Genomic DNA, 56,882 nt, shown 5'->3' with positions numbered 1-56,882 from the left:
CCTGGAAGATGCGCATCTTGTTGTTGCCGGTGAACACCGTCGGCTGGACGTAGTAGCCGCCGGACAGGTCTCCGCCGAGTTCGGCCCGCTCACCACCGGTGATGACCTTGGCGCCTTCGGCCTTGCCGATCTCGATGTACGAGAGGATCTTCTCGAGCTGATCGTTGCTGGCCTGGGCACCGATCATGGTGTCGGTGTCGAGCGGATCCCCTTGGCGCACAGCCTTGGTGCGAATGGCGGCCATCGCGAGGAACTCGTCGAAGATGTCTTCCTGGATCAGCGAACGTGACGGGCAGGTGCAGACCTCGCCCTGGTTGAGGGCGAACATCGTGAAGCCCTCGAGTGCCTTGTCCTGGTAGTCGTCATTGGAGGCCAGGACGTCGGAGAAGAAGATGTTGGGGCTCTTGCCACCTAGTTCGAGGGTCACGGGGATGAGGTTCTGCGACGCGTACTGCATGATCAGGCGACCTGTGGTGGTTTCACCGGTGAACGCGATCTTCTTGATACGCGGGCTCGACGCGAGCGGCTTTCCGGCCTCGACGCCGAAGCCGTTGACGATGTTGAGCACACCGGCAGGCAGCAGGTCACCGATGATGCCGATGAGGTGCAGGATCGAGACGGGTGTCTGCTCGGCAGGCTTGAGCACGATGGCATTGCCGGCAGCAAGGGCGGGTGCGAGCTTCCACACGGCCATGAGGATCGGGAAGTTCCACGGAATGATCTGGCCGACTACGCCGAGCGGCTCGTGGAAGTGGTACGCCACGGTGTCGGAGTTGATCTCCGAAAGCGAACCTTCCTGTGCGCGAATAGCTCCCGCGAAGTAGCGGAAGTGATCGATGGCGAGCGGAATGTCGGCGTTGAGGGTCTCGCGGATCGGCTTGCCGTTGTCCCACGACTCGGCGAGTGCGATGGATTCGAGGTTCTCCTCCATACGATCAGCGATCTTGTTCAAGATGATCGCGCGCTCGGCGACCGAGGTCTTGCCCCAGGCCGGAGCTGCTGCGTGCGCTGCGTCGAGAGCGAGCTCGATGTCTTCTGCGGTGGAACGAGCCACATCACAGAAATTCTGTCCGGTCACCGGTGTCGGGTTCTCGAAGTACTGACCCTTGACCGGAGCAACCCATTCGTTGCCGATCCAGTTGTCGTATCGAGACTGGAAGGACATGATCGCGTCGGCGGTACCTGGGCGGGCGTACACGGTCATTGCAAGCTCCTATGTAAACGTGATCTTCCTGGGCGCACCCACCAAATCGGTGACTGCAATCCCACCCCCCGGTGGGGTGTGATTCACAACACTAGGAGTTGCAACGTTGCAAGTACGTTGCGTGCGAGAAACGCAGATGATTCTCAGATGCCCAATTGGCGGTCGAGGAGATCAATTCTTGCCTGGACCTGCGAATACAGCGGAGATTGAGGATCCAACGTGGACAGGTAGGCCTCCCACACGACGGAGTCTTCGCGCCCGTGTACGGACGTGGTCCACCGGGCCAGAAGGTTGGCGTCACCTCCACGCAGCAGAGCCGCCTGAACCCTGGTGCGTAGTTCTTCCCGCACCTCTTCGATTCCCGGGGAGGCCGAGCCTGCCAGTACCGGGCCCGAATACAGTTTCATCGCCGTCGCCGCGTCTCCGCGATCCAACGCTGCCCGCACGTCGCCGACGTCTGTCGTGAACTCCGTGATGATCCGATAAGGACGCGAAGCGAGCCGGTCGGCGCCGAAAACCTTACGAAGCCGCGACATTTCCGCGCGAATGGTCACTGCGTCGAGCTCCCCCTCGTCGAGCAGGACCGCAAGGTGGTCGGAGCTGAGACCCTCCGGATGTTCGGAGAGCAGAAGGAGAATCTCGGCGTGACGCTGCGAAATCGGGATGCGGTCACCGCCGCGAACCAGCGTCGGCCGGCCGGCACCGAATGTTTCGAGGCGCGGAGCCGTGGCGCTGAGCGGGATAGGCGAGTTCAAGAGGTGGAATCGCAATTCCGATTCGGCGGCCGCAACAGTTGCACGGATCAGCGACAGCACTTCGGGAACCGCGACCCTGGGACCACCGGTGATGTCGATGGCACCAAGGATTTGCCCAGTGGTGGGATCGTGGACGGGTGCGGCCGAACAACTCCAGTCGTGCACGGTTCGGTTGAAATGCTCGGATCCGAAAATCTGTACGGAGTGATCGAGAGCAAGCGCCGTTCCCGGCGCATTGGTGCCGACACGATCTTCGCTCCAGTCGGCGCCTTCGACGAAGTTCATGGACAACGCCTTGTCCTTGGCCGAGTTGTCACCCTCCACCCAGAGCAGTCGACCGTGTGCGTCACTGATCGCGATCAGCAATCCGGTCTCGGCAGCATCTTCCACCAGGAGTTTCCGAATCACCGGACGGATCAATGACATGGGATGCGCGGACCGATATTTTTCGAGTTCCAACCCCTCGAGCATCTCAGGATTGCCGACAACATCGGGATTTACTCCCTTGTTGCGGCTCCGCATCCAGGACTCGAGCACGACCGAACGGACATGGGAGTCGTCGGTCAGCCCTTGGCCGGGCACGCCGCGGGCATCGATGAACGACTGATGGGCAGACGAAAGTCGCCGCGCGAGTAACGCGACGTCATCGCCTGGCCTGACCGCCACCCACGGGTTGCCGGACACAGCCTGTTCACGTGCCATATTTTGCGTTCCTCCGCTCCGTGGACCACTGTAACGCCGATCACAGCCCGTAGGCGAGAACGACCATTCGGTATGACTGTCGACCTAGCCTGCCGCCACTCGCGGTCACTCGTCACCGAGCAGGATGGCGCTTGCTCGTTCCGCGACCATTACCGCGGTCGCGTGTGGGCCGCGGGTCGGGATCGTCGGCAGGATTGACGTGTCAACAATACTGAGTCCTTGCGCGCCGATCACACGGCACCGATCATCGACGACTGCGAACGGGTCCGATTCGGCGCCCATCACGCAGTTACCGGACATGTGCAAGGACGTACCGAGGCGAGATTCGATCCACTCGTCGGTGTACTCCACGACGGGGCGATCGATCAACCCGGTCTCGGCGATCGACTCGAGAAGGTTCTCGGCGATCTGCATTCCTTCCCGAATGGTTGCTCGATCGTGCGTCGACGCGACGTAGTTGTATCGAATACGCGGTGCCCCAGCGGGATCCCCCGATGCCAGTTCGATGCTCCCACGACTGCGCGGCGCCATGAGGACCACCCCGACGCCGTGATCCATGCGAGGCACACCGGGAACCAAGTCTGTGAAAGATGCGGTGTACGGGCGGATTTCAAGCTCGGCGAGATTGAGTGCAGTCTCCAGCACCGGTGTCTGCGAGCGAATCGTACGAGGCGTCGAAAAATGGTACGGCAGCAGCACTTCCGGATGGTCGACGAAGTTCTGGCCGACGCCAGGTCGATCGAGAATGACGGAAACTCCTTGCTCTGCAAGTTGTTCCGCCGGTCCAACACCGGAATTCAAGAGAATGTGCGGCGTCGCCACCGCACCCGAACACACGATCACGTGGTCGGCACGAATGCGTCGGACGTTGCCGTCGTCGAGAACGTCGACGCCGATCGCACGGGTTCCCGAGAATACGATGCGAATGACGTTCACTCCGGATTCCACCCGCAAATTCGGGCGGTGCAACGCCGGCATCAGATACCCGATCGCAGTACTGATCCGACGATGATCCGCCACGTTCAGTGGCACTCGGCCGACGCCGAACGAGTCCGGCGCATTCTTGTCGACGTCGTCGGGAAAGCCTGCTCCGAGCGCTGCCGCATGAAACTCGCCGCTCAGTGGATGCAGTTGGTCCCACGCTCGACGCTCGACCGGGATCGGACCGGCGGTCCCGTGGAACTCGCTCTCGAAATCACGATCCGTCTCAGACTTCTTGAAGTACGGCAAGACGTCGTCGTATCGCCATGAACTCGGCCAGTTCTCGAAATCTGCGCGGGTCGCGCGCGTGAAGTACGCACCGTTGACGGCCCCGGACCCACCGAGTGTCCGCCCGCGCGCAATCGTGGACGCCCGACGCGGTGTCAGTTCGACCGGATACGTCCACGTGTATTCGCTCGCAGGTCCGACCGGCAGTCGGTACGGATCACCCAGGACGTCCGGAAGTTCGAGCGCCGAACGATATCCGCTTCCCGATTCGAGGAGCATCACCGTGGCGGATGGATCTTCACTGAGCCTGGCTGCGACGACGCAGCCACACGTGCCACCACCGACAACCAGGAAGTCTGCGTAGTCGGCTTCTGTCACTTGGTGATTCGAGGTTTCAGCGCCGCCCAGTCGCGAGCGTCGAACGCGCCCCGCCAGAGTCCGGCTCCATACGCGATGTCATCTGCTCGTTTGAAGAAGACGTACCGAACCGGACCCAGCCCGCCTGGCTCACGGTGGCGATACCAGTCCACCAAACCTTCGGTGACTGCCGCAGCGACGGCCAGTCGCCGAATTCGACGGGAAGCGATCACCGCCAGAAGAGTCACCGGCCAGTAGTGACGACACATCGCCGAGGCGAGTTGCCAGAATCCTCCGACAAACCCCTGCGCAGTGAGGATCGCTGCGATCCGGGTGGGCTGACTCAGCCCGTTGAACATCTTTCGCAGGCGATACACCGTGAAGAGCAGAGCGCCCAGCGCACTCGCAAGACCGGAACGGGTCAGTGTTGCGGCGGCGATGCACGCGAAGAGCGTCGAGAACGACATCGCCATCGGCGGAACCGAACCCTCGTGTCTTGCAGCCAACGGCGCCGCGCCCGTGCCGTAGAACGCTCTCCTGGCGAACCACTTGTCGAACTGAACTCGATGATCGTGGGCGACATGCGCAACCGGTTCGTACCTCAGTCGCCAACCCGCAGCCTGCAGTCGCCAGCAGAAATCGACGTCCTCGGCCACTTCGAGACTCTCGTCGAAACCGTTGCATTCGAGTGCCACGTCGCGCCGGACGATCACGGCCGCGCTGGGGACATAGGCGACCGGACTTCCCGACTTCACCGCAGCTTCTTTGCGTCCGAGGTCGAGAGACGATCGCATGTTCTCGTACCGCGCCAGCGCCGTCCCGTACGGATCGAGGGCGACGATGCGGGGCGCAACAAGGGCAACCCCTGGATCGCTGAAGTGGCCCAACATCAACTCGAGCCAACCGGCACGCGGTATGACGTCGGAGTCGAGGAAAGCTACGAAACGTGTTTGGGCCGAACGCAATCCCGAGTTTCTCGCTGCCGAGGGTCCGCGGGCGCTCTCGTGCCGCACCACTGTGATGGTTCCGGTGCCCGGGCAGGCGCGACGGGGCTCCACCGGCACTTCCGAACCGTCGTCGACAACGATGACGGTCAGATCCTTGAGGACGGGCAGTAGGCGTTCGACGCCGGCCTGGTTGTCCTTGACCGGAATCACGACGGTGACATCTGCCGCAGACGGTGTCGACATCGGACGAGGATTCGCGACGCCTGAATCGAGAAGGTGACGAGCAACCGCAGCGCTCTGCTGATCGACCACCTCGAGGAAGCCGTCACCGATCATCGCCGCAGCCGTCGGAGCCAGCTTGAGCATCCGTGTCGGAGAGCCGCCGATGAGCACCCGGCCGCCCGAGTACGTGCGCACCTTGGGGTCCAACCGAATGCCGAAGCCGTCGGGGAGTCTTGCTGGTCGCATCAGATGATCGTAAGGGACGTAGCCCGTCGTGCTGCAACTCGTCGCAGCCTCGAAAGCCGTCGCAGGTGGACCGTCCGCCCCCACTCGGTCGTGGTCGTCACCGAAGCCTCCCATCTGGACCAGGCTCCCACCGGGCCAGTCCATCCGTCACGCGTCCTACCAACTCACCGAAGATGTATGCGCCGTCTTCGGCGGTAGCCCCGACTGGATTGCCGAGAACGCCGTTTTGCGACACAGCGACCATACCGCCCGAACGCATTCCTGGCATCAGGTCCGCGATAGGAGACAAATTTCCTGTCTCAGCAAGGCTCATGTGCACCAAATCGGGCGAAAGGTGCAGCAATAGGCTCGTTTCAGTGTGTCCCGCGTGCGCATCGGCACCCGCAACAGCGCACGGCGCCCAAGCGGCGTCACGTCCCTCGTATCGAAGAAGTGCCACAGCTTTGGCCAGCGCGGGACCGTTTCCGCCGTGGCCGTTGACGAACAGCACCCGCTTCGTCCACCTGAACGCCGACCTTCCGTATTCGACGACGAGGGTCTCCATAGCCTCGGCACCAATCGAAATCGTGCCGGCAAACCCTTCGTGTTCGCCGCTCGCCCCGTATTCGATGGCCGGGGCCACGACAACGTCGGGGAGAGCCTGTGCGACTGCTCTCGCGATCCGGGTGTCGGTATCGAGAGGCAGGTGCGGTCCGTGTTGTTCGAAAGAACCGACCGGGACCACGACGGTGAGCGCAGTGCCTTCGAGCGCAGGACTCGGGATGGCAGCAAGGTCACGCGGAGAACTCATCCCCCGATCGTATTGGTGCCGGCCCCTCCCACCGCAACACAGCATGTGGATACACCGGGGCATGGTTGTGCCCCGGTGTATCAGTTTTCGGTTGTCGCGGTCACGCCGCTGTCGGTGGGCTGTTCCCGCCGATCGGCTGCTGATACGGATCGATCGACATCGGCGGATAGAACACCGACTTCCGATCCGGGCCGATCTCCACCCGCCACTCCGTGTGGTGCATCGTCCGATGATGATGACCACACAACAAGATCAGATTGTCGAGATCCGTTGGGCCGCCATCATTCCAGTGAACAATATGATGAGCATCGCACCACCCCGACGGCGTCCCACACCCGGGAAACGCACACCCACCATCCCGAACCGCCAACGCCCGCCGCTGCGGCACCGTCGCCGTTCTCGCTTCCTTACCGCACTCGAGCGGAACACCATTCTCATCCAACAAAATCCGCGTCACGGTGCAATCGCACGCCAACATCCGGGCAGTGTCGATACTGATCGGGCCCACCCAATCCGTCCACGCGAATCCCAACTCCTCAGTGGACGGCAACAGGTCTTTCAGAACTTTAAGGTCGGTCATGTCTTTCGCGGACGCGGTGACCGTGATGTGCGGTTTCACTCCGCCTTCGATCGGACCCAACCCCGCCCGCTCATACCGGCGCAACAATTCACAAAACCCGTCCGCACGCCGTAATGCCGGAGTACGCGTGTCCTTGACACCGTCCTTCTCCGGCGTCGGCGCCGACAAACTCGACAACAACGTGATCAGACGGGCCCCGTTGACCGCATCCAGATCGCCCTTCACCGTCACTCTGCCGTACAGGCCTTTCGAGGCGTAGAACTCGTTGCGCTCCGAATCCTCGCCGACCGGAACACCGTCCTCACGCGTGCCGTACTGCTTCTCGATCCGCCGAATCGCCGCCCGCACCGCATCACAATCCGCAATGTTCTTCGACGCCAACCCCAACAAGATCCCGCGGGCCTTGTCCACATCCGCCGGCGTCATGTTCTTCGGCGGATGCTGACAAAACGACGCCACCTGCCGCGCCTTCAACGCATCAACATCACCCCGGTGAAACGCATCGCCCACCACAGGTTCGAGCATCAACAACCGCGCCAACCCGACCAGCAGACTGCACTCACCGATCTCCAAATTCGTCGAACCATGCAACCACTGCGCGATCGCCCGAAAACCCTTCCCACCGAGAACCTCACGGGAAAACATCTCCACAATCAACAACACCAACCGCGACTGCAACTCGTGCCGGACACGCACCAGATCCAGAACCTCCCCTTGAGGCCCTCACCATCCAGCTGCCACGCTTCCCGACTGTCCATGCAGAAAGTTTAATCGAACATACTTTCGATAACCAGAGACAAAACGGACGACTTATATCGCCAACGCAGCCCGATGCCCCTCGATAACCGCTGCGTGCGAACGTCTCGGAGACAAGGCGTCACCGATGCGAAATATCTCGAAAGAACTTCCCTGCAAGGAGTTCCACAACTCGTCGACAGGTTCCTGCGGTGTCGCGAAGACCACCCAGTCGACCGCAACTTCCTCGACCACACCCGTCGGAAGGTGAACCACGCTCACGAGCGGCGAGGCTCCAGTGCTCACCGAAGTCACCATCAGATCCGTCCGTTGCACGATCGACTTCTCGAACGCCCGGCGGTTCCACCCCTCGAAATCCAGGGTGACGCTCAGATCTTGGGCAACCACCATGCCGTTGGTCGCGATCGTGACAGCGCAACCTCGATCAGCCAGGAATTCAGCCACCGACGTACCTTGATGGAATCCCAACTCGTCGTATACGAGCACCGTTCCGCTCGGCAGAACCCTGCCGTCGAGAACGTCTCGAACACTTACGACACGCTCTGATCCACCCGCCCACTTTGGGCGCACGGGCCGTGCGCCGGTTGCGATCACGACCACGTCGGGCGCCCGTTCCTCCACAATCGCAAGGTCAGCTCCAACACCCAGCTCGATCGTCACACCGCTTCGGCGACACTCCGATTCGAGATTTCGCACGAGGTCGGCGAGCTCACGGCGAACCGATACCACCGAGGCGGTAAGAATCTGTCCGCCAAGTCTTCGTTCACGCTCGAACAGCGTCACCGCATGACCTCGCTGGGCCGCGGTGGCCGCAGCTTGCAGGCCGGCCGGGCCGCCGCCAACTACCACCACCGTGCGGCCCCGTCGCCGCGGCATCGGCAGTGGGACCGATTCCCGACCGGCGCGCGGATTTTCGGTGCACCCCAACCAACGCCCCAGACCCATCCGCCCGACGCATTCCTGGTTGCAGGACAGGCAGGTTCGCACCTCTGACGATTGACCAGCACGCGCCTTGTTCACAAAATCCGGATCGGCGATCTGCCCGCGAACTACGCCCACCAGATCGCATACACCGTCCTCGAGTGCAGCTTCGGCTTGCTCCGGCGTCTTGAAACGGCCGACTCCGACGACTGGAAGATCGACGACCTCCCTGATCGCAGACGGGACGAAGTTGGCGTAGCCCGTGGGTACAGCCATCGATGCTTCGACCAGATGCAGTGTTTCCGTGGCCATTCCGACGGTGGTGTTGATGTAGTCGACGTGACCGTCAGCGTCGATCAGTTGGGCGGTGGTTACCGCGTCGGACAGTTCGATGCCACCCCGCGTTCCTTCGTATCCACTCAGGCGCACACCGAGCACACGATCCGGGCCGATGGCCTTACGCAGGACCCCGAGCACTTCGAGAAGGAAACGAGCACGATTCGCCACGCCCCCGCCGTAGCGATCGGTGCGCAGGTTGGTCGAGGGTGCCAGAAACGCGCGCACGATGGACGACTGCGACGCCTGCAATTCCACCCCGTCGAAGCCACCGGCAACGCAGTTGCGCGCAACAAGGGCGAACCCTGCGAGAATCTCGGCAATGTCCGCGTCGTCGACAGCTTTGGGCACCTCGCGGAACAACGGATCCGCAACGGCGCTCGGCGCCAACAGCGGCGATCGCGAATAGGTTCCAGCGCCCTGACCCCCATTGTGGTTGATCTGCGCGAGAATCGACGAACCATGCGCATGAACGGCGTCGGTGATCCGCCGGTATCCCTCGATCGCTTCCGGCCGATAGCCCGCAATCATCTTCTCGTACGGTCGATCCGAAGGATGCGTCGAGTGTTCCTCGGTGATGATCAGACCCGCACCGCCCCGTGCCCGCGCCTCGTAGTAGCTCGCGTGCTGCTCCGTCGGCAACCCGTTCTCCGCGTAATTGGTCAGGTGTGCGGAGAACACGACCCGATTGCGGAGTGTCAGGTTGCCCAGGCGCAGTGGCGCGAAGAGGCGCGGGTACGGCGTCATCAGACCTTGGAGTTTCCTTGATCGAGAGCGATATGACTTGCCGTGACGGTGCGTGAACCGTCACCCGCGAGCCACAGAACGGTATCGGCGATCTCGTCGGGTTCGGCGAACGCGATGTCCGAGAGGATCGGAGTGAAGTTGGGAAGGTACTGCGGAAACTTTGCAAACACCTCGAGCGCACCCTGGTCGACCCCCATCGGCGTATTTACTCCGTAAGGGTGGATCGAGTTGACCCTGATCTTGTACTCCCCCAGTTCCTTTGCCGCGGCCTGCGTCAGACCGACGAGACCGAACTTGGCGCTCGCGTAGTGCGCTTGCCCGGGCAGCGCCTTGAGTCCGGCCACCGAACTGACCACGATGATCGATCCACCGCGCCCACCTTCGATGATCGCCGGCACCGATGCCTTGAGGGTTTTCCAGACTCCGGTCAGGTTGATGTCGATCAGGGTTTCCCACTGCTCGTCCGACATTTCCCAGAATCGATTCCAGTTACAGACCCCGGCATTGGCGACCACGATGTCGAGGCGTCCGAACTGCTCGACACCGTCCTTGACCACCGCGGTGAGCGCTGCGCCGTCACGGACATCTACCTCGCGGGCGAGGATCTTGCCACCCTCCGCTTCGACCAGACGTATCGTCTCGGCAAAGTCCTCGGAAGTTGCTGCGTCGTAAGAATTGTCCGACGCCACCGACGCGCACACGTCGACTGCGATGATCGCTGCTCCCTCGCGCGCCATCTTGACCGCGTGCGCACGTCCTTGACCGCGCGCTGCGCCGGTGATGAAAGCAACGCGACCTTCGAGCGAACGAACTGAACCCTGTGTCATGAGATAGCCCTCTCTGCAGAATTGAAACTCGTTCTAGTAGTAAACCCTGCAAAGCGCCCTTCGCGGATGGATTCGAGAACAGTTCTCGGGGCAACCGAGTCACCCACCTGGATGTCGGCCGCTTCCTTCAGCGTTTCGTTCGGCAGACGATGCGAGCAGTCGATCACCACTTCACACTCGAGCTGTGACCGCTCGCCGGTATGAACGTGCTCGACGCAGACGGCCCCTGAGGCGATTTCGATGACACGGGACGCGAGCACCCTGGTGACCCCGGCCTGCTGGATGCGCGTGTTGGCGCCGACCAGATCCCCACTCGCACCGAGCCTCGAACCGACGATGCTGTCCGGGGTCACAATCGAGACGGAGACGCCCTGGACCGCGAGTGCTTCGGCGAGCGCCACCGCGATCGGTCCACCGAGCGGATCGATCAGCGCGACCGGACCCGGCCCCACGGTGGTCAACTTCCCGAAGGCTTCCGACGCATCCAACCACCGAACCGAGTCGTCGACCGGATACGTCGGCGGCCGCGCAGCACTACCGGTGGCAACCACAACCAGCTCACCCCGACTACGTGCGTCACTCAGGTCCTGCGCCTCGACCGCCGCCCCGGTCCGCATCGTCACGCCGCTACGACGGCATTCGTCCTCGAGCCACTGTGCGAGGAGTGTGAACCGGCTGCGGCCGTCACCTCGCGCAAAAGTTCGGATCATGCCGCCGAACTGCGATGAACTCTCGACGAGGGTGACCGAGTGTCCCGCCACCGCCGAGATCCGCGCGGCCTCCATCCCGGCGGGGCCACCCCCCACGACCAGCACGGCTCCCGGTGTCGAAATCTGCTCTCGCTCATCGGGGTCCACCGTCTCGAAACCCGCGCTCGGATTCCCCACGCACGTCACGACCGGGTTGCGAGGATCACGCACGAGGCACGTCTGATTGCAGAGCACACACGGCCGTGGACGATCACCGCGCGCGGCTTTCACGACCAGGTCCGGGTCCGCGATCTGGGCCCTGGTCATCTCGACGAACTCGGCTACTTCCAGCGCTGTGTGAGCGTCGGTGATGTCCACGACGCTCCCCTGCACGACAACCGGAATCGAGACCGCGGCCTTGATCTCACGGCACAGATCGAGGTTGAAGTTCGGCGGGCAGTGAAAGTCGGGTCGGTACCCCTCTGACGAATAGAGTCCGCCACGAACGACGACAAGGAGATCGAGTTGTGGCGACAGATCGCGTGCAAAACCGGCGGCGAGATCGGGTGTCAGTCCCGCCCATGGTGCTTCCTCGTCGCAGGACAACCGCAGGGAGACAACGTGGTCCGACCCGACTTCCTCGCGCACTGCCGAGATGATCTCGCGAACAAGGGCAACGCGATCAGTGCCGTATCGGTCTTGCCGAGTGTTGGTCAGACCCGAAAGGAACTGCCGCAGAATGCTTCGAGGACCGGCATCGAGTTCCACTCCGTCCATTCCCGAAGCGATGGCCATTGCCGACGCTTCACGAAAGCCGGCCATCAACTGGTCGATTTCCGGCTGCCCCATTGCCATCGGCAACTCACGCGTCACCGGGTCGGCCACTCTTGACGGTCCCCACAGCACCGATTGGGAGTATGCGCTCGATCCCTGCATGCCGGTATGACCGAGCCCGGCAAGAACCAGCGTTCCGTACGGAGCACATGCGGCCGCGATCGACTGCCACCCCGGGCCGCACTCCGACGCCAGCGGTGCACGCTCGTACGGCCAGTCGTTCTCCAATACCGAGGCCACTTCGGTGACGACGATTCCGGCTCCACCCTCGGCGCGGCGCTGGTAGTACGCACGGTGCCGATCGGAAAGTGATCTTCCCACAGCAAGATTGGTCTCATGCGGACCGAAAACAACCCTGGACCGGACGAAGCGTCCGGCCAGGGTTGTGTGTTCGTCGAGTGTCAACTCACAGCTCTATCGGAACCGCAATCTCAGCTGGCGCCCAGTGAGCGTGTGAAGCCTTCCGGGATCACCAGGTCTGCCGGGCTCAGTTCGGTGATGGACGAGTGGCCAAGGCCCATCAGCCCCGAGTCGATGCCCATCCGCATCAGGTCGAGCACGTTCTCGACACCGGCCTGGCCGTTTGCCGAGAGACCCCACAGGTAGGCGCGCCCGAGCATGACGGCCTTGGCTCCGAGTGCTAGCGCCTTGACGACGTCGCCGCCGCGTCGAATGCCGCCGTCGAGAACAACTTCCACCTGATCGCCCACGGCCTCGGCAATGCCCGGGAGCACGCGGATCGGCGCCGGGGTGCCGTCGAGGTTGTTACCACCATGGTTGGAGACCGAGATAGCGGAGACACCGGCGTCGACAGCTCGCTTGGCGTCGTCGATGCGCATGATGCCCTTGAGCATGAACGGTCCACCCCACTGCTCACGAAGCCAGGCGATGTCTTCCCAAGTCGGAAGCGGGGTCTGCATCCACTCGCCGTACGCGCCGAAGAACGTCGGTGCCGGCTGGCCGGGAGCCGCGAGGTTGGGTGTTGTCAGGTCGGGGATCTTGCCGGTCTTGGCGAACTCCAGCAACCACTTCGGGCGCATGATGCCCTCGGGAGCGAACTGGAACATCGCCTTGAGGTCCATCTTTTCGGGGATGGACGGGCTGCCCCAGTCGCGACCGTACGAGAAGGACCAGTCGGTGGTGATGATCAGGCCCTTGGCACCGGCAGCGCGAGCGCGCTCCATACGCTGCAGGAGCACGTCGCGGCTGCCGACCCAATACATCTGGAAGAAGACCTGCGGGTTGGCCGCGGCAACTTCTTCGATGGACTTGCTGGCGAAAGAACTCAGTCCGATGGCTGTTCCCCGTGCTGCAGCCGCACGAGCTACCGCTACCTCACCGTCGGGGTGCACTGCCTGCACACCGGTCGGTGAAATCATGACGGGCAACGAAATGTCCTGGCCCATAATGGTGGTGGACATCTCGCGCTTGTCCGACAGTCCCGCAGCGTGAGGAGCGAAACCCAGTTCGCTGAATGCCGCGACGTTGTCGTCGACCGTCAGCCCTTTCTCGGATCCCGCCACCAACGCCGCGTACACGGACTTGGGCAACCTCTTCTTCGCACGGCGCTGTGCTTCTGCCACCGTCTCGAAGAAAGCATTCTTAGCCATTGAACTGACCTCTCTGGGGTGCAGCTTTCGCCGCACTGTCGGTATCGCGCAGTAGTTACTGCATTCCCGCAAGCGGGTTTTCGTCACAAATCTTGGCGGGCGGACGCATCATCAGTGTCAGTGGCACCGATGCACGTGGGGTCTTACGTTGACCGGAACGGGAGTGGTCGACACTGGACTTCGGGACCTCCCCCGCCGACGCCAATGCCATTTCACCGTTACCGATGACGCATTCGGGGTCAGGTCCGTCCATCGGCAGTCCGGTGAAGAACTTGGCTGCCATGCAGCCACCCCGGCAGGAGTCGTAGTGATTGCACTTGCTGCAGGCGCCACCGCTCTGCGGCGAGCGCAGCTCCTCGAACAGGTCCGAATGCTGCCAGACTTCCTGGAATCCACCGTCTTTCACGATGTTTCCGGCGAGGAACTGCTCGTGAATCGCGAACGGGCACGCGTACACGTCACCGACCGGGTCGATCAGACACACGACGCGGCCCGCGCCACAGAGATTGAGACCGGGCAGTGCATCGCCGAACGCGGAGAGGTGGAAGAACGAGTCGCCCGTCAGGACGCCTTCACCATTGGCCACCAACCAGTTGTAGAGCTCACGCTGCTGTTCGGGGCGTGGGTGCAGGTCGTCCCACACGTCGGCGCCGCGGCCCGAAGGGCGCAGTCGAGTGATGCGCAGGGTCGCGTCGTACTTGTCCGCGAGAGCCTTGAACTCGTCGAGCTGACTGACGTTGTGCCGCGTGACGACCACCGAAATCTTGGCGTCCTTGAAGCCGGCTTTCTTCAGGTTCGCGAGAGCCCGCTCGGCCATTGCGAACGAACCAGGCCCGCGCACAGCGTCATTGACCTCAGCGGTGGCACCGTCGATGGAAATCTGCACGTCGACGTAGTCACTGGCCGCAAGCCGTGCCGCGACCTTCTTGTCGATCTTCACGCCGTTGGTGGAGAACTTCACGCCAACCTGGTGGTCCGTTGCGTAATCGACGAGCTCCCAGAAGTCGGAGCGTACCGTCGGCTCGCCGCCACCGATGTTGACGTAGAAGACCTGCATACGTTGCAGCTCGTCGATGATGGACTTGCACTGTTCGGTGCTCAGCTCGTTGGGGTCACGGCGACCCGACGACGAAAGGCAGTGCACGCAGGACAGGTTGCAGGCGTAGGTGAGTTCCCACGTCAGGCAGATGGGGGCGTCGAGTCCGAGTTCGAACTGATCGACGAGGCGACCCACCTTGGCGGGCGGAGAGGGCTGTTCAAGAACTGAGGTCATGGCTGTGTCCTCGCGAAGAAATGAAGCGGGCGAACGTGCAGAAGGGCTGTTCCGCACGTGGGGGCGAGCGTCTGGCTCAGACAGGCACGATCATGTGCGAATCGGCGAGAGTGCTCAGCGCGCGGGCATATTGGGGAGCCGCGTCATCTTCGATGCCTTGCGCACGTAGTGCGGACCTGACATCAGGATGGTCTGGCAACGCCTTGACCACCGCAACGATGGTCGTGTTCTTCAGGAACGACAGCTTGCGCGTTCCGAAGTGGTAGAGCAACGCCCCGAAAGGTTCGGGGCGAAGCGCTACCTGCGGGTGGAGTTTCCACCCCGCATCGAGATCCAAAGCAGACACGGTCAGTACACGCCGCACATGCCGTCGATGGAAACTTCCTCAACGAGGGACTCCTCGACGAGGTCGTTCTCGAGCGCCTTGTTGTCACGATCTGACATGGATTCCTCCTGCGGTCGCACTCCGTCTGGAAGTCTGTAGATCAGACTTCCAACCTGGGAGTTGGTGGTCACTAGTGGGACTTCACTGTGACTCGGTTCACCACTGTAATGGCATCGAGTGCAGAATGACACACATGGAGCGAAAAAAGTATGCGTAGCCGCAAGAAACCGTCCGCTCGGATAGGTCGTCGCCCCTCCACAACGAGGGAGGGAATCAGCACGATCGGCATCGAACTGTTCTCCACCGTCGGCTTCAACGAGGTGAGCGTCGACCAGATAGCCGACGCCGCCGGCATCGCGCGTCGGACTTTCTTTCGCTACTTTCCGTCCAAGAACGCCGTCCCCTGGGGCGACTTCGACGGACATCTCGACGAGATGCGCGAGCACCTGGATTCACTGCCCGCTGACATACCGTTGGTCGACGCACTCGAATCCGCATTGTTGACGTTCAACACCTTCCCGCCGGAAGAGACTGCGGTACATCGCAAACGGATGGAATTGATCCTCGAAGTTCCGACGCTTCAGGCATACTCTGTGGTGATGTACGAAGGTTGGCGGCAGGTGGTCGCCGACTACGTCGCACGCCGAATGAATCTCGAGCCGACCGATCACGGCCCACGCACGGTCGGCTATCTTCTGCTCGGGGTCGCCATGTCGGCGTACGAACAGTGGCTCACCGACGATTCACTCGAGCTACCGGGACTCTTGAAAACAGGTACGCAGTCCTTGCGGACCGGCATCACCACCTGAGAAAGGCGATCATGTCCACCATCACGAACGAACCGGTCCTGGATTCACTGGCACCGTCGACGCCGGGCTTGTGGTCGTTCGGGCATGTCACCGTCGAACGTGTCGATTCCGGTCCGATCTCGCTCGATCGTCGAGGCGGCAGACTCCACGTCAGGCACTCCCTCACTCCCGCCGATCTGAGCGAGCGACTCGTAGCCGGAGTCACCTCGTCGATCCAGGACGCGGAGTTCGGTCAGGACGAATTCGAGTTGACGATGGTCGGACTGGTTCGGTCCACCGTGGACGGCGCTCTCGAATCCTGGACCACCTACTACCGGAACTCCCTTGCCGAACTACTGGACGGCACTGCAGATTTCGCGCCGATTCACGACAAAGCCGAAGAACTGGTTCGCGGTTCCGTACTCGATCTGGGTTCCTGCTTCGGTTTCCTGCCCCTGCGGCTCGCGCGCGCCGGAATGGACGTGACCGCCACGGACATCCTGCCCGGAACGATGATCCTGCTCGACGCGGTAGCCCCCGAACTCGGCATCACGATCGACACGGTGATCTGCGACGCGGGTGAAGTACCGGCACCGGACAACAGCGCCGACACCGTCACCGCAATTCATCTCCTCGAGCACGTCGACGACTCGGTCGGCGAAGCCGTGATCGCGCAGGCACTCCGAATCGCACGTCAACGGGTCGTCATAGCCGTCCCCTTCGAAGACGAAGCCACCGCGTGCCACGGCCACATCCGTACGTTCGATCTCGAGTCACTGCGTGCGGTCGGCCGGCAGACCGGTGTGCCGTTCGAGGTATTCGAGCATCACGGCGGCTGGTTGGTGCTGGACGCATCGGCCGCCTGAAAAGAACTAGCCTTCTTTCAGCGTATGGGCGACAAGTGCATTCGCGTGACCATGCCCCATCCCGTGCTCCGACTTCAACCAATTCACCAATTCCATGTGCTTGGTGAGGTCTGAGCTTCTGATCAGCTCTTGCCACTCACCGATCGGCCGACCGTATTTCTTCTCGATCGACGGAAAATACGACGCCGGGCCTTTCACGGGTTCAGTCATGACCGGAATCTACCTCCACCGCCCGACAATATTCGCGCACCTGCGGTGCCCGCATGTCCGCACCTGCGGAATCGCTGGGTAGATACGCGACCATCGGATTATGGTCGAAGTACACCCACCCCAGAGCACAGGAGTTTCAGAGATGCGACTGTCCACACGAAATCAACTCACCGGCACCATCACCGAGGTCAACCTCGGCACCGTCATGGCAACGGTCAAGGTGAAGTTGGACGGCGGCAACCAGATCGTGACTTCGTCGATCACCCGCGATGCCGCACTGGATCTCGACCTCGAACCAGGCCAAGCTGCAACGGTATTCGTGAAGTCCACCGAGGTGACGATCGGCGTCGAATAACTGGTGATCGCTGCGATCAGGGCCGGGTGAGATGCGTGGTCATCGTGTAGTTCTTGCTCGGCCCCGTCACGGTCCAGACGACCGCCCAAGCCGATCCATCTACTGCAGTGACGTCGATTCGCCCGCGGTAGGTGTCCGCACCGCACAGGTGCTCGACTTCCTCCCCCGGCGCCCAGTCGTGGAACTCTCTGCCGTCTTCGAATGTCACGGCCCATTCGAGGCCGCGCTTTGCAATGAACAGAGTCCGGAACACTGGCAATTCCAGATCGCCGTCACGCAGAGTGCCACTCTCGTACCAGCGCATCCGACCGTCACCGGCGTCGGAGATAGTGGTCTCGCCGAAGACATGCTTGGTGGAACCGGAAAGGCGGTCGACTATGTCGCGCTCGAAGTGCCACGTTCCTGCCAGCGCCCTCGGCTCGATCTTCGCGTCGTCAACCATGTGACGATTCTAGTGACCCTGGACAAGGACTTACGAAGGGGCCGAACGCACTGCGGGGAGTATGTTCCGAGTACATCCGGAACACGCAGGAGATTCACACAGACATGAACGATTCGGCCACCCTTCACCAACGCACAGTGTTCGCAGAAGATCTCGAGATCGGCCAGGTGATCCCATTGGGCTCGTATTCGGTGACCGAAGAGGAGATCGTCGAGTTCGCAACCCAGTGGGATCCCCAGTGGTTTCACATCGACAAGGATGCCGCCGGGTCCGGGGTCTTCGGCGGGTTGATCGCCAGCGGGCTGCACACCCTGTCGATCTGCCAGAAGTTGGTGGTCGCCAGTCTCTACGACCAGTGGAACGTGATCGCCGGAAAGACCATGCGCGACGTGAGCTTCCTACGTCCACTTCGCCCCGGTGACACCCTGAGCGGAAAGGTCACCGTCGACAACGTCGTGTTCGACAATCGCGCGCGGGGATTGGTCACCATCACAGCGAAATTGGTCGATGCACACGGCAATCGCGTTCTCGACGTAGTCACTGACGCCTACCTGCACTGTCGCCCGACTCGCGGACAGTGAATTATCGGTAAATTCCGCACCGCAGTGTCTGAATTGCCGTACTTTCAGTGACGTTGCGACGCAACAGTACCCATCCCCGCAAACAGGAGTTCCTCACACATGAGCAGCCTCGGCGAGATCAATCCTCTCGGCATTCTTCAGATCCTCATCTACATGCTCTTCGGTGGCTCGTCCAGCACTCCCGAATAGACCCTAGCTTGCCATTGCCATAGTCAGCATCTAGGGTGCTGACTATGGCAATTACTAGTCAGGCATCCGCGGAGGCCGTGCAGTCGACCGACGCAGCGCATCATCACACCGAATTCGACTCCAGCTGGCGGAGTTTCGACGGCATTCAGGGCGGACTCGCCGTTGCACGGATGCTGCGAGTGGCCGCCGACGCGTCCGGAGCCGAACCTCTGGCAGTCACGGCGCACCTGGACCGCCCCGTCCCTCCGGGGCCGGCCGAGTTGACTGTCGACGATATGCGGGGCGGGCGGACCGTCAGTTGCCACGTCACGCTGACCGGTTCGGGATCCGCTCTCGTTCGGCTAGCCCGCGACACAGGAGGCACAACGATGTCCGCCCCTGTCGCCGAACCGACTCCGGCCGACCCGTCAACCCTGCCGCCGCTGGAGATCCCGGTGGATTTTGTGCCGTTCTCCCAGCACCTCGACATCCGGCCGATCAATTCCGCGAGGCCGTTCGCCGGTGGCGACTCCCCGGAATTCGACGTCTGGATCCGATTGCTCACAGACCTCGATTTCACGGCCCAAGAGCGCGCCGCGGTCCTTCTCGACGCGCTTCCGCCCGGATTGTTCGCGACACTGACGATGCCCGTGGCTATACCCACTATCGAGTTCACCGCGCATTTCACACCGGAGCACCTCACGGCAGATCCCCAATCACTGTCACCGTGGTATCGCCTACGCCACGGGACCGCCTGGGCGACAGACACTCTCTGTGTTGACGAATCCGAACTATTCGACTCGACCGGACGGCTCGCTGCTCGGGCTCGCCAGCTTCGTCGAATTCTGAGTTGAACTCCCAATTGAGTTCAGCCCTACTACCCCTGGAGGTCGCGACGACGGAACGCAACAAGCGATGCTGTCGAAAGCACTACTGCCACAACGATCATTGCCAGCAGCGGTAGAACTGTCACTGGCTCGGCGGGGGCACCCGGCACGTGGGTGAACGGTGACAGATCCAGCACTACCAGCGGCAGCTTCAGCAATGTTCCGAGTTGCCCGAGCACGATGCACGCCGCCAAGATTCCCCAGGAGAGCGCCGACGTGTAGGTCGGAAACAGTCCGAAAGCCAACGACACCAACCCCACGACTACGAGCACCGCAGGCAGATAGGCCAAGGCAGCGCCGGTCATGCGAAGTGTGTTGCCGCCGATGTCGTCCGTGACGAGCCCGAAGGCAAATCCGGTGAAGGCACCCATCAAGACGTGCGCGAGGATCACACCGCCCACAACCACACCCAGGTGGGAAAGCATCCACCTCCACCGCGACAAAGAGGTTGCCAGCAACGGTTCGAGCCGTCCCGATGTTTCCTCGCCCCGCATCCGGAGAAGACTCTGGACCGAATATGCCGCGATCACTATCGAGGTGAGACCGAGAGCAGTGGCCAAGTACGAATCCACCAGATCCGTACCGCCGCCACCGAGTTTCTCGAACATCTCCGCGGTTTGCTGCGACGATCCCACCATCGCGTCGATCTCGTTGCCCACAGCGCCGTAGGCGAACCCGAGAATGACAACGGCAAAGATCCACCAGAACATCGTCATTCGCTGCATGCGCCACGCCAGGCCCCAAGCCGACGGCAACCACGATGCTGCGGTCGGCGGGCCGGGCCGGGGCTGTACGAGCCCCGCTCCCTGATCACGATGGCTGATGAGAACAAACGCCACCATCACGTGCACAACCGCAAATCCGATCAGCAACAACAGGATCCACCAGGCGTCGTCGTCGAAAGGTCTGATCTGTTGCGCCCATCCGATCGGCGAAAGCCACGACAACCAACCGCTCACCACGCGAGTTCCGTCGTCGACGACCGTACTGTTCACGTCGCCGATCGCGCGCAGCATGAAGGCAACACCGATCGCGGCACCCGCCAGACCGTTGGCCGTACGAGCACCGTCCGTGATCTGCGCAGTCACCGCCGCCACACCGGCAAACGCGATTCCGGTCCCACCTATCGAAGCACCCAACGCGAGCGAACCAACGACAGGCAAACCGACGGCGATCGATCCCAGGGCAATTCCCAGTGTCAGAACCACGTTCGCACCGACCGTGACAATCAGTGCGGAGGTCAGAAGCGCTCGCCGACCAACCACCGCAGCACCGATCATCTCGGCACGGCCGGTCTCCTCGTTCTGTCGTGTATGCCGAACCACAGCAAGGGTGCTCATCAATGCCGCCACCAACGCGAACACGAGCACCGACTGACTGGCGACTATCGCGCCCTGCGAATCGCCGGACACGATTCCGTTGGTCGCCAGCGCCACCGGCGATACCGCGGAACTGACTGCGATGTTTCGTAATTCCTCGGGGGTCGAGTACAGCCCGGTCACACTGGCGACGACGAGCAGCATGAACAGGACGATCGAGATGACCCACACGGAAAGCTGAATTCGGTCCCGTCGCAAAGCCAGCCGGACCAGTCGGCGTGTGCCGGTGAATTGACTTGCCGAGGCAGGTACCGGTGGAGCGGCCTCGACAGCAACGGTCATGGCCGTACACCGGTCTCGGCTCGCAGGTGGACCGAAGTCTCCCTGGCGCGCTCGTCACCGTAATGACGCAAGAAGAGTTCTTCGAGTGTCGGCGGAGTGGAAGTGAGCGCCACGATCCCGAATCCGACCAAGTACGTCATGAGTGGTCCGAGTTGCGCGCTGTCGACTTCGCAGGTGAAGTGGTTACCGTCGATCACCGCGTCGTGGACACCGCCGAGCCCGTCGAGTCCGCCGATCTGGCGCTGTGTCTCCGCCGAGATGGACGTGCGCGTGAGATGCCTGAGTTCGGACAGCGTTCCCTCTTCCACCGTCCGCCCGTCGCGGATGATGCTCACGCGATCGCACAGCGCTTCGACCTCGGCGAGGATATGGCTCGACAGCAGGACCGTCTTTCCGGCGTGAGCCACCTCCTCGACGCAGTCCTGAAACACCGCTTCCATCAACGGGTCGAGCCCCGATGTCGGTTCGTCGAGTACGTAAAGGTCGACGTCGGACGAAAACGCCGCCACGAGTGCAACCTTCTGCCGATTACCTTTCGAGTACGTCCGCGCCTTCTTTGTCGGGTCAAGTTCGAAGCGATCGAGCAACTCGCTGCGGCGTTTTCGGTCCAAGCCACCGCGCAGACCCGCCAACAGATCGATAGCCTCCCCGCCGGTGAGGTTGGGCCACAGATTCACGTCGCCAGGCACGTAAGCGAGACGTCGATGCAAGGTAACAGCGTCTCGCCACGGATCGCCGCCGAGAACAGTTGCGTCTCCGGAGTCCGAGCGGAGCAGGCCGAGGAGCACCCGAATAGTGGTCGACTTTCCAGAGCCGTTCGGTCCCAGGAATCCGTGCACTTCACCTGCTGAGACTTCGAGGTCGAGGCCGTCCAGCGCGCAGGTGGTACCGAAGGTCTTGACGAGGCTTTTCACTGAAATTGCCGCACCCATGAATTTGACCGTACGCCGATTTCACAAATGTGTGAAGATAGAAAAGAAGAAAAGATCGAAGGGTTCCGATGACCGACACCAGCCACACCGTTGCACCGGACGAGAGCCGACATTTTGTCGAACGACTCTCACTCGTTCTGAGCGACATGGGTTTTCCGCCGATGCCTGCCCGCGTGTGGGCCGCGTTGATGACCAGCGAGACACCCTCGTCCACGCCAGGAGATCTCGGATCCCGATTGGGAGTGAGCCCCGCCGCCATTTCCGGAGCAGTCAGATACCTCCAGCAAGTCGGATTGATCGAGCGAGTGGCCGTCCCCGGATCGAGGCGTCAGCACTACTGCGTCAGCGTCGACATGTGGGCCGACGCGTTTGTCACGAAACAATCGTCCCTCTACCAGGTCTCGGCAGTTGCGGACGAGGGCATTCGGGTCCTCGGTGAAGGCACTACGGCCGGCGATCGTATGGAAGATCTGCGCGACTTCTTCGACTTCATGGCCGCGGAAATGCCGCGCATGCTCGCGGACTGGCGCTCCCAGCGAAAAGACCGGACACCTGGAAGGTAACTTCAGGTTTACCCGCATTTTCGGTGGGGTACCTCAATTCTCGTTCCAGCATGATGAGGTGCGCTGTACCCGAGGAGTTGTTGATGAAGCTGTCGATCAGGGGCGCGAAGACTTCACCGACGCCACCCTCCGCACGAACCGCTTCACCCGAAACCTGTGAACAATCGATTTCCTTGAACCGCAACGCCGCCGGGGCATTCGCCGGCGATCATCACGCACTGTCGAAACTCCTGGCCCGATTGCACCCTCGCGTAGTTCTCTACTATCGCGCCAGGCTTCTCGGGACGCCTGTCGCAACATTCGCCGACGATCTCGCCCATCAATGCACCCTGGACGTCGTCACACGAATGTCCGAAACGATCTCGGCCGACACACGAATCGAGAACTTCGCCTACGAGTTGGCCTCGCAACGGATTGCGTCAATTCCCCAGTCACGCAACATCGACGGACAATTCAAATGCCCACGTCGCCTCACCGACGACCAACGTGAGGTCCTGGTATTGCGAATCGCAGTGGGTCTGACTGCCGAGATGACCGCGTCGACTCTGCGCACAACTCGATCGAGCGTGCTCCTCGTACAGCATCAGGCGCTGCGCGCCTGGGCGGTCTCCGAGCGGAGCTAGATCAGACCTTGCTTACTCGCGGCGTAGACGGCCTCTGCTCGCCGACTCACCTCGAGTTTGCGCATGATGTTGCTGACGTGGAACTTGACCGTGGTCGGCGAGATGAACAGTCGCTCACCGATCTTGATGTTGGACAAGCCGTTTGCGAGCAGTCTCAGTACTTCGAGTTCACGATCGGTCAATCGTTCTTTGGATGACGACTGCCCGTTGAGCGATCGGACGACAGCCGATGCGCTGCGAGAATCGAACGCACTCTCACCCCGCGAGACCGCCCTGATCGCACGCACCAATTCGGTGGTGTCGACGTCTTTGACGACATAGCCGCGAGCACCCGCGTGTACCGCTCGCACCACCAGTTGATCGTCGAGAAAGGTGGTGAGAACCAACAGTCCGAGCCCGGGATGCGCCGTAGACAACTGGCCACAAAGGGTCAGTCCCTCGTAGTCGGAACTGGCGGAGAGTTTCAGATCCATCAAGACGATATCCGGGCCCACCTTGTCGACCACGGCAAGCGCCTCGGCGAGAGACGAAGCCTCCCCCACGATCTCGAGGTCGCTTTCGCGCTCGAGAACCGAGCGGAGCCCTTGCCGCAAAATTGCATGGTCGTCGACCAGGACGATTCGAACCAATCCCTGAACCGGCGATGCTCCGCGGGTGATGACGGGACGCGCAGTGGTCATGATTCCTCGCTCTCGATTTCAGTGGTGGAGCAAAGATTGTCGACATCCGCCTGGAGCGGAAGTGCCTGTGGCAGTGGTAGTGGCAGTCGCACGAGAATCTGAATTCCACCGATCCGCGCGCGCCGAACTTCGAGCGCACCACCCAACTCGAGAGTTCGTGTCTGCATGTTCGCCAGTCCGCGATGACGGCCGTCGACGTCGTTGGTGGCTGCGAGTTTGAGGATCAGACGCATCCGCGCAGGGTCGCCGTCACCGTCGTCGGAAACCGACAGCAGCACCGTATCCGCTCGATAGGTCAACCGCAGGACCGCTCGACTCGCATGGGCATGCACCGCAACATTGAACAGCGCCTCCCCCGCGATCCGCAGAAGAGCGTGTTCGGCATCGCCTGGAAGCTCGGTCGGGGTGCCGCCGACGCGAACGCTGACCGCCAATTCGTCCGGCATGTGAACCACGCCGAGCTGCTCGAGCATCTCGGGCAGCGACGTCCGGTCCGCATCCGAGGAATGATTGAGCGCGTAGATCGCCGAGCGAAGCTGCTCGACCGCCCGCCTGGTCAAATCCTTTGCCAAGTCCAGTCTTTCACTGCGTTCCGCCTCCGGGATGTCGCTCCGGCAGACCTCGATCTGCATGCCGGCCGACAACACAGCCTGTGTCACGCTGTCGTGAAGTTCGCGGGCGATCCGGTGCCGTTCGTCGTCGACCACCTGGTGCCGGTGAGCCACTCCGAGTTGACGCTGCGTGGACTCCAATTCGCTGTTGCGCACCGCGAGGTCGGCTGCAGTGCGATTGGCCTCCGCATATGCGTCTTCGGCTCGTTCGAGCAGTAGTTGTCCGCGCTGGTAGAGCGCCGAGTTCTGCAGGGCCACAGCAGTCTGGCTGGCCAGAATGCTGAGCACGGCTCCGTCCGTCGTATCGAGTGTCCGGTTGGCCGGCGTCCAGGCCGCAAAGGCGCCGACCACACCGCCGCCGAGCACGATCGGCACAAACGCGTAGTGAGCGTCGATCACCGAGTTGGATTCGATTCTTCCGCACCGGATGTCGTCGAGGCATTCGACGACATCCTCCGGAAGTGGTGGCCCCTCGACGTTGTCGACCAGAAAAGGGGTAGCGTCCGGGCCGAGAACCAATCGCCGTGGTCCGGCGTCGGGCAATGTTCCGTCGGCCAAGGCGAAGACTATCCAGTTCGCACTCAGATGAGCACGGGCGGCTTCCGCGACCGCGCAGACGAGGGTTTCCGGCCCCTCGACGGTCCGCACCAAAGCCCGCGAGATCAATTCCAACGCATGTACGACGCGTTCGAGACGCTCGGCAGCGCCGCGGTACTGCGGATAAAACGAACTCTTACCCGAACGTAAACCGGTGAGTCGCGACAGGTCCGCGGTCATCGTCTGCACCGATTCACCCTGCACCGCATCACACTGCACCGCATCACACTGTCCCTCTTCACAAGGCACCTCGGAACAACGCCACCATCTGCTCCTGCGTCGCTTCCCTGGGATTGGTGGACATGCAGGCGTCGAGTAACGCGAAGCTGGCAAGTCGACTGAGGTCTTCCTCGCGAACACCCAACTCCCCCAGCCCCTTCGGGACCCCAACCTCCCGGGCGAGACGTTCGACCCGGTCGGCCACCGCCAGCGCTGCTTCCTCCGGGGTGCCGTGCTGTTCAGGAAGGCTCAGCGCCGCAGCGATGGCAACAAAGGGGGCAGCGTCCGTCGTGGAATTGAATCGGATGACGTGGGGCAACAGAATTCCGTTGATGACGCCATGTGGCAGATCAAGCATGCCGCCCACCTGATGGCTCATGGCGTGCGCGGCTCCGAGTATCGCGTTGGTGAACGCCAACCCGGCCTCGAGACTCGCCTGCGCCATCACCGATCGAGCTTCCATCTCCATCGGGTCCTGGATCGTGTTCACCAGATTCTCCGTCACGAGGCCGACCGCGCGGAGCGCGTGATGATCGGTCAACGGATTGTGCGCCAGTGAGACGAAGGCTTCGATTCCGTGCGTCAGTGCATCCAATCCCGTTGCTGCATTGAGCCACTCGGGCATCGTCGTGAGCAACCGCGGATCGATGACCGTCACATCTGGCACCAGGGCACGGCCGATGATGGTGATCTTGGTGCCGCGGGTCGTGTCCGTGACGATGCAGAACTGCGACACGTCAGCGCCCGTTCCGGACGTGGTGGGGACCATCACCAACGGCGGGATCGGTTTTGTCGCCTGATCGACACCCTCGTAGTCGAGTATGTTGCCGCCGTTGGCAGCGAGGACGGCTACACCTTTTGCCGCGTCGATGACGGAACCGCCACCGAGCGCGATGATGACGTCGCACTCGCCTTCCTGGTACACCTCGAATCCGGCCGCGATCTCGAAGTCCTTGGGGTTGGGCGTCAGCCCTGACCACACTGTCGCGGTCAAGCCCTGCTCCGTGAGATGGTCCTCGAGTTCGCTGACCCATCCCGCGTCGATCAAGCCTGGATCGGTGACCAGAAACGGGCGGAACCCGCCGAACCGCAGAGTCGCGTGTGCTGCCTCGACCAGGGAACCGATACCGAAGACGATCTCGGGGGCGTGAAATTTGACCAGTCGAGCAGCAGTGCCGCGGCGATGAACACCGTGGTTCACAGCATCCGGATATGCCACGGACACGACCCCACTCTCCTCTCGCGCGGCACCGAGATCACCGCTTCGCGAATTCTCAGCTCGCTCGCCCGAGCACCAACTGGTGTGATCCACCTTACAAGTGCTGGCCCCGAGCCTACGCGGACAGCAGTCGGGGCACACCCACCGAAGGAGAGGCACTTACCTACCCGTTCGGGCAGGTAGTCGTCGCCGGAAAATAGATGGCGCGGCAATCAGGTCCCGTTGTACTTTCGGTTCTGGCCAGAGCGGCCCGTAGTACCGATCCAGAAGGTGTTTATGACCCAGCCCGCGCCGAGCGCGCCTCTCGCCCCTGCACTGCCGGCAACCTCGAGGGTCACTTGCTGATCCCCGAAACGACGGACTGACAGCCGCGAGGCCACTCGGCCTGCTCCTACCTGCTTTGTTCACTCAGCTAGGAGTTCTCCAGTGCCTCAATCACACAATTCCATCTCGAAAACCGACACCTTCTCGTGCATTCAGTGCGGACTCACCGTCATGACGTACGACCCCGATGGTGATCGCCGAAACCACTGCCCCAGTTGCCTGCATTCCCGACACCTTTTCGACCAGGTGGAAGGTGGACCGTCGGACTGCGGAATGCGGATGGCCCCCATTTCGATCGCGGTGCTGCGAAGCGGCGATTGGATGATCATCCACCGCTGCGCACAGTGCCTCGAACTCACCTCCAACCCCGTCAGCCGTGACGACAACCAGTTGTTGTTGATGAGGATGGCGGTGCGGCCGCTCGCACAACCACCCTTCCCGCTCGAAGCCTTCGGCGACTTGTGAGGGGTGAGAAAGCAGATGCCACGTAGGAATCCCAGCACCCGCGCGCGGCGGGCACCGCAACGGACCAAGCACGTATTGCACGGAATCGGCGGCGAACAAGGATCGAGCTTCCGTTGTCTCACATGCCGTTTGGACATCTCCACTGCGGCGCCGGGTACCGCACATCGGAACCACTGCCCGAACTGTCTGGCAAGCCGCCACGTCGATGGTCGTGTTCCGGGCGACCGGGCACAACAGTGCAGAGGTGCCATGGCGGCGCTGTCCCTGTCGGTACGGCAAGACGGTGAGTGGATGCTCGTTCACCAGTGCATCGAGTGCAATACGTTGAAAGTCAACAGGATCGCCGGCGACGACAACGCCCTGGTCTTGCTGCGGTTGGCACTACGCCCGTTGGCGGATCCTCGACTGGGCTCGCGCGCGTTGCTAGCGCTCTGATCGATCGTCCGGCGTAATCGCGCGGTCCTGCGCGCGATTACGCCGGACGAACACCACGAACACGATCCCGGCAAGCAAGCCGACCGCCGTCGGTCCGAGGACCAGTCCCGAATACAGCCACGGAGCAGGTTCTGCCGGAAAGAGGTCCATGAATATGGGCCCGGTGTATGTCGGCTCGGCAAACGGCTCCCGATAGGACCCGCCGGTGAGAATATGAGGTGATGCCAACGAGTTCCACCACCACTGAAACACGCCGAGCGCCACCAACCCACACACGGCGCCGAGCACTGTCAGCGCCGCGATCGGCCGCCAGATCGATCCCCTGATTTCGGACATGAGATCAAACTAGTTCACGACGGATCGCGCAGTGACATCGGTGAAGTGCAGTGACATCAGCGAAGTGCGTGCCCCAGTTCAGCGGCCTTTGCCATCAGTTGCGCGGCATCTCGGGCAACAACAACCTCGTCGCAGATCTCCGAATACTCCGGCATCGCGCACGATGCCTGGTTCCAGTAACGCTGAGGTTCAGGCGTGATCCAGGCCAGACGGTGAACCTTTCGGCGGAGTTCCTCGAGCTTGTCGACCTGTGGGGGCAACCCGTTGCACCGACCGTCGCCCGCGATGATGACGGACGTCCGTGAGTTCAAGGTGTTTCCGTGCTCGTCCAACAATTCTGTGAGCACTCGACCGTAATCGCTGCTGGCTTCCAGATCCAGACCCGGGTGCGCAAGTACCGCAGCCAGTGCGCCGTCACCGCTACTGGCGAGAAGGGTGTCGGTCACGTCGACCGGACGATCGACGAATGCGAGGACTTCACAACGATCTGCCCGGCGATGCATTGCCTGAGCCAACCGCAGAGTGAACGCGGTGATCGGGCGCACGGACAGCGACACGTCTGCGATGAGAAGTAGTCGAACACGATCGGGGCGAGGAGCTTTCACGACCAGATGGAAGGGAATTCCGTCGGTGCGCAGACTCGAACGCACCGTGCGTCGCATGTCGAGATGCCCACGAGAGCGCTCCCGAGGACGAGGCCTGGACGGTCCTCTCATCCGCCGAAGCACCTCGTGGCACGCGAGTTCGATGTCGTTGTGCGTTGCGCCCGCAGCAGATTCGCTGTCGGGCGCATCGGGAGCGCTTTCGGCGAGTGCAGCGGCCGAGAGTGCTTGCACGAACGCTTCGACCGCCTCGACGAGCCGGTTCAGTTGCGCCTGCGTCAGCGGCCCGTCGTCGGAGACGTCCGCATACGCTTTGCTCGGGTCGTATGCATCCAGCCAGGCGAGGATCGACGTCGGATCGTCCCAGGACAACGAACCGATCACTGCTGCAGCAACACTGGTGCTCAGGTCGCCGACCACTGCCGACGCGGCACGGTCCACGTCGACCGTGTAACTGACTCCGCGTCGACCGGTCTCCGAACCGGTATCCACCGACAGTTCCGCATCGCTGGACGTCATCGACACATCGTCGTCGTCCTTGTGCGGGTTGAACCCCTTCTCCGCTTCCGGAGTGTCGAAGTAGTCGCCGACCTCGGCTGCACGCTCGTTGTACTCGGCATACCGGCCTACTTCTTGATCCTCGTCGATCCCCAGCGCGGTGGGCAGACCGTCCGCCACCTCGGCGCGCGAAGCCATCCGCTCGGCGTGCGCTTTGCCTGTGGCAGGCCGGAACAGCGCGTCGAACGCCCGATCGAAACCGGCCTGTTCGTGAGAATACTTGGCGCACACAGCCCGAAGACATGCTCGCAACGTCTCACGATCCGAAGCTCCGACCATCGCGAGTACACGCCGAACCTCGATGACCTCGGCCGGTGACGCGGAAACTCCGGCCGCCCTCAGCAATCGGCCGAAACTCGCGGACACCACGTCGAGAACAAACGACGGTTGCCACACGGCGAGGCCACCGAGCGTCGTCATCGCGTCGAACGGATTCCGCTGCCGCCGCGGATTCCCTGTTGATGGGGGTCACGTCCACCGGTCCCCCGGAACACGGCCGTCGTCGTGTTGGCGGGTTTGCTTGCCACCGTGGATCGCTCGATCGGCTCACCACCGTCACGCGACGGCGATTCGAGAAGCTTTCCGTCGAATCGTTCCTTGGCCAGCGTCACATCCGACGAGTACTTGAGCAACGCCGTGAGCAGGATGTCGCGCACCTTGGCGTCGGAAGCGGTGTCGAATCCGCTGGCGGCGAGCACTGTTGCCGCTCTGGCCGCGTCGATGACCTCCGAGATGGACGGGCTCTTGCGCAGCGGGAGATCACGCAAGATGCGAGCCAATTCGACAACCTCGGTGGCCGTAGCCGTATCCACCTCCGGCGCTCGGGCCGTGACGATCTCGCGTTCACGCTCCGACGTCGGATAGCCGAGATGGTAATGCAGACAACGACGCTTGAGCGCGGGTGAGAGCTCGCGGGTGTCGTTGGACGTCAGGATGACCCAGGGCTGCGAGCGGGCAACGAACGTACCGACCTCGGGAATGGTGATCTGCTGTTCGGCGAGAATCTCCAGGAGCAGCGCTTCCATCGATTCCTCGGTGCGGTCCACCTCGTCGACCAGAAGCACTACCGGATCGGGCGAGAGGATAGCTTCGAGCAGCGGCCGCACGGACAGGAAGTTCTCGGAGTACAACCCGAAATCCTGATCGGCCAGAAACTTCGACGCTTCGGCGACGCTGTCGAATTCGGAAACCTGATCACTGATCCGGTCGCGAAGCATCTGCACGTGCAGGAGTTGCTTCGCGTAGTCCCATTCGTACAGGGCGCGATTGTCGTCCAGCCCTTCGTAGCACTGCAATCGCACCAGTTTGCGGCCCCCGATCGCAGCCAGAGACTTCGCCAGTTCCGTCTTGCCGACACCAGCCGGCCCTTCGAGCAGGAGCGGACGCCCCAACGCCGTCGCCAGATAAACGACTACCGCGAACTCGTCATCGGCAATGTAGTCCTGCTCTCGCAGAGCATCTTTCACTTCGATTCCGCTGGAGAAACTGCGACCGGACATGGAATACCTTTCGATAGGGGCACAGCCCCTGTGCGCGCTCGAGGAGTCTCTGGACTCCTTAAGCGCGCACGGGGCCGAAGGCCCTGCTAGAAGTACGACTTGTTGATCGCGTGATCGACAACCGGGATCATCGACTCCACAGTGACCTCACGGGGGTTACCCGGGGTGCACCAGTCGTCCTGAATGTGCTCGGAGATGGCGCGCACAGTCTTCTCGTCACCCTTGATGACATCACCACGACCCTCGTACTTCTTGGTGTTCATCTGGTTCTTCGCGTACGAGTCTGTGCGAACCTGCCCGAAGTTGTCGGGGATACCGACGTCCTTGGCCAGACGAATGGCAGCCTCGACGGCAGCATCCGCGGCCTGAACCGTGGTGAGGTTGCGAGTGTCGACACCGAGTGCGCCGGCCAACTGGGCGTAGCGCTCGTAACGCGAAGGCAGGTTGTACTCCCACACACGCGGCAAGGCGATGGCGTTGTTCAAACCGTGGTGGCTGTCGAAGAATGCACTGACCGCATGCGAGATCGAGTGAACGATGCCGAGGCCACCGGAGTTGAAGGCCTGTCCGGCAATGTACTGCGCGTTCATCATTCCCTCGCGGGCCTTGAGGTTACGCGGCTCGAAGACGGCCTCGCGCAGGTTCTTCGCGACCAACTCGACCGAGTAGATCGCGTTACCGAGCGAAGGCGCGAAATCGAGCCGAGAAACGAAAGGCTCACTGCCGTGCGCGAGTACGTCGAAGCCGCAGTACGCGGTGAAATGCTGAGGGCAGGTGTAGTAGAGCAGCGGATCGTCGATCGCCAACGTGACGATGGTCGCCTCGTCGAAGCCCACCCACTTGTGTGGGTTGTTCATGTCCGAGGTGTCAGTGATGACGTATGCCCACGACGTCTCGGAACCCGTTCCAGCCGTGGTGGATACGGCGATGTGCGGCGGGTTCTCCTTGTTGGTGGACTTGGCGAAGCCCTCGAACTCGTTGATGTTGCGACCGTCGTGTGCGATCACGACGCGAGCACCCTTGGCGGCGTCGTGGCTCGAACCACCGCCGATCGAGATGATCGAGTCGCACTTCTCCTTCTGATAGAGAGCCGCGGCCTCCATGACGTTGTAGTCCTTGGGATTCGACTCGACCTTGTCGTAGAGCACGACCTCGACACCCTGGTACTCGATCTTGCCGACGAGTTCCTCGATGATGCCCGAACCGCGCAGACCGGTCGTCATCAGAAGGGTGCGTTTGAAGCCGAGATTCTTGGCCTCCACACCGATGATGTCGTGAGCGCCCACACCCATCAGGGCGCGTGGGAAGGGGTGGAACTCCTTGATCGGAAAGTCCCAGATCTGGTTGAGCTCGATAGCCATCGGTATCTCCTCATGGATGTGCACGAATGTGACTGCGGGAGGGATTCGAGCCGATTCTTTGTGACCGGCGTCTCACCTGGTTCCCACTGTGTACCGACAAACACCCCGTGCACAGACTTCGGCAGCTCAACCGCCCGGACGCCGCCCGCGAACCGCCCGTTCGGGCAGGTCGTCGCCACCCCGGACCGCCAGGAAGGCCGGATCAGACTGCCGTGGTTCCCGCTGATCGGGAACGTGTTGCTCGGCGACTACGATCCCCAGTAGCTTTTCATCACTGCTAACATTGAACTAGAACACGTTCTAGATGTTGCACTTCACTGACCTGCGCTTTACCCAGCTTCACGAGAGGACTAGCTTCGCGATGACGACAGTCGAGGTACCGCACAGCTCGCGATCGGCGGTACTCACCGTGTCCGGAGTCATCGAAGAGACTTCCGACGCCCGGTCGCTGGTGTTCGAGATTCCCGCAGAACTGAAGGACAAGTTCGACTACAAGCCAGGTCAATTCCTGACCCTGCGCATCCCGAGTGATCAGACCGGCTCGGTCGCACGCTGCTACTCCCTGGCCAGTTCACCCTTCACCGACGACGCCCCCAAGGTGACCGTCAAGCGAACCGTCGACGGCTACGGCTCCAACTGGTTGTGCGACAAGCTCCAGGTCGGCGACACCATCGAAGTGCTGCCGCCGTCAGGTGTCTTCACGCCCAAGTCGCTCGATCACGACTTCCTGCTCTTCGGTGCAGGCAGCGGAATCACTCCGGTGATCTCGATTCTCAAGTCCGCCCTCACACAGGGCAGCGGCAATGTCGTGCTGATCTACGCGAATCGCGACGAGAAGTCCGTCATCTTCGGCGCCGAACTGCGCGAGCTGGCAGCGCAACACCCCGGCCGCCTCACTGTGGTCCACTGGATCGAAACCGTGCAGGGACTCCCCGCTGTCTCACAACTGGCGACGCTCGCCAAGCCTTTTGTCGCGTACGAGGCCTTCATGTGCGGTCCAGGCCCTTTCATGGACGCCGTCCACAAGGCACTGGCAGAAGCGGGCATGCCCCGCACGCAGGTTCACGCCGAGGTCTTCAATTCACTCGCCGGCGACCCGTTCCGTGACGTCGAGGTAGCAGAGGTCTCCGACGAGGAAGCTGCCGACGCCGCAACCGTCGAGGTCGAACTGGACGGTGAAACCCACACCCTCGTCTGGCCGCGCAAGCAGACGCTCGTCGACATCATGCTCGCCAAGGGTCTCGACGTTCCGTACTCCTGCCAGGAAGGTGAGTGCGGGTCGTGTGCCTGCACCGTCACCGAAGGCGAAGTTCAGATGGACAACTCCGAGATCCTCGACGCCGAGGACGTGGCAAACGGCTACATCCTCGGTTGCCAGGCGAAGCCGATCACCGATCGCCTGAAGATCGAGTTCTGAACCCTGCTTCGATGCATGACGGCCCCTGATTCCCTGCGGAATCGGGGGCTTTGTCATCTTCCGAGGCATCATCCGCGCCATCTTCCGAGTCCCGCCCCGTAACCCACTCCGGCGCCGTTGTGGGCAACCGCCACAACGCAAGAATCAGCACCAGGGTCACGATCAGGAAGCCCTCACGAAGGACCAACCCCAGCGGCAGCAGCAGCGGCGACGTCTCGATGAACTGCTGCCCCATACTCGGCCCGCAATAGACGACGGCCAACCCCACAGCGGCCGCACCGAACTGCAGCGGCGATCGAAGCCGAAAGAGAACCGTGACGGCAGCAGGCACGAGATACACCCAGTGATGAATCCAGCTGATCGGCGAAAGAATCGGCGCACTCAAACCGATCACCAACGCCGCATCGACCCCACGACCGACGCGATATACATCTCGGGCGACCCAGAGCGCTACCGCCGCGCACAGCACGGTCAACGGCATCGCCAGAGACGCCGTCCATGTGCCCAGTGCCGCAAGTCCGCCCTGCAGTGAACTGTTACCGGCACTCGCGATCGCCTGCCCGCTCAAGTCCACCCGGTCACTGAGGTTCCAGACGACGTCTGACCAGAAGGTCCAGCTGACGGCCGGGTCCACCATTGCTGCGACGGCGGTCGCCGCGGCAAATCCGATCGAACTCCAGATCGCGAGTCGCCACTGCTTCGTGACGACGAAGTAGACGATGAACAGCGCCGGCGTCAGCTTGATCGCGGCTGCGACGCCGATCAAAAGTCCTCGTGGAAACCACCGGCCGAATCTCGAATCGCCTCTGCGGGTCACGTCGAGCAGTACGAGCACCATCAGCACCAGGTTCACCTGGCCGAAGGAGATGTGGGCGCTGACGATGGGTGTCACCGACACGGCCAGGACCAATGCCGCCATGACGAGCGGCCGTTTGGGGACGCGCGCGGGAGTGAACTTGGCGACTGTCCACACCACCGCCGCGATGCACAACGCCGACCACAGCAGATAGGCCGTCCACCAGTCGAAGAGAACAGTCGGCCAGAGGAAGATCACCGCGAACGGGGTGTAGGTGAACGGCATGCCCTCGTCGACGATAAACGGGCCGACAAGGTTGCTCTCGTAGATGTTCGAGCCTGCGGCAAATGCCTGGGCAGCGTAGCGGTAGACGAGAAAATCAACGGGTTCGACGGCTCGAACGGAGTACACGAGATAACACAGAGCTGCGACGCCGGCAGCGATCAGTGAACCGATCGTCACAATTCGAGACGCCTCGACACGGGTGGCGGGCATACCGAGAATCGTCCCACAACCTACCGAGCGGTACTTCGCTAGCGGGCCGCCCGGAAGTGCGCTCGCTCGTCTGCGGTCAGGTGTTCGCACGCGTAGCTCAGCGCCGTGCGTCCCATGTCTGCTGCATTCTCAGTAAGGAAGCCGGTCAACAAATCCCGATCCACCCGCTTGCCCACCTCGCGGAGCATCCAGCCCATCGCTTTCTGGGTCAGGTCTCGTCGATCACCCAGCACCTGAGCGGCAAGCTCGAGCGTGGTCGACGCGTCGCCGCGAGTGATGAATCCGTACGTCGTCAGCAGCGCCACCCGTCGTCGCCACAGGTCACCCGAATCGGAAAGCTCGAAGATCAGCCGGCGATCTCGGTCGTACAGCCAGCCGCCGAGGATCTGTCCGGCGGACGAATCCACCAGATCCCAATTGTTGACCCGCCCGTCCTCGACAGCGGTCAGATAGAAGCCTGCGATGCGAGCGCGGCCCTCGCCGTCGAAAAATTTTGGGCGACTGACTTTTTCGAATTGAGCGACCAGGATCAGCAGCCCGGCCAATCGGTGCTCGTGAACGTCACTGTCGAGAAGGAGACGTATCTGAGGCAACGCGAGTCCGACGTGCTTCTTCACTACCGATCGCGTCTTCGGTACTCGCACGCCGATGAATACGTCACCCTCGCCGTACTCCCCCGGCGCTGTCTTGAAGAACCGCTGCAAGTGGACGGCATCTGCGGGATCCGCGAGGTCGGCCAACTGCTCGATCACGTCCGGGGCACTCGATTGCGTCACCCCAGAACCTTCTCACGGGTCGTCTGTGCGGACTCTTCGATTCTCTCAGCGTCCTCACACCGTGTGCCCTGCTCGGCCACAGGTCGGCAGACGACACTCGAGGACAGTCAGTGAAAGGACCACCCATGATCACCGCCGCTATCGCATTCACCACTCTCACCCTCATGGCACTCTCGGGACATATCGCGGCAAGCGCGCCGCGCGGGCTCGTGGCCATCCGGACGAATGGTCACAAATCTTGATATTCGAGCCTCCGCATCGCCTCTAACTGCAACGCGAATGCAATTGGCGGAGAGTTGATCTCGATCTTCCGCGGGCGTGTACTACAGGTGGACACACTCTCGTCTTTGGAGGTCTCGTCATGAAGTCGTGGAATCGAATGCAAGATGCCGTCGCGGTGGTTCTCGGCGTCTTTGCGGCTCTCTCGCCGATGTGGCTCGACACCACCGATCGGGCAATGTGGTCACTCGTCGTCCTGGGTGTCCTGGTTGCACTGTCGGGTCTGGCGCACATGGCACGTCCGGACATGACCATGGCGGATTACGCGATGGGTGTTTTCGGCGTCTTGATGTTCATTTCACCCTGGGTGATGAACTTCGACGCTCTGCGCGGTGCGTCGTGGACGGCCTGGGTGGTCGGGGTTCTGACCGTTGTGGTCGCGGTGAGTGCGATGCCGGTGATGAGTGCACGGATGCATCACGGGGGTCACGGCGGCGTAGCCGCCCATTGACGGAGCGGCTGGATCAGGCTTTGATCGCGCCCAACAACCGCCCGGCGTCGAAGGCTTCGGCGCTGGGCGGTAGTGCGCCCGGACGACCGCTCACGAACACCTCGACAGTTCCCGATCCTTCGCCCACGGCACCGAGCCCGTCGATCCGCCGCAGAGTCTGTCGTGCAACGGCTTCGGCGCTGTCGAAGAGTGTGACGCCGGCGGGTAACCGTGCTGCGATCTCGTCGGCGAGCAGTGGGTAGTGGGTGCACCCGAGGACAACGCCGCTGACGTCGTCCGGCGTCCGGGCAACCGCGGAATCGATGGCAGCAAGTGAGGCTGCACGATCACCTAGATCTATCGAATCGGCCAGGCCGTGGCACGGCACTCCGACGACCTTGGCGCCGTTGCCGAACTGCTCGATCAGATCGGCTTGGTACCGGCTGGCCGTCGTCGCGGCTGTAGCCCAGATCGCCACTGAATCGCACGCGGCAGCGGCGGGTTTGATCGCGGGCACCGTTCCGATGACCGGTACTTCCGGCCCGACCAGTTCTCGCACGTGTGGCAGCGCGGTGACGCTGGCGGTATTGCATGGGAGAACGATGACCTGAGCCCCACGATCGAGGCTCCGCCGCACGGCGCCGAGTACCCGGTCGACGACCCACGGCTCAGGCTTGGGACCCCAGGGGGCGCCGTCCGGATCCAGGGAGAGCACCAGATCGAGATCCGGGCGCAGGCGTCTGAGCCACGCAGAGGTAGGGAGCAGGCCCAGTCCCGAGTCGATGAGTGCAACGATCACCGCACAAATCTATCGCCTCGGAACCGGTCCTGCCTCATCCGTTCAGGCCGGTGTGGACTCCAACACGTCAGAGATGGGCGTGCCGGCTGCGATCTTGGCGCGCATCTTCATCACCGCTCCCGCGCTACCTCCGCCGACGACAGCTGCCAGCACACCGTCGCGCTCGTAGTAGGCGACGAACTTTCGGCCGTCGTCCTTGACGATGTGAACGGTGTCCGTGGGTGCGACGGTCCCCAACGCCTGGATCTTGACGTCGTACTGATCGCTCCAGAAGTAGGGAACCTGCGCCGGAGCATCGGGATCACCCGTTCCGGTGAGCGCTCCCGCCAGGATCTTGGCCTGGTCGCCCGCATTGGTCCAGTGTTCGACGCGCTTGCGTCGATCACCGATCTGCCAGGACGCGACGTCGCCGACGGCCCAGACGTGTTCGGTACTGGTGCGGCCGACGCCGTCGCAGAGCACTCCGTTGTCGAGTTCGATTCCCGAACCATCGAGCCATCCCGTGACCGGCACCGAACCGACTCCGATCGCCACCACGTCGACCGGGATCTCCGAACCGTCGCTCAAGGTCGCAGTGGCAACCGCTCCGTCGCCGGACAACGAGGTCAAGCCGGTGCCGACGCGGACATCGACGCCCTCGTTCCGATGCAGACGTTCGACGAGGGCGCCAACGGTGGGGCCGAGCACCGACGCCAGCGGTGTCGGCTGAGGTTCGAGCAACACGACGTCGACGCCGTGAGACTTCATGCTGGCGGCCAGTTCGCAGCCGATGAAGCCGGCCCCGACAATCAGCGCACGCTTGCCGGGAGCCAGCTCGGCGCGAAGGGCCAGCGCCTCCTCGATGGAGCGCAGAACGTGCACTCCGGACAGCTCCGGAAGGCCGGCAATGCGACGCGGAGTCAGTCCGGTCGCGATGACCAACTCGTCGTAGTCGAGGGTGGATCCGTCCGCGAACGCCACCGACTTTGCGGCAGTGTCCACCGAGGTCGCGGGCGAACCGAGCTTGAGATCGACCTTGTTCTCGACGTAGAACTCTGCCGGACGCAGCGTCGTCTCGTCCTTGTCGCCGCGGATCACTTCCTTCGACAGCGGCGGCCGGTCGTAGGGCAGATGTGTTTCCCCACCGGCGAGCGTCAATTCACCCTCGAAGCCTGCTCGTCGCAGTTCCTCCACGGTCCGCAGCCCCGACAACCCCGCACCCACGATCACTATCCGTGCCACCACGTACCACCCTGTCCGACCCACGTCACTAGCAGCGCTCACTATGAACGCCGTCACTATTTGCCCCCGACTCTGCCATACCAAATGCCGGAGTAGGTGTGGTGCATCCCGCATGGCCACCTACCAGTCACTACAGTTGGAGGTACTTCAGACGCACGCACTGACACATGAGCAGGGAGCCCCCATGACCAGCGATTCCAGTGAAAAGAACAGCGTCCGATTCGGCGCCGACGGTGGCGCGGAACTAGTCAGCACCCAGGGCAAGACGATCATCGCCGACGCCGTGGTCGCCAAGATCGCCGGTATCGCGACCCGCGAGATCAACGGCGTGTACGACGTCGGTGGGGGCACCGCGCGCGCGGTGGGGGCACTTCGCGACCGTATTCCGGGCGCCCGCGTCAACCATGCCCAGGGCGTCGCGGTGGAAGTGGGCGAGAAACAAGCCGCCATCGACATCGGCATTGTCGCCGAATACGGCGTCGCACTCCACGAATTGGCGGTAGGTATCCGCCGAAACGTTATTGCCGCAGTCGAAAGCATGACGGGTCTCGAGGTCACCGAGGTCAACATCACCGTCTTCGACGTCATGCTCTTCGAGGATGCAGAGAGCGGCGGCAGTACCGATCCGGAAGCCAAGCCGAGGGTTCAGTGAGTACCGCCGACGCCGGCCGCGAGATCGACGCGGCCGAGGTCGTCGCCGACGCAGTTCTTGCGATCCCGGAAGTGGCAGATCTGCACGGCGGGCAATTCGGTGAGGTGGGAACCTACCTCCCCGGACGCCGAGTCACCGGCGTCGTCGTCGACGAAAACTCTTGTGCGGTACACATTTCCGTTCACTATCCGGCCGACGTTCGCGGCGTCGCCGAACGCGTCCGAGCGGTGGTGGCACGGTTGGTCGACGTACCGGTGAACGTGACCGTCGGAGACTTGTCGACAGCTGGATATCCACCCGAAAATTCCGAAGATGCAGTCACTGAGCTCTCCACTGTCACCGAGATCGCACCGAACATTCGAGAAGGGAACTGACATGAACAGCACTACCGTCGGACTGCTGGTCGGTCTGCTCCTCGCGCTCGCCGGAATCATGGGCGGATTCAGCGGATTCGTCTTCGCCGTCCTGCTCGGCGCCGCCGGTATGGCGATCGGAGCACACCGCGACGGACATCTCGATCTCGGCGCGATCCTCCGAAGCCGTGGCCGTGGCTGAGCCGACCCCTCCGAACGCGGCAGACGATCCCGGCCTACGAGGTTCGCTGGTCATCAAGGACCGGGCGATGGCCAAGATAGCCACTGCCGCAGCGGTGAACGTCCCGGGGGTGGTCCGCCAGTCCGGTGGCTTGACCCGCCTGACCGGGCGCGACCTTCCGCGAGCCGACATCTCGATGGGCAGCGACGCCGTGGCCATCAATCTGTTCCTCGCTGTGTCCTGGCCATGTTCGGTCACCGAACTGACCGGTCGCGTGCGGGCAGAAGTCGGACGCAGCGTCGAGTCGCTGACCGGCCTGCCCCTCCACGACATGAACGTCATGATCGCGGCAACCGAGGGTTCTGACGACTCCTGTGTTTCCGGCGTCGAAATCGCGGAAGGCCCCGCACAGGAGGCACTCTCGGATCCGATTCCACCTCGAGTTCCCTCCGCGAACCCCGCCGCCGCGGTGTCAGCCGTCGTCATCGCGTGCGGTCTACTCGCACTCGCTTTCGTGGTCTCGCGCGAATGGTTCATCAACCGCGGAACCTTCGATTCGGCGCCCTGGATCCGAAACTCCGTGGAGTGGACGTCGCGTCTGCACTGGCAACCGTGGCTGCTTCCGGTGGCGATCGCTGCCGTCGTCGCGGGTGTTGTCCTGATCATGTCCGCCCTCAAACGCCGGGCGAAAACCCATGTGCCGTTGGGTAACCCGAGCGCATCGACGGTATGGATGCGGCCGACGGACATTGCACGTCTGTGCAGTAGCCACGCAGCGGTCGTTCCCGGCGTCGACTCGGCCCACACCAGCGTCGACCGCAAACACATCAAGGTCCACATCGAATCCACCGGCGGCGATCGAACCGAACTGGCCGCGGCCGTCGACGCGGCAGTTCGGCCTCATCTCGCGATACTCCAGCAGCCACTGCAGCTTTCGGTAGTCGTGAGAGAAACGCCAGTACGACGAAAGGACGCCTCGTGAACCGCTGGATCTCCGCGGTCGATCGGACCATCGTCCTCATCGTCGGAATCGCACTCCTCGCGGCGGGCGCATACGCCATCGCGTGGGACGCGGGTGCCTCACTGATCAGGACCTGGGTGTCACGACTCGATCGTGAGGTCCTCTTCGGTCTTCCGGAGGAGCCTTGGTGGCACTGGGTGCTGTCGGGCACCTTCATCCTCTGCGTCTTCGCCGGTTTCGGGCTGTTGTACCTGAACCTTCGTCGACGCCGAACGAGCGCAGTCACATTGCGGCACAACGAGTCCGGCACAGACGTCAGTGTGGATCTGGGACCGGTCGCCGACGGCGTAGCGGCAGAACTCGCCCAGCTGAGCGGCGTGCGCAGCACCAGAAGCAAAGCGACGATCGATCGCGGACTGCCAACGCTGTCGATTGTCGTCACCGCAGACCCGGCGATCGATGTCGTCGGCTTCACCACTTCGGCCGAACACATCGCTCGTGCAACCAGGCGAAGCCTCGACGGCTCACCTGTCGCGGTACAGGTTCTGTTGCATCTCGACCGGGTAGAAGCCTCCAAGTAGAAGCACCCCGAACAACCGATCGCAGACCACCTGGCCATAGACACAGAAAAGGCGCTCACTCCCCGAAGGGAATGAGCGCCTTTCCTAGTGCTGTGAATCAGCTAGCGAGACAAGAGTCTCACTTGATGATCTTGGCAACCTTGCCGGCGCCGACCGTACGGCCGCCTTCGCGAATTGCGAAGCGCAGGCCCTCGTCCATGGCGACAGGCTGGATGAGCTTGACGGACATCTCGGTGTTGTCACCGGGCATGACCATCTCGGTGCCCTCAGGCAGCGTCACGACGCCCGTAACGTCCGTGGTACGGAAGTAGAACTGCGGGCGGTAGTTGTTGAAGAACGGGGTGTGGCGGCCGCCCTCGTCCTTCGACAGGATGTATGCCTGGCCCTCGAACTCCGTGTGGGGAGTCGTGGTGCCCGGCTTGACGACAACCTGTCCACGCTCGACATCTTCGCGCTTGATGCCACGAACGAGCAGTCCGACGTTGTCGCCGGCCTGGCCCGAGTCGAGCAGCTTGCGGAACATCTCGATACCCGTGACGGTGGTCTTGGTGGAGGTCTCCTTGATGCCGACGATCTCCACCTCCTCGTTCACGTTGACCGAGCCACGCTCGATACGACCGGTGACAACCGTGCCACGGCCGGTGATCGTGAAGACATCCTCGACGGGCATGAGGAAGGGCTTGTCCGTCTCGCGGACCGGGTCCGGGATGGACTCGTCGACTGCAGCCATCAGGTCGAGGATGGACTGCGTCCACTTCGGGTCACCCTCGAGTGCCTTGAGTGCCGAGATCGGAATGACGGGGGCTTCCTCGTCGAATTCCTGAGCGGCCAGCAGTTCGCGGACCTCCATCTCGACGAGCTCGAGGATCTCGTCATCGTCAACCATGTCGGCCTTGTTCAGGGCGACGAGGATGTAAGGAACGCCAACCTGGCGAGCGAGCAGGACATGCTCGCGCGTCTGGGGCATCGGGCCGTCGGTAGCTGCGACGACGAGGATAGCGCCGTCCATCTGAGCTGCGCCGGTGATCATGTTCTTGATGTAGTCGGCGTGACCCGGTGCATCGACGTGCGCGTAGTGGCGCTTTTCCGTCTGGTACTCAACATGCGAGATGTTGATCGTGATGCCACGAGCCTTTTCCTCGGGAGCCTTGTCGATCTGATCGAAGGCCGAAGCCTCGTTCAGGTCGGGGAATGCATCCGCGAGAACCTTGGTGATGGCCGCCGTCGTCGTGGTCTTGCCGTGGTCGACGTGACCAATGGTGCCGATGTTCACGTGCGGCTTCGTCCGCTCGAACTTCGCCTTCGCCACTTTGTGTCCTCCTGGACTGTTGTTGCTTGCCGTATGCAGCAGTGCGGTTGGTTGTTACTTGGTCGTGCTTCGTGCCGGAAGCAACCGAGGTCACTTGCCGGCGCGGGCTGGGGAGCTCGCTGTGCTTACTCGCCCGTCGCCTTGGCGATGATTTCCTTCGAGACGTTCGCGGGAACCTCTGCGTAGGAATCGAACACCATGGAGAAGTTCGCACGGCCCTGGGTCTTCGACCGCAGGTCACCGATGTAACCGAACATCTCCGAGAGCGGAACCAGCGCCTTCACGACACGGGCACCACTGCGTTCCTCCATGGCCTGGATCTGGCCACGGCGGGAGTTGAGGTCGCCGATCACGTCGCCCATGTACTCCTCGGGCGTTGTGACCTCGACAGCCATGAGCGGCTCGAGAATGACGGGGCCGGCCTTGCGGGCGGCTTCCTTCAGTGCCTGCGAACCGGCAACCTTGAACGCCATTTCCGAGGAGTCGACGTCGTGGTAAGCACCATCGAGCAGCGACAGCTTCAGGTTCACGAGCGGGTAGCCGGCGAGAACACCGTACTGCATCGCGTCCTGCGCACCAGCATCCACGGAGGGGATGTACTCGCGCGGGATACGTCCGCCGGAGACCTTGTTCTCGAACTCGTAGGTAGCACCGTCTTCGCCCACGAAAGGCTCCAGAGCGATGATGACCTTTGCGAACTGGCCCGAGCCACCCGTCTGCTTCTTGTGGGTGTAGTCGTGCTTCTCGACCTTCTTGGTGATGGTCTCGCGGTACGCAACCTGCGGCTTACCGACGTTCGCCTCGACCTTGAACTCGCGACGCATGCGGTCGACGAGGATGTCGAGGTGGAGCTCGCCCATACCGCCGATGACGGTCTGACCGGTCTCTTCGTCGAGTTCGACCGAGAAGGTCGGATCCTCTTCGGCCAGCTTCTGGATCGCGACGCCCAGCTTTTCCTGGTCGGACTTGGTCTTGGGCTCGATGGAGACCTGGATGACCGGCGCGGGGAACGACATCGACTCGAGGACGATGGGGCTCGCCTGATCGCACAAGGTGTCACCGGTGGTGGTGTCCTTGAGGCCGATCATTGCGTAGATGTGGCCGGCTACGGCCTCGTCTACCGGGTTCTCCTTGTTGGCGTGCATCTGGAAGAGCTTTCCGATGCGCTCCTTCTTGCCCTTGGTTGCGTTGAGCACCTGAGCGCCCGGATCGATACGACCCGAGTACACGCGGACGAAGGTCAGCTTGCCGAAGAACGGGTGAGCAGCGATCTTGAAGGCGAGAGCCGAGAACGGCTCTTCCTTGCTCGGCTTGCGAGTGATCTCTACTTCTTCGTCACCGAGCTTGTGGCCGACGACCTCGCCGATGTCCAGCGGGTTCGGCAGGTAATCGATGACTGCGTCGAGCATGGGCTGAACGCCCTTGTTCTTGAACGCGGAGCCACAGATGACCGGGTACAGCTCGGAAGCGACCGTCATCTTGCGGATGGCGCCCTTGATTTCCTCGACCGTGAGCTCTTCGCCGCCGAAGTACTTCTCCATGAGAGCTTCGTCGGACTCGGCAACGGTTTCGAGCAGCTTCTCGCGGTACTCTGCAGCCTTCTCGACGAGGTCCGCGGGGATCTCTTCGATGGTCGGCAGTGCACCGGTCGGAACTACGCCGCGCCAGGTGATGGCACGCATCTCGACCAGGTCGACGACGCCGTCGAAGTCGTCCTCAGCGCCGATGGGCAGCTGGAGAACGAGCGGCTTCGCGCCGAGACGGTCGATGATGGTCTGGACTGTGAAGTAGAAGTCCGCGCCCATCTTGTCCATCTTGTTGACGAAGCAGATGCGCGGAACGTCGTACTTGGCAGCCTGACGCCAAACCTGCTCGGACTGCGGCTCGACACCTTCCTTACCGTCGAAGACAGCAACTGCGCCGTCGAGCACGCGCAGCGACCGCTCCACCTCGACCGTGAAGTCGACGTGGCCGGGGGTGTCGATGATGTTGATCTGGTTGTTGTTCCAGAAGCAAGTCACGGCGGCAGACGTGATCGTGATGCCGCGTTCCTTCTCCTGCTCCATCCAGTCCGTCGTCGACGCACCGTCGTGCGTCTCACCGATCTTGTAATTGACACCGGTGTAGAACAGGATGCGCTCGGTGGTGGTGGTCTTGCCGGCATCGATGTGCGCCATGATGCCGATGTTGCGGACCTTGTTCAGGTCAGTCAGCACTTCCTGTGCCACAGGTTTCTTCCCCGCTCGTTGCTTGGTTTTCGGGTGTCGGCCGTATCCGGTGTGTTCCACCGTCAAGGCCATGGTCTTTCAATTATGTCTCTGCCGAGGCGAACCTGGCCACCTGCGTCCGGAAACCGGCGAGATGATCAGGTCGCCAACGGCGACAAGCGTCGGAGCCCCACCCGATGGCAGTTGCTCCGACGCTTTACATCACCAGCGGTAGTGGGCGAATGCCTTGTTGGCTTCGGCCATCTTGTGAGTGTCTTCGCGACGCTTCACAGCTGCACCGAGGCCATTGCTGGCATCGAGGAGCTCGTTGGCGAGACGCTCGACCATGGTCTTCTCACGACGTGCACGCGAGAAGGTGACCAGCCAGCGCAGTGCCAGCGTGGTGGAACGACCGGGACGAACCTCGACCGGCACCTGGTAGGTAGCGCCACCGACGCGGCGGCTACGAACCTCGAGTGCAGGCTTGACGTTGTCCAGGGCGCGCTTGAGAGTGACGACCGGATCGGTGCCGGTCTTCTCGCGTGCCTGCTCGAGAGCCTGGTACACGATTCGCTCTGCGGTGGACTTCTTGCCGTCCAGCAGGATCTTGTTGACGAGCTGCGTCACCAACGGGGAACCGTAAACCGGGTCGTTGATGAGCGGGCGCTTCGGAGCGGGGCCCTTACGTGGCATTAGCTCTTCTCCTTCTTGGCGCCGTAGCGGCTGCGTGCCTGCTTGCGACCCTTGACACCCTGGGTGTCCAGGGAGCCGCGGATGATCTTGTAACGGACACCCGGGAGGTCCTTCACACGACCGCCACGGACGAGCACCATGGAGTGCTCCTGAAGGTTGTGACCTTCACCGGGGATGTACGCGGTGACCTCGACCGAAGTCGTGAGGCGAACACGTGCGACCTTACGGAGCGCGGAGTTCGGCTTCTTGGGGGTGGTGGTGTACACGCGAGTGCACACGCCACGACGCTGCGGGCTGCCCTTGAGGGCTGCCGTCTTGACCTTGGCGGTCTTGTCGCGGCGACCCTTGCGGACCAGCTGGTTGATGGTTGGCATTTACCGGCTTTCTTGTGACGAACAGACTGCTCGAGCGAACTCGGGCCGTTCGAAAACGTGGCTGTTCTGAAATTAGGGATCTAGCAGTTGGAGCAAGAGAGCTGCTGCTCCTCACCCACCTCAGAGTCTGTACTCAGCACTTTCATGCCGCGCACTGCCCCCGAGGTCGGGCGTGTCGCATACCCCCACACAGGCAGCCGGATGCTCGTTCATCAGCAGTTTCTGCTCGAACGCGCGCACGGCAATACCTAGCTAGGCACACAGATCGGCCCGGGCATGCCGGACACGACCCATAACGATACCTGTCGGCGCGCCACGAGGTCAAAGCGAGGCCACGGTGATAGTGACCTCACGCTCTGACCAGACACTCTGGCTGCAAACTCAGACCACGCAGCCGGACCGGTCACGATCAGATGCTGCGGTTCAACGTCAACGCGCCGAGCTTTGCCGCAGCCTCGCACGGATCCGCGCCGCCCTGCGGCTCGGTGACCCACCAACCGAACACTCCCCCGGCCGGTGCGCTCGCGCTCACGCCGCAACTCTGCGGATCGGCCGGCTGGCGAACCTCGTAACCGCCACTGCCGTTGATGTCGATTTTCGCCACCACGTATCCCAGATGTTCGAATGCAGCGCGCTCGTGATCGAGGGTGCCCGTCTCGAACCAGTTGAAGGTGATCTTGATCGGACCCGCGGCCCCGATGCCGTCCCAACGGCAGATAGCGCCGAAGAACCCACGCCCGACGGCGTCGGCACCCACGGCACCGGCGATCTGCTCGTCGGTGACGGCCTCGCATTCTTGGAGGACGTTGGCGAATTCCTGGCTGTCACTACCGCCGTAGCTGCCCTCCGCACGGGGAGTCCCGATGACCACCGAGCCGCAGCCTGTCAGCAGAACCAGCGATCCAGCCAGGGCGAGCCCGATCCGTACGCGCTTCACGGCGCCCTCGAACTTCACTGTGCCCTCGAAACTGTTTTTTCCATCAGATCCCGCGCCACCGTGCATGGATCCGCGGTCGGTGGCAGCAAGCCGTAGGTGATCGACCAGTGCACGAAGTCTCCGCCGAACGCGATACCCAACTCGCACAGCGAACCTGCCGTGGACGCGATGAAGCCTTGATGACCGCCGATCGTGATGTCGGCGGCGGGACGTCCGAGCAGGTCGGACCCGGCCCGTTCGCGGCCGATCGGGCTACCGCGGTACCAGGAGAAACTGACGCTCGGACCGCTCGAACCAGCGACCTCCCACTGGCAACCGACGCCGTTGCGCGTCGTCGTCGCAAAAGCGCCGAGGTTGAAGGCATTGACAACTTCTTCGTCGGTCACCGAGCCGCATTCGGCGAACATCGGACCGGGATCGGTGGGTGCGAGCGCCGGCGAACTGGCGTCGTCCCCCGGCCGATCGGCGGACCCGTCGTCGGAGCTGCAGCCGACCACCGCCGAAAGCACGGCAGCCGAGACCAATACCGAAGTCCCGATCGAAGTGAGGGTGCGTGCGGCCATGGAGCCGACTGTACTTCTCGGTGGCCCCCGACACACGCCACGTGCGCACCTCGCTCATCGGTCGCCGCCACGCCGCTACCGATTCAGGGAGTCGGGACCGGTACCCGAACCAGCGTGGAATCCAATTGCGCCGCCCATTGTTTGACCACCTCGGTGCGTCGACGCGAGTCGTCGGTCAAGACGTCTGCCAGCCCCAGCCCGCGGGCCAGGTCCAGGGTCGCCTGTACCAAACGGTGCGTCACCGGATCGGAGTCGTCGACACCCAGACTCTCGACGGCCATGCGGTGCGCGATGCGCCCGAACCGTTCCTCGAGGGGCAACACGCGGGCCCGCAGGTCGGGGTCGGAGGCAGCGGCCGTCCACACCTGCAGTGCTGCTTTGAACAGAGTCCCGGTGTAGTACTCGACCAACCGCGAAATGACCGCCTCGGTTCGTCCGGCACCCACCGGAAGGTCGGTCGATTCCTTTCGTGCCTGATCCATCCTGGCGTCGAACATCACCTCGAGCGCCGCGGTGATGAGGTCCTCGCGGGTCGGGAAGTGATGCTGCATCGCACCGCGGGACACCCCGGCACGCTGGGCGACGACGCTCATCGTCGTTGCGCTCCATCCGAGTTCGGCGAGACACTCCACAGTCACTTCGAGCAGGTGGGAGCGCGTGACTCGACTTCGGTCCTGCTTGGGTTCTCGAGTCATCGCGCCGCCATCCTTTCTACCGCTGTGTTCCAGTGCGCAGTTCTACTGCGCCCAGGCTGCTGGACGCTTCTGCAAGAAAGACATCATGCCCTCACGAGCCTCGTCAGAGGAAAACAGCCGGGCCGACTGCGCGATCATCTCCTCGCCGTCACGGTCGAATCCGGCCAGGACCGAACGCGTCGTGATCCACTTCGATTCGGCAAGTCCCTGCGGTGAACATTGGCGCAAGGTGCCGAGCAGTTCGGTGATCGACTCCCCCGTGTCCTGCGACGCGGCGGTGACGAGTCCGATGGATTCGGCCTCGTGCTGGCCGAACTTCTCTCCGGTGAGCAGGTATCGGCTCGCAGATCGCTGGTCGAGCCTCGGTAGGACCGTGAGCGAAATGATGGACGCTGCCAAACCCAACCGTGATTCCGTCACCGCGAAGGTGCTCGCCGGTCCGGCGACGACGATGTCGCACGCCCCGACAAGACCCATACCCCCGGCTCGGACGTGACCGTCGATGCGCCCGATCACCGGCTTGGGAAGCTCGAGAATGCTGCGCAAGAGCGTCAGCATTCCCCGCCCTCGTTCTTTGACGGCCTCTTCCGGAGATAAGGACGATCCGGAAGCCTCGCTGAGATCGGCTCCCGCACAGAATGTTCCACCGGTGTGGGTGAGCACCACCGCTCGAACTGCCGGATCGGCGGCCGCTGACGTCAACCCCGCTTGTAACTCCGTGACCAACCGCGTCGAAATCGCGTTGCGGTTGTGGGGTGAGTCGAGAGTGATCGTGGCAGCACCGCCCGATACTTCGTACCGTACGTATGGCTTGTCCTGATCCGTCATGAGTCTCCTCTTCAGTAGGACCGTTTAGTACGACCGCGGCAGACCGAGAGAGTGCTGCGAGACGAAGTTGAGGATCATCTCGCGGCTCACCGGCGCGACGCGGGCGATACGGGCCGCGCCGAGCATGGCGGCCAACCCGTATTCCTTCGTCAGGCCTGCGCCGCCGTGCGTCTGGATCGCCTGATCGAGCGCCTTGATGCTGGCTTCGGCGGCGGCGTACTTTGCCATGTTCGCGGCTTCGGCAGCACCGAAATCGTCGCCGCTGTCGTAGAGTACCGCGGCCTTCTGCATCATCAGCTTGGCGAGCTCGAGTTCGATCTTCACCTGCGCGAGTGGATGCGAAATACCTTGGTGCGCACCGATCGGCGTCTTCCACACCGTGCGCTCGTTGGCGAACTTCACCGCAGCGTTCAGGGCGTAACGGCCCATGCCGATGGCCATCGACGCACCCAGGATGCGCTCGGGGTTGAGGCCGGCGAACAACTGCATCAGGGCGGCATCGGCTTCGCCGACCAGAGCGTCGGCCGGCAGACGGACGTCGTCGAGGAACAAGATGAACTGGTGGTCCGGCTCGATGATGTCCATCTCCATCTGCGTCTTCACGAATCCGGGAGAATCCGTGGGGACGATGAACAGAGCGGGCTTGAGCTTGCCGGTCTTGGAGTCCTCGGTGCGCGCGACGATGAGGACCGCGTCAGCCTGATCGACACCCGAGATGTAGATCTTGTTGCCGCTCAGGATCCAGTCGTCGCCATCCCTGCGTGCCGTCGTGGTGATCTGATGAGAGTTGGAACCGGCGTCGGCCTCGGTGATTCCGAACGCCATGATCTTGGAGCCGTCGGCGAGGCTGGGTAGCCACTGCTGCTTCTGCTCCGCCGTGCCGTACTTGCCGATGATGGTGCCGCAGATGGCCGGGGATACGACAACCAGGAGCAGACCGGCACCCTGCGCCGCCAATTCCTCCTGCACCAGCGCGAGTTCGTAGATACCGGCACCGCCGCCGCCGTATTCCTCCGGCAGGTTGACGCCCAGGAATCCGAGTTTGCCCGCCTCGTTCCACAATTCGGTGAGCGCCTCACCCTTGCGCGCCTTGGGCAGCACGTAGTCGACGTAGTTGAAGCGCTCACCCAGTTTGGAAACGGATGCCCGCAGTTCCTTCTGCTCTTCGGTTTCGATGAAACTCATCATGCTTCCTCTTCTGTAGCGGGTTCTTCCACACGTGCGAGTACCGATCCGACTTCGACCTGCTGGCCGACGGCGACCGGAAGTTCTACCAGGACACCGGAAGTCGGCGCGGTGACGGTGTGTTCCATCTTCATGGCCTCTAGCCACAGAATCGGCTGGCCGGCAGTGACGGTGTCACCGAGTGCGGCGCCGAGGCGGATAACCGATCCCGGCATCGGAGCGAGCAACGAACCGGCGGCGACTTCCGCCGACGGATCCACGAAGCGCGGTGCTGCCGTCAACGCGACGGGCCCCAGCGAGGAGTCGACAAAAATCTCACTCCCGTATGCCGCCACGTCGAACGAACGCCGTACTCCGCTTTGCTCGAGCACGACCCGTGTAGCAGTTGCCGATACCACGCTCACGTCGTCGAAGCCTTCTGCGTTCAACACGCCGCTTCGACTCAGGGAGTAGCGGACGTCGTAGTCGCCCGACGCAGTGGAGTAGCTCTTGCTCTGCGGCTGCGACGGCAGGTTGCGCCACCCGCTGGGCAAGCGGCCGATGACGCGCGCCGACGCCCGGTTGTGCGCGGCATCGGCAAGTGCCGCCGCTAGCGCCGAAAGCCTTTCGGCGTCGGTGTCGGCCAGAGGCGTTGACAACTTCTCGAGGTCATGGGTCTCGAAGAACGCCGTATCGGTGCCCCCGGCAATGAAGGCGGGGTGAGCCAGGACATTGACGAGCAGATCGCGGTTGGTGCGCAGGCCGTGAATCCTGGTGCGCGCCAGCGTCGACGCGAGCAGCCGGGCAGCTGCTGTCCGCGTCGGCGCGTACGAGATGATCTTGGCCAACATCGGGTCGTAGTGGACGCCGACAACACTGCCGTCGACGACGCCGGAGTCGAGGCGAACGCCCTGCTCACGCAGAACACTGAATTCTTGCGGGTCACCGGGCAACTCGATGTGGTGAACGGTTCCACTCTGAGGCTGCCAGTTCTTGGCGGGGTCCTCGGCGTACAGTCGCACCTCGATCGAATGCCCCCGGATCTCCGGTTGGTCGTCCGGAAGTGCTTCACCTGAAGCGACCTGCAATTGCAGTTCCACCAGATCGAGTCCGGTGGTGCACTCGGTGACCGGATGCTCTACCTGCAAACGGGTGTTCATTTCCAGGAAGAAGAAGTCGCCTTTTTCGTCAGCCAGGAATTCAACGGTTCCTGCCCCTTCGTAACCGATGGCGTTGGCTGCGAGCCGCGAGGCGTCGAAGAGCTTGTCGCGCATGGCGGGGATGCGCTGCACGAGCGGCGACGGTGCCTCTTCGACCACCTTCTGATGCCGACGCTGGATCGAGCACTCGCGCTCCCCCACCGCCCACACCCCACCGTGGCGGTCGGCCATGACCTGGACCTCGATGTGCCGACCGGTCTCGAGGTAGCGCTCGCAGAAGACAGTCGGGTCGCCGAAGGCGGACTGCGCCTCACGCCGCGCCGCTTCCAGTTCGCCTTCCAGCGCCGACAATTCACGAACGACACGCATTCCGCGTCCGCCGCCGCCCGCCGACGCCTTGATCAGCACTGGCAAATGAGCGTCGGTCACCGCAGCGGGATCGAGTTCGGACAGCACCGGAACTCCGGCCGCGTCCATGATCTTCTTGGACTCGACCTTCGATCCCATGAGCTCGATGGATTCGACGGGCGGACCGATCCATGTCAGTCCGGCATCGATGACGCTGCGCGCGAACTCCGCGTTCTCGGAGAGGAATCCGTAGCCGGGGTGAATCGCGTCGGCGCCCGAAGCCTTGGCGGCGGCGATGATGAGCTCGCCCCGCAGGTATGTCTCGGCAGGCGTGTTACCCGGCAGGCGAACCGAGGCGTCGGCTTCGGCGACGTGAGGGCTGTCGGCATCCGCGTCGGAAAAGACCGCGACCGTCCCGATTCCGTTCTTGCGGCAGGTTGCAAAGACACGGCGGGCGATTTCGCCACGATTGGCGACCAGTACTGAAGTGATTGTCACGGCGTGCCTCACATACGGAAGACGCCGAAGTTCTCGGTGCCTTCGATCGGGGCGGTGGCAATGGCCGACAGGCACATTCCCACCACGGTGCGGGTGTCTCGGGGATCGATGACGCCGTCGTCGTACAGACGCCCGGACAGGAACATCGGAAGTGACTCGGCCTCGATCTGGTTCTCGATCATCGCTCGCATGCCGGCATCAGCCTGCTCGTCGAAAACCTGGCCGCGGGCCTCGGCAGCAGCGCGTCCCACGATGGAGATGACGCCGGCGAGCTGCGCACCGCCCATGACGGCGGACTTGGAACTGGGCCAGGCAAAGAGGAATCTCGGATCGAATGCCCGTCCGCACATGCCGTAGTGACCGGCGCCGTACGACGCTCCGAGCAGGATCGAGATGTGCGGAACCTTGGAGTTGGCAACCGCATTGATCATCATCGATCCGTGCTTGATCATGCCGCCCTCCTCGTACTCCTTACCCACCATGTAGCCGGTGGTGTTGTGCAGGAACAGCAACGGCGTGTTGGAGCGGTTGGCAAGCTGGATGAACTGCGTTGCCTTCTGGGACTCTTCGCTGAAGAGAACTCCACGTGCGTTGGCCAGGATGCCGATCGGGTAACCGTTGAGTTCGGCCCAGCCGGTCACGAGGGAGGAACCGTAGAGCGGCTTGAACTCGTCGAAGTCGGAACCGTCGACGATACGGGCGATGACCTCACGCGGATCGAACGGAATCTTCAGGTCGGCCGGAACGATGCCGAGCAACTCTTCCGGATCCTCGAGCGGTTCGATGATCTCCGCGCGCGGCGCCGGCCCCTTCTTGGTCCAGTTAAGTCGCTTGACGATCGAGCGCCCGATGCGGATCGCATCCTGCTCGTCGGCGGCGAAGTAGTCGGCCAACCCGGACTTGCGAGCGTGCATTTCGGCGCCGCCGAGTGCCTCGTCGTCTGATTCCTCACCGGTGGCCATCTTGACCAGCGGCGGGCCTGCGAGGAACACCTTGGAGCGTTCCTTGATCATCACGACGTGGTCGGACATGCCCGGGATGTACGCGCCGCCGGCAGTCGAGTTACCGAAGACCAGTGCAATGGTGGGGATTCCGGCTGCGGACAGCTGAGTGAGGTCACGGAACATACGCCCGCCCGGGATGAACACCTCTTTCTGCGTCGGCAAGTCTGCGCCACCGGACTCTACGAGGGAGATCACCGGGAGGCGGTTCTGCATGGCGATGTCGTTGGCGCGGAAACCCTTACGCAGCGTCCACGGATTGCTGGTGCCGCCGCGCACGGTGGGATCGTTGGCGACGATCAGGCATTCGACACCTTCGACAACGCCGATACCGACCACGGTGCTGGCGCCGACCGGGAAGTCACTCCCCCACGCAGCGAGGGGACACAGCTCGAGGAACGGCGAATCCTGATCGAGCAGGAGTTCGATCCGCTCGCGCGCCAGAAGCTTTCCCCGCTTGTGGTGCCGCTCGGTGTACTTCTCGCCGCCACCGGCAAGCGCCTTGGCGTGCTCGACCTCGATCTCGGCGAGCTTGGTGTTCATGGTCGATGTTGCGGTCTGATACACCTCGGAATTGGTGTCCAGCGTTGACCGGATGACACTCATGACTGATACCCCAATCGCTTGGCCGCGAGGCCGGTGAGGATTTCGGTGGTTCCGCCACCGATTCCCAGAATTCGCATGTCCCGGTATTGCCTCTCCACTTCACTTTCCTGCATGTATCCGAGGCCGCCGAACAGCTGAACGGCTTGGTTCGCAACCCATTCGCCCGTCTCGACTGCCGTGTTCTTCGCGAAGCACACCTCGGCGATCAGGTCGCCGTCACCGGCCATGTACCGCTCGATCACCGAGTGGGTGTACACCTTGGCGACGTCGATCTTGCGGGCCATCTCGGTGACGGTGTTCTGCACGGCCTGCCGGCTGATCAGGGGGCGACCGAAAGTTTCGCGGGCGCGGCACCATTCGAGGGTCAGCTCCAGGCAACGTTCTGCACTGGCATACGCCTGCGCGGCGAGCGCGACACGTTCGGAAACAAATGCCTGGGCGATCTGCGCGAAGCCGCTGTTCTCTGCGCCGACCAGATTCTCCACCGGAACCCGGGCATCGACAAAGGACAGTTCCGCGGTATCGGATGCACGCCAGCCCATCTTCTCGAGTTTGCGTGAGACGGTGAATCCCGGTGTGCCCTTCTCGATCACGAGCAGTGAGACACCACCCGCGCCGGGGCCACCGGTGCGCACTGCGGTAACGACGAAGTCGGCTCGAACGCCGGAGGTGATGAACGTCTTGGCGCCGTTCACGACGTAATGATCGCCGTCGCGCTTGGCTGTGGTTGTCAGATGCCCGACGTCGCTGCCTCCGCCAGGCTCGGTGATGGCGAGCGAGCCGATCTTGTCGCCGCGCAGGGTCGGCTTGACCCACTTCTCGATCTGCGCCTCGTCGCCCGCTGCAATCAGGTGCGGCACCGCGATGCCGCAGGTGAAGAGCGATGCGAACAGCCCGCCCGACGCACCTGCCTGATGCATCTCCTCACAGATCACGATGGAGTCGACGGCGTCGCCGCCCTCACCGCCCGCCGATTCGGGAGCACTGGCGCCGAGCAGCCCGAGAGCGCCTGCCTTGCGGTGTAATTCGCGCGGAATCTCGCCGTCGCGCTCCCACTGCGTCAGATGCGGCAGAATCTCCTGGTTCACGAATCCGCGTACGGTCTCGCGAAGCGCAAGCCTTTCCGGTGTGGTCCACACGGTCACCGTGAATCCTCTTTCTCGTCAGTTACGGGGAGTAGCGAAATCGGGATGTCGATGTGGCGTGAACGCAGCCATTCGCCAATTCCCTTGGCCTGCGGATCGAACCGCGCCTGCGAGGCAACACCCTGACCGAGGATTCCCTCGATCACGAAGTTGACGGCACGAAGGTGCGGAAGCTGGTAGCGAGTGACGTTCAGGTCTGCTGCTTCCGGTAGCAGTTCCTTGAGCATTTCGACGGTCAGAGTGTGCGCCAACCACTTCCACTGATCGTCCGTGCGAACCCAGACGCCGACGTTGGCATTTCCACCCTTGTCGCCACTACGGGCACCGGCAATGGTGCCGAGTGGCACCGAAAGCGAAGACTGTGGCGGCAACGGCTCCGGACGCTCAGGTTCGTCGACGGCTTCGAGGTCCTGCGTCAGCGTCGACGGAGCGATGTCCACGCGAGTGCCGTCGGGCAGTACGGCCACGTGAGGCACCGATCCGGCGTCGACGTAGCCGGGGGTGAACACTCCGTACGGTTGTCCGTTGCTCGGCGGCGCGGTCAGCGAGAAGCCTGGGTAACTGGCAAGCGCCATTTCCACCGCAACCGCAGAGAAGGGACGACCGATCACCTTGGGATCGGAATCGCGAACCACGCAGCGCAGTAACGCACTCGCGGTTTCCTCGGTGTCGGAATCCGGGTGATCCGTGCGAGCGAGAGTCCAGACCAGTTCGGCGGGCTTCTTCGTCAGCCAGGATTCGAGTTGAGTCTTCGCCAGATCGGCCTTGGCCTCGATGTCGAGACCGGTGAGAATGAAAGTGGCCTCGTTGCGGAACCCGGCCAGCGTGTTGAGTGAGACCTTGTACTGCGGCGGCGGAGCCTCGCCCGTGACTCCGCTGATCAGCACCCGATCCGGGCCTTCCTGGGTGAGCACCGCGTTGTCGATGCGGGTGGTCACGTCCGGGCCTGCGTAGCGTCCACCCGTGATCTCGTACAGCAGCTGCGCCGTCACGGTGCCGACGCTCACCTCGCCGTCCGTTCCGGCATGCTTGGTGATGACCGAAGACCCGTCCGCGTTGATCTCGGCGATCGGGAAGCCAGGACGGCCCAGATTCGGAATCTCGGTGAAGAACGCGTAGTTGCCGCCGGTGGCCTGGGTTCCGCACTCGATGACGTGGCCCGCCGCGACAGCACCGGCCAGCTGATCGAAATCATCTCGCTTCCAACCGAAATGGTGAGCGGCGGGACCGACGATCACCGAAGCGTCGGTGACACGTCCGGTGACCACGACATCGGCGTCGGCCGACAATGCTTCGACGATGCCCCAGGCGCCGAGGTACGCGTTGGCCGTCAGCGGGGAGCCGAGTCCGAGTTCGTCTGCCCGAGAGACCAGATCGTCGCCCTCGACGTGGGCGATCTTCGCGTTCAACCCCAGCCTGGTGTTGACCTCGCGCAGCGCGTCGGCCAGTCCAGCCGGGTTGAGACCGCCGGCATTCGCGACGATCTTCACGCCCTTGTCGAGCGCAAGTCCGAGGGTGTCTTCCACCTGTCGCAGGAACGTCTTCGCGTAGCCGAGCGACGGGTCCTTCATCCGGTCCCGTCCGAGGATCAACATCGTCAGTTCGGCAAGGTAGTCGCCGGTCAGGTAGTCGAGTTCGCCGCCCTCGAGCATCTCGCGCATCGCCGAGACGCGGTCGCCGTAGAAACCGGAGCAGTTACCGATCCGTACCGAACTCATTTATCCACCTTCGCTTCTCGTGCGGCTCGTCCCTCGCCGCTGGGTCCGGCAAATGCCTGCGCAAACCCCAACCACTCGTCTGCGTCGGCGCCAACGGCGACCAGATCGAGATCGGCGCGATTGGCGCGCTGGGTGACCAGCAGGCAGAAGTCCAACGCCGGCCCGGTCACCTTCTGCGGTGCATCTTCCGGCCCCCAGGTCCAGAGCGAACCGTCCGGCGCCGTCAACTCAACCCGGAAATCGTCGGCGGGCGGCGTCTTCTCGTTGACCGAGTACGCAAAGTTCCGCGTGCGGACACCCAGATGAGCGATGTTCTTGATGCG

Annotated in this window: 57 protein-coding genes and 1 pseudogene (2 of these 58 running past the window's edge); 16 read left to right on the top strand and 42 right to left on the bottom strand. The window is 62.7% G+C overall.

From position 1 onward, the window contains the following. From adh to mftA, 13 genes and pseudogenes are all read right to left on the bottom strand, one after another. A protein-coding gene (adh, locus tag FEZ59_RS24735) for an aldehyde dehydrogenase (protein WP_007730158.1) crosses the window boundary here: on the bottom strand, positions 1-1,204 show its 5' portion. The gene continues 320 nt to the left of window position 1, outside the view; only the first 1,204 of its 1,524 coding nucleotides appear in the window; it begins with the start codon at positions 1,202-1,204; the stop codon falls past the left edge of the window. Between the two features lie 143 nt (positions 1,205-1,347). Then, the gene (locus tag FEZ59_RS24730) at positions 1,348-2,661 is read right to left on the bottom strand and encodes a helix-turn-helix domain-containing protein (protein WP_019744245.1); all 1,314 of its coding nucleotides are present in this window, start codon (positions 2,659-2,661) and stop codon (positions 1,348-1,350) included. A gap of 105 nt (positions 2,662-2,766) precedes the next feature. After that, on the bottom strand, positions 2,767-4,248 hold the full coding sequence (mftG, locus tag FEZ59_RS24725) for a mycofactocin system GMC family oxidoreductase MftG (protein WP_172933334.1): 1,482 nt from the start codon (positions 4,246-4,248) through the stop codon (positions 2,767-2,769). Next, entirely contained in the window at positions 4,245-5,642 is a 1,398-nt protein-coding gene (gene mftF, locus FEZ59_RS24720) for a mycofactocin biosynthesis glycosyltransferase MftF (RefSeq protein WP_020906864.1), read from the bottom strand. Before mftF ends, mftG begins: the two co-directional genes overlap by 4 nt. 97 nt (positions 5,643-5,739) lie before the next feature. Continuing rightward, positions 5,740-6,432 carry a mycofactocin biosynthesis peptidyl-dipeptidase MftE gene (gene mftE, locus FEZ59_RS24715; RefSeq protein ID WP_029254887.1) on the bottom strand — a complete coding sequence of 231 codons (693 nt, stop codon included), beginning with the start codon at positions 6,430-6,432 and terminating at the stop codon, positions 5,740-5,742. Between the two features lie 100 nt (positions 6,433-6,532). After that, a pseudogene (locus FEZ59_RS24710) lies at positions 6,533-7,770 on the bottom strand (DUF222 domain-containing protein). Between the two features lie 52 nt (positions 7,771-7,822). Next, positions 7,823-9,772: a mycofactocin system FadH/OYE family oxidoreductase 2 gene (locus tag FEZ59_RS24705; RefSeq protein ID WP_172933333.1), complete on the bottom strand. Its 1,950-nt coding sequence runs from the start codon at positions 9,770-9,772 to the stop codon at positions 7,823-7,825. Continuing rightward, a complete protein-coding gene (locus FEZ59_RS24700) occupies positions 9,772-10,599 on the bottom strand; it encodes a mycofactocin-coupled SDR family oxidoreductase (protein ID WP_003941966.1) in 828 nt (275 codons plus the stop codon). The genes FEZ59_RS24705 and FEZ59_RS24700 overlap by 1 nt, the downstream gene beginning before the upstream one ends. Continuing rightward, positions 10,596-12,527 carry a mycofactocin system FadH/OYE family oxidoreductase 1 gene (locus FEZ59_RS24695; RefSeq protein ID WP_172933332.1) on the bottom strand — a complete coding sequence of 644 codons (1,932 nt, stop codon included), beginning with the start codon at positions 12,525-12,527 and terminating at the stop codon, positions 10,596-10,598. The genes FEZ59_RS24700 and FEZ59_RS24695 overlap by 4 nt, the downstream gene beginning before the upstream one ends. A 26-nt stretch (positions 12,528-12,553) precedes the next feature. Then, positions 12,554-13,732 (bottom strand): pre-mycofactocin synthase MftD, encoded by a 1,179-nt coding sequence (gene mftD, locus FEZ59_RS24690; RefSeq protein ID WP_020906858.1) that lies wholly within the window; start codon positions 13,730-13,732, stop codon positions 12,554-12,556. Positions 13,733-13,787: 55 nt separating this feature from the next. Further along, positions 13,788-15,005: a mycofactocin radical SAM maturase gene (gene mftC / locus FEZ59_RS24685; protein ID WP_172933331.1), complete on the bottom strand. Its 1,218-nt coding sequence runs from the start codon at positions 15,003-15,005 to the stop codon at positions 13,788-13,790. A gap of 76 nt (positions 15,006-15,081) precedes the next feature. Further along, on the bottom strand, positions 15,082-15,369 hold the full coding sequence (gene mftB, locus FEZ59_RS24680; protein ID WP_007728309.1) for a mycofactocin biosynthesis chaperone MftB: 288 nt from the start codon (positions 15,367-15,369) through the stop codon (positions 15,082-15,084). Continuing rightward, positions 15,354-15,449 (bottom strand): mycofactocin precursor MftA, encoded by a 96-nt coding sequence (gene mftA / locus FEZ59_RS24675; protein ID WP_063836238.1) that lies wholly within the window; start codon positions 15,447-15,449, stop codon positions 15,354-15,356. The genes mftB and mftA overlap by 16 nt, the downstream gene beginning before the upstream one ends. 150 nt (positions 15,450-15,599) lie before the next feature. On the opposite strand from mftA, the gene mftR reads away from it, so the two are divergent. Together mftR and mftM are read left to right on the top strand one after the other, a co-directional pair. Further along, positions 15,600-16,199, top strand: coding sequence for a mycofactocin system transcriptional regulator (gene mftR, locus FEZ59_RS24670; protein WP_172933330.1), 600 nt, complete (start codon positions 15,600-15,602; stop codon positions 16,197-16,199). Between the two features lie 11 nt (positions 16,200-16,210). Beyond that, the gene (gene mftM, locus FEZ59_RS24665) at positions 16,211-17,044 is read left to right on the top strand and encodes a mycofactocin oligosaccharide methyltransferase MftM (RefSeq protein ID WP_019744254.1); all 834 of its coding nucleotides are present in this window, start codon (positions 16,211-16,213) and stop codon (positions 17,042-17,044) included. Between the two features lie 6 nt (positions 17,045-17,050). Here the strand turns inward: mftM and FEZ59_RS24660 are convergent, their stop codons facing one another. Next, a complete protein-coding gene (locus FEZ59_RS24660) occupies positions 17,051-17,254 on the bottom strand; it encodes a DUF4287 domain-containing protein (protein WP_007728313.1) in 204 nt (67 codons plus the stop codon). A gap of 142 nt (positions 17,255-17,396) precedes the next feature. On the opposite strand from FEZ59_RS24660, the gene FEZ59_RS24655 reads away from it, so the two are divergent. Next, the gene (locus tag FEZ59_RS24655) at positions 17,397-17,609 is read left to right on the top strand and encodes a TOBE domain-containing protein (RefSeq protein ID WP_003942061.1); all 213 of its coding nucleotides are present in this window, start codon (positions 17,397-17,399) and stop codon (positions 17,607-17,609) included. A 16-nt stretch (positions 17,610-17,625) separates the two neighbouring features. Here the strand turns inward: FEZ59_RS24655 and FEZ59_RS24650 are convergent, their stop codons facing one another. Then, positions 17,626-18,051, bottom strand: coding sequence for a DUF6314 family protein (locus tag FEZ59_RS24650; RefSeq protein WP_019744256.1), 426 nt, complete (start codon positions 18,049-18,051; stop codon positions 17,626-17,628). Between the two features lie 104 nt (positions 18,052-18,155). On the opposite strand from FEZ59_RS24650, the gene FEZ59_RS24645 reads away from it, so the two are divergent. After that, entirely contained in the window at positions 18,156-18,632 is a 477-nt protein-coding gene (locus FEZ59_RS24645) for a MaoC/PaaZ C-terminal domain-containing protein (RefSeq protein WP_172933329.1), read from the top strand. 233 nt (positions 18,633-18,865) lie between these two features. Next, complete coding sequence (locus tag FEZ59_RS24640; protein ID WP_172933328.1) at positions 18,866-19,654, top strand: thioesterase family protein; 789 nt, start codon at positions 18,866-18,868, stop codon at positions 19,652-19,654. A gap of 23 nt (positions 19,655-19,677) precedes the next feature. Here the strand turns inward: FEZ59_RS24640 and FEZ59_RS24635 are convergent, their stop codons facing one another. Both FEZ59_RS24635 and FEZ59_RS24630 read right to left on the bottom strand, forming a co-directional pair. Further along, positions 19,678-21,348, bottom strand: a complete 1,671-nt coding sequence (locus FEZ59_RS24635) for an anibiotic ABC transporter (RefSeq protein WP_172933327.1) — start codon at positions 21,346-21,348, stop codon at positions 19,678-19,680. Continuing rightward, on the bottom strand, positions 21,345-22,280 hold the full coding sequence (locus FEZ59_RS24630) for an ABC transporter ATP-binding protein (protein WP_172933326.1): 936 nt from the start codon (positions 22,278-22,280) through the stop codon (positions 21,345-21,347). Before FEZ59_RS24630 ends, FEZ59_RS24635 begins: the two co-directional genes overlap by 4 nt. Before the next feature lie 68 nt (positions 22,281-22,348). Between FEZ59_RS24630 and FEZ59_RS24625 the strand changes: the two genes are divergently transcribed. Together FEZ59_RS24625 and FEZ59_RS24620 are read left to right on the top strand one after the other, a co-directional pair. Continuing rightward, complete coding sequence (locus FEZ59_RS24625; RefSeq protein ID WP_019744262.1) at positions 22,349-22,843, top strand: helix-turn-helix domain-containing protein; 495 nt, start codon at positions 22,349-22,351, stop codon at positions 22,841-22,843. Between the two features lie 83 nt (positions 22,844-22,926). Continuing rightward, entirely contained in the window at positions 22,927-23,466 is a 540-nt protein-coding gene (locus FEZ59_RS24620) for a hypothetical protein (RefSeq protein ID WP_020968996.1), read from the top strand. On the opposite strand, the gene FEZ59_RS24615 is transcribed toward FEZ59_RS24620, so the two are convergent. The 3 genes from FEZ59_RS24615 to FEZ59_RS24605 are packed head-to-tail and all read right to left on the bottom strand — an operon-like array spanning position 23,463 to position 26,798. Then, the gene (locus tag FEZ59_RS24615) at positions 23,463-24,146 is read right to left on the bottom strand and encodes a response regulator transcription factor (RefSeq protein WP_019744264.1); all 684 of its coding nucleotides are present in this window, start codon (positions 24,144-24,146) and stop codon (positions 23,463-23,465) included. The genes FEZ59_RS24620 and FEZ59_RS24615 overlap by 4 nt on opposite strands. Then, on the bottom strand, positions 24,143-25,534 hold the full coding sequence (locus FEZ59_RS24610; protein ID WP_024487311.1) for a GAF domain-containing sensor histidine kinase: 1,392 nt from the start codon (positions 25,532-25,534) through the stop codon (positions 24,143-24,145). The genes FEZ59_RS24615 and FEZ59_RS24610 overlap by 4 nt, the downstream gene beginning before the upstream one ends. Before the next feature lie 58 nt (positions 25,535-25,592). Beyond that, positions 25,593-26,798 carry an iron-containing alcohol dehydrogenase gene (locus FEZ59_RS24605; RefSeq protein ID WP_080910022.1) on the bottom strand — a complete coding sequence of 402 codons (1,206 nt, stop codon included), beginning with the start codon at positions 26,796-26,798 and terminating at the stop codon, positions 25,593-25,595. Positions 26,799-27,218: 420 nt separating this feature from the next. Between FEZ59_RS24605 and FEZ59_RS24600 the strand changes: the two genes are divergently transcribed. After that, entirely contained in the window at positions 27,219-27,581 is a 363-nt protein-coding gene (locus tag FEZ59_RS24600) for an RNHCP domain-containing protein (protein WP_020906849.1), read from the top strand. A gap of 15 nt (positions 27,582-27,596) precedes the next feature. Further along, a complete protein-coding gene (locus FEZ59_RS24595) occupies positions 27,597-28,016 on the top strand; it encodes an RNHCP domain-containing protein (RefSeq protein ID WP_113682390.1) in 420 nt (139 codons plus the stop codon). Here the strand turns inward: FEZ59_RS24595 and FEZ59_RS24590 are convergent. The 4 genes from FEZ59_RS24590 to mdo form a co-directional block, all read right to left on the bottom strand. After that, positions 28,005-28,352 carry a hypothetical protein gene (locus tag FEZ59_RS24590; RefSeq protein WP_020968992.1) on the bottom strand — a complete coding sequence of 116 codons (348 nt, stop codon included), beginning with the start codon at positions 28,350-28,352 and terminating at the stop codon, positions 28,005-28,007. The two genes, FEZ59_RS24595 and FEZ59_RS24590, sit on opposite strands and share 12 nt — an antisense overlap. A gap of 56 nt (positions 28,353-28,408) precedes the next feature. Beyond that, positions 28,409-29,932 (bottom strand): VWA domain-containing protein, encoded by a 1,524-nt coding sequence (locus FEZ59_RS24585; RefSeq protein WP_172933325.1) that lies wholly within the window; start codon positions 29,930-29,932, stop codon positions 28,409-28,411. Continuing rightward, entirely contained in the window at positions 29,929-31,011 is a 1,083-nt protein-coding gene (locus FEZ59_RS24580) for a MoxR family ATPase (protein WP_172933324.1), read from the bottom strand. Before FEZ59_RS24580 ends, FEZ59_RS24585 begins: the two co-directional genes overlap by 4 nt. Positions 31,012-31,097: 86 nt before the next feature. Next, positions 31,098-32,372 carry an NDMA-dependent methanol dehydrogenase gene (gene mdo, locus FEZ59_RS24575; protein WP_003942095.1) on the bottom strand — a complete coding sequence of 425 codons (1,275 nt, stop codon included), beginning with the start codon at positions 32,370-32,372 and terminating at the stop codon, positions 31,098-31,100. Positions 32,373-32,733: 361 nt separating this feature from the next. Here mdo and FEZ59_RS24570 point away from each other — a divergent pair, with 361 nt between their 5' ends. Then, positions 32,734-33,789, top strand: coding sequence for a ferredoxin--NADP reductase (locus tag FEZ59_RS24570; protein ID WP_020906844.1), 1,056 nt, complete (start codon positions 32,734-32,736; stop codon positions 33,787-33,789). On the opposite strand, the gene FEZ59_RS24565 is transcribed toward FEZ59_RS24570, so the two are convergent. Beyond that, positions 33,761-35,080: a glycosyltransferase 87 family protein gene (locus FEZ59_RS24565; protein ID WP_029254874.1), complete on the bottom strand. Its 1,320-nt coding sequence runs from the start codon at positions 35,078-35,080 to the stop codon at positions 33,761-33,763. The two genes, FEZ59_RS24570 and FEZ59_RS24565, sit on opposite strands and share 29 nt — an antisense overlap. 38 nt (positions 35,081-35,118) lie before the next feature. Further along, entirely contained in the window at positions 35,119-35,856 is a 738-nt protein-coding gene (locus FEZ59_RS24560; protein ID WP_020906842.1) for a DNA alkylation repair protein, read from the bottom strand. A 361-nt stretch (positions 35,857-36,217) separates the two neighbouring features. On the opposite strand from FEZ59_RS24560, the gene FEZ59_RS24555 reads away from it, so the two are divergent. Further along, positions 36,218-36,586: an SPW repeat protein gene (locus FEZ59_RS24555; protein WP_029254873.1), complete on the top strand. Its 369-nt coding sequence runs from the start codon at positions 36,218-36,220 to the stop codon at positions 36,584-36,586. 13 nt (positions 36,587-36,599) lie between these two features. Here FEZ59_RS24555 and FEZ59_RS24550 read toward each other — a convergent pair whose 3' ends face one another. Continuing rightward, positions 36,600-37,364 (bottom strand): aspartate/glutamate racemase family protein, encoded by a 765-nt coding sequence (locus FEZ59_RS24550; RefSeq protein WP_172933323.1) that lies wholly within the window; start codon positions 37,362-37,364, stop codon positions 36,600-36,602. 42 nt (positions 37,365-37,406) lie between these two features. Continuing rightward, positions 37,407-38,585 carry an FAD-dependent oxidoreductase gene (locus tag FEZ59_RS24545; RefSeq protein WP_029254871.1) on the bottom strand — a complete coding sequence of 393 codons (1,179 nt, stop codon included), beginning with the start codon at positions 38,583-38,585 and terminating at the stop codon, positions 37,407-37,409. A 184-nt stretch (positions 38,586-38,769) separates the two neighbouring features. Between FEZ59_RS24545 and FEZ59_RS24540 the strand changes: the two genes are divergently transcribed. From FEZ59_RS24540 to FEZ59_RS24520, 5 genes are read left to right on the top strand one after another with little or no spacing between them, the layout of a single operon-like run. Then, a complete protein-coding gene (locus FEZ59_RS24540) occupies positions 38,770-39,237 on the top strand; it encodes an Asp23/Gls24 family envelope stress response protein (RefSeq protein WP_003941912.1) in 468 nt (155 codons plus the stop codon). Next, the gene (locus tag FEZ59_RS24535) at positions 39,234-39,611 is read left to right on the top strand and encodes a hypothetical protein (RefSeq protein WP_020906840.1); all 378 of its coding nucleotides are present in this window, start codon (positions 39,234-39,236) and stop codon (positions 39,609-39,611) included. Before FEZ59_RS24540 ends, FEZ59_RS24535 begins: the two co-directional genes overlap by 4 nt. Before the next feature lies 1 nt (position 39,612). Continuing rightward, the gene (locus tag FEZ59_RS24530; protein ID WP_003942043.1) at positions 39,613-39,792 is read left to right on the top strand and encodes a hypothetical protein; all 180 of its coding nucleotides are present in this window, start codon (positions 39,613-39,615) and stop codon (positions 39,790-39,792) included. Next, positions 39,785-40,753: a DUF6286 domain-containing Asp23/Gls24 family envelope stress response protein gene (locus FEZ59_RS24525; protein WP_346343247.1), complete on the top strand. Its 969-nt coding sequence runs from the start codon at positions 39,785-39,787 to the stop codon at positions 40,751-40,753. The genes FEZ59_RS24530 and FEZ59_RS24525 overlap by 8 nt, the downstream gene beginning before the upstream one ends. Continuing rightward, the gene (locus FEZ59_RS24520) at positions 40,750-41,313 is read left to right on the top strand and encodes a hypothetical protein (RefSeq protein WP_019744282.1); all 564 of its coding nucleotides are present in this window, start codon (positions 40,750-40,752) and stop codon (positions 41,311-41,313) included. The genes FEZ59_RS24525 and FEZ59_RS24520 overlap by 4 nt, the downstream gene beginning before the upstream one ends. A gap of 118 nt (positions 41,314-41,431) precedes the next feature. On the opposite strand, the gene tuf is transcribed toward FEZ59_RS24520, so the two are convergent. The 14 genes from tuf to FEZ59_RS24450 form a co-directional block, all read right to left on the bottom strand. After that, positions 41,432-42,622, bottom strand: coding sequence for an elongation factor Tu (tuf, locus tag FEZ59_RS24515; protein ID WP_019744283.1), 1,191 nt, complete (start codon positions 42,620-42,622; stop codon positions 41,432-41,434). Positions 42,623-42,747: 125 nt separating this feature from the next. After that, positions 42,748-44,850 (bottom strand): elongation factor G, encoded by a 2,103-nt coding sequence (gene fusA, locus FEZ59_RS24510; RefSeq protein WP_003942073.1) that lies wholly within the window; start codon positions 44,848-44,850, stop codon positions 42,748-42,750. Positions 44,851-45,051: 201 nt separating this feature from the next. After that, entirely contained in the window at positions 45,052-45,522 is a 471-nt protein-coding gene (rpsG, locus tag FEZ59_RS24505) for a 30S ribosomal protein S7 (protein WP_003941856.1), read from the bottom strand. After that, entirely contained in the window at positions 45,522-45,896 is a 375-nt protein-coding gene (gene rpsL / locus FEZ59_RS24500) for a 30S ribosomal protein S12 (RefSeq protein ID WP_003941908.1), read from the bottom strand. Before rpsL ends, rpsG begins: the two co-directional genes overlap by 1 nt. A 409-nt stretch (positions 45,897-46,305) precedes the next feature. Beyond that, positions 46,306-46,851, bottom strand: a complete 546-nt coding sequence (locus tag FEZ59_RS24495; RefSeq protein WP_060939051.1) for a DUF3558 domain-containing protein — start codon at positions 46,849-46,851, stop codon at positions 46,306-46,308. Then, on the bottom strand, positions 46,848-47,396 hold the full coding sequence (locus tag FEZ59_RS24490; protein WP_029254868.1) for a DUF3558 domain-containing protein: 549 nt from the start codon (positions 47,394-47,396) through the stop codon (positions 46,848-46,850). The genes FEZ59_RS24495 and FEZ59_RS24490 overlap by 4 nt, the downstream gene beginning before the upstream one ends. Positions 47,397-47,479: 83 nt before the next feature. After that, a complete protein-coding gene (locus tag FEZ59_RS24485; protein ID WP_019744287.1) occupies positions 47,480-48,091 on the bottom strand; it encodes a TetR/AcrR family transcriptional regulator in 612 nt (203 codons plus the stop codon). 42 nt (positions 48,092-48,133) lie between these two features. Then, the gene (locus tag FEZ59_RS24480; RefSeq protein ID WP_046378231.1) at positions 48,134-48,919 is read right to left on the bottom strand and encodes an enoyl-CoA hydratase family protein; all 786 of its coding nucleotides are present in this window, start codon (positions 48,917-48,919) and stop codon (positions 48,134-48,136) included. A 24-nt stretch (positions 48,920-48,943) separates the two neighbouring features. Further along, positions 48,944-50,104: an acyl-CoA dehydrogenase family protein gene (locus FEZ59_RS24475; RefSeq protein ID WP_080910024.1), complete on the bottom strand. Its 1,161-nt coding sequence runs from the start codon at positions 50,102-50,104 to the stop codon at positions 48,944-48,946. Next, complete coding sequence (locus tag FEZ59_RS24470; protein ID WP_172933321.1) at positions 50,104-52,089, bottom strand: biotin carboxylase N-terminal domain-containing protein; 1,986 nt, start codon at positions 52,087-52,089, stop codon at positions 50,104-50,106. Before FEZ59_RS24470 ends, FEZ59_RS24475 begins: the two co-directional genes overlap by 1 nt. Positions 52,090-52,097: 8 nt before the next feature. Continuing rightward, complete coding sequence (locus FEZ59_RS24465) at positions 52,098-53,696, bottom strand: carboxyl transferase domain-containing protein (protein WP_019744291.1); 1,599 nt, start codon at positions 53,694-53,696, stop codon at positions 52,098-52,100. Then, on the bottom strand, positions 53,693-54,841 hold the full coding sequence (locus FEZ59_RS24460; protein WP_007728404.1) for an acyl-CoA dehydrogenase family protein: 1,149 nt from the start codon (positions 54,839-54,841) through the stop codon (positions 53,693-53,695). The genes FEZ59_RS24465 and FEZ59_RS24460 overlap by 4 nt, the downstream gene beginning before the upstream one ends. Then, positions 54,838-56,559, bottom strand: coding sequence for an acyclic terpene utilization AtuA family protein (locus tag FEZ59_RS24455; RefSeq protein WP_020968977.1), 1,722 nt, complete (start codon positions 56,557-56,559; stop codon positions 54,838-54,840). The genes FEZ59_RS24460 and FEZ59_RS24455 overlap by 4 nt, the downstream gene beginning before the upstream one ends. Then, on the bottom strand, positions 56,556-56,882 hold the 3' portion of the coding sequence (locus FEZ59_RS24450; protein WP_172933320.1) for a TIGR03084 family metal-binding protein. 474 nt of this gene lie beyond the right edge of the window; only the last 327 of its 801 coding nucleotides appear in the window; its start codon lies off the right edge, out of view; its stop codon occupies positions 56,556-56,558. The genes FEZ59_RS24455 and FEZ59_RS24450 overlap by 4 nt, the downstream gene beginning before the upstream one ends.

It is taken from the genome of Rhodococcus sp. MS13 (assembly GCF_013277835.1).
Lineage (GTDB): Bacteria > Actinomycetota > Actinomycetes > Mycobacteriales > Mycobacteriaceae > Rhodococcus_F > Rhodococcus_F erythropolis.
This window is presented reverse-complemented; position numbering and strand designations above follow the sequence as displayed.

Coding starts and splice junctions, on each gene's coding strand:
- FEZ59_RS24640 (WP_172933328.1), top strand. CDS start 18,866: ATGGCAATTACTAGTCAGGCATCCGCGGAGGCCGTGCAGTCGACCGAC.
- FEZ59_RS24635 (WP_172933327.1), bottom strand. CDS start 21,348: ATGACCGTTGCTGTCGAGGCCGCTCCACCGGTACCTGCCTCGGCAAGT.
- mftF (WP_020906864.1), bottom strand. CDS start 5,642: ATGCGACCAGCAAGACTCCCCGACGGCTTCGGCATTCGGTTGGACCCC.
- FEZ59_RS24540 (WP_003941912.1), top strand. CDS start 38,770: ATGACCAGCGATTCCAGTGAAAAGAACAGCGTCCGATTCGGCGCCGAC.
- FEZ59_RS24655 (WP_003942061.1), top strand. CDS start 17,397: ATGCGACTGTCCACACGAAATCAACTCACCGGCACCATCACCGAGGTC.
- FEZ59_RS24730 (WP_019744245.1), bottom strand. CDS start 2,661: ATGGCACGTGAACAGGCTGTGTCCGGCAACCCGTGGGTGGCGGTCAGG.
- FEZ59_RS24630 (WP_172933326.1), bottom strand. CDS start 22,280: ATGGGTGCGGCAATTTCAGTGAAAAGCCTCGTCAAGACCTTCGGTACC.
- mftD (WP_020906858.1), bottom strand. CDS start 13,732: ATGGCTAAGAATGCTTTCTTCGAGACGGTGGCAGAAGCACAGCGCCGT.
- FEZ59_RS24570 (WP_020906844.1), top strand. CDS start 32,734: ATGACGACAGTCGAGGTACCGCACAGCTCGCGATCGGCGGTACTCACC.
- FEZ59_RS24625 (WP_019744262.1), top strand. CDS start 22,349: ATGACCGACACCAGCCACACCGTTGCACCGGACGAGAGCCGACATTTT.
- FEZ59_RS24530 (WP_003942043.1), top strand. CDS start 39,613: ATGAACAGCACTACCGTCGGACTGCTGGTCGGTCTGCTCCTCGCGCTC.
- mftC (WP_172933331.1), bottom strand. CDS start 15,005: ATGACCTCAGTTCTTGAACAGCCCTCTCCGCCCGCCAAGGTGGGTCGC.
- rpsG (WP_003941856.1), bottom strand. CDS start 45,522: ATGCCACGTAAGGGCCCCGCTCCGAAGCGCCCGCTCATCAACGACCCG.
- FEZ59_RS24620 (WP_020968996.1), top strand. CDS start 22,927: ATGAAGCTGTCGATCAGGGGCGCGAAGACTTCACCGACGCCACCCTCC.
- FEZ59_RS24595 (WP_113682390.1), top strand. CDS start 27,597: ATGCCACGTAGGAATCCCAGCACCCGCGCGCGGCGGGCACCGCAACGG.
- FEZ59_RS24645 (WP_172933329.1), top strand. CDS start 18,156: ATGAACGATTCGGCCACCCTTCACCAACGCACAGTGTTCGCAGAAGAT.
- FEZ59_RS24485 (WP_019744287.1), bottom strand. CDS start 48,091: ATGACTCGAGAACCCAAGCAGGACCGAAGTCGAGTCACGCGCTCCCAC.
- FEZ59_RS24610 (WP_024487311.1), bottom strand. CDS start 25,534: ATGACCGCGGACCTGTCGCGACTCACCGGTTTACGTTCGGGTAAGAGT.
- FEZ59_RS24615 (WP_019744264.1), bottom strand. CDS start 24,146: ATGACCACTGCGCGTCCCGTCATCACCCGCGGAGCATCGCCGGTTCAG.
- FEZ59_RS24660 (WP_007728313.1), bottom strand. CDS start 17,254: ATGACTGAACCCGTGAAAGGCCCGGCGTCGTATTTTCCGTCGATCGAG.
- mftA (WP_063836238.1), bottom strand. CDS start 15,449: ATGTCAGATCGTGACAACAAGGCGCTCGAGAACGACCTCGTCGAGGAG.
- FEZ59_RS24455 (WP_020968977.1), bottom strand. CDS start 56,559: ATGAGTTCGGTACGGATCGGTAACTGCTCCGGTTTCTACGGCGACCGC.
- mftM (WP_019744254.1), top strand. CDS start 16,211: ATGTCCACCATCACGAACGAACCGGTCCTGGATTCACTGGCACCGTCG.
- rpsL (WP_003941908.1), bottom strand. CDS start 45,896: ATGCCAACCATCAACCAGCTGGTCCGCAAGGGTCGCCGCGACAAGACC.
- FEZ59_RS24475 (WP_080910024.1), bottom strand. CDS start 50,104: ATGAGTTTCATCGAAACCGAAGAGCAGAAGGAACTGCGGGCATCCGTT.
- FEZ59_RS24650 (WP_019744256.1), bottom strand. CDS start 18,051: ATGGTTGACGACGCGAAGATCGAGCCGAGGGCGCTGGCAGGAACGTGG.
- FEZ59_RS24555 (WP_029254873.1), top strand. CDS start 36,218: ATGAAGTCGTGGAATCGAATGCAAGATGCCGTCGCGGTGGTTCTCGGC.
- FEZ59_RS24465 (WP_019744291.1), bottom strand. CDS start 53,696: ATGAGTGTCATCCGGTCAACGCTGGACACCAATTCCGAGGTGTATCAG.
- FEZ59_RS24565 (WP_029254874.1), bottom strand. CDS start 35,080: ATGCCCGCCACCCGTGTCGAGGCGTCTCGAATTGTGACGATCGGTTCA.
- mftR (WP_172933330.1), top strand. CDS start 15,600: ATGCGTAGCCGCAAGAAACCGTCCGCTCGGATAGGTCGTCGCCCCTCC.
- FEZ59_RS24480 (WP_046378231.1), bottom strand. CDS start 48,919: ATGACGGATCAGGACAAGCCATACGTACGGTACGAAGTATCGGGCGGT.
- FEZ59_RS24700 (WP_003941966.1), bottom strand. CDS start 10,599: ATGACACAGGGTTCAGTTCGTTCGCTCGAAGGTCGCGTTGCTTTCATC.
- mdo (WP_003942095.1), bottom strand. CDS start 32,372: ATGGCTATCGAGCTCAACCAGATCTGGGACTTTCCGATCAAGGAGTTC.
- mftE (WP_029254887.1), bottom strand. CDS start 6,432: ATGAGTTCTCCGCGTGACCTTGCTGCCATCCCGAGTCCTGCGCTCGAA.
- FEZ59_RS24585 (WP_172933325.1), bottom strand. CDS start 29,932: ATGACGACGCTCGGTGGCCTCGCCGTGTGGCAACCGTCGTTTGTTCTC.
- FEZ59_RS24490 (WP_029254868.1), bottom strand. CDS start 47,396: ATGGCCGCACGCACCCTCACTTCGATCGGGACTTCGGTATTGGTCTCG.
- FEZ59_RS24580 (WP_172933324.1), bottom strand. CDS start 31,011: ATGTCCGGTCGCAGTTTCTCCAGCGGAATCGAAGTGAAAGATGCTCTG.
- FEZ59_RS24705 (WP_172933333.1), bottom strand. CDS start 9,772: ATGACGCCGTACCCGCGCCTCTTCGCGCCACTGCGCCTGGGCAACCTG.
- FEZ59_RS24590 (WP_020968992.1), bottom strand. CDS start 28,352: ATGTCCGAAATCAGGGGATCGATCTGGCGGCCGATCGCGGCGCTGACA.